Genomic DNA, 57,671 nt, shown 5'->3' on the forward strand with positions numbered 1-57,671 from the left:
CTGGTTCAGCCGGTGTGAGATAGGGGAACTCGACCTGCGCGTACTGTGATACGCGCAGATCACGTGTTACCCATGTCTCCGAACACCTGTTACCCATGTCTCCGGTCTGTACACCACTAACGCGGGAGAGGGGAGCGAACCATCAAGGCACCAAAACCCCCACCTCCCCAAACTCCACCCGATTCCTCCCCTTCCTTTTCGCTTCATACAACGCCTGATCCGCGCGAGAAATCATCCCGTGGATGGTATCCCCCGACTGGAAGCTGGCTACGCCGAGGCTGGCGGTCATCGCGCCCATTGCCGAAAAATCCTGCGCTGAGATAGCTTGCCGCAGCGCCTCGGCCTGGGCGGCAGCGTCCGGGAGGTCGGTGTCGGGGCATATGATCAGGAATTCCTCGCCGCCCCAGCGGCCGACGATATCGCCGGGACGCTTGGCGTCGAGGATGCGCTGGGCCATGTCCACGAGCACGCGGTCGCCGATCTGGTGGCCGTGGTTGTCGTTGATGGATTTGAAGCGGTCCACGTCGAGCAGGATGATCGAGAACACCGTGCCGCTGTGGGCCAGCGCATCGATCAGCGCCTCGTCGAGACGACGCCGGTTGTACACGCCGGTGAGCTGGTCGGTACGCGACAGCGTTTCGAGTTGCCGATTTTTCTCGACAAGTTCGGCCTGGGTGGCCTGGATCTGTGCAAAGGCGTTGTTGCTGCGCTGGATGGCCGCCCGCACGGTCAGCTCGGCCTCGGTGCGCTCCGCGATGATCAGCTTGAGCTTGCGCAGCACCTGGTTGAAGCCATCGATCACGCTGTCGAACTCCTGACGTCCCAGTTTGGCGAGTTCCTCGGGTTCTTCCTCGTGACGCGAGGCAAGCTGGAACAGGGCGCGCTGCAGGCGCTCCAAGGGGACGAAGATCATGCGCAGGCCGAACGTCAGCAGCAACACCAGCACCACGTCGATGGCGGCCACCTCGGTCACGCCCTGGATCATCGCCGCCCGCAATGTTCCATCCATGGGCCTGCGGCTGAACCGAACCACCGCCTTGCCGATGGAGACCTCGCGCCGCGTGGCATCGATGCCATCGGGCGGGTAGATGACGACGCGGTCAAGCAGGTCATCGGCACCCGCCGATGCACACGGCTCTTCGCTCGGGGATGCGGGTCGGCCCGCAGCGGCGTAGATTTCCTGCCCGTCCGGCGAGAACACACAGGCTTCGACGACTTCAGGGTGGATCAGCGTGGCGTCGAGCCGCGTCCGCAGGATGCCGACGTTCAAGGCCCAGGTGGGTTCCGCCAGGCTCTGCGCGAGGCTTTCGAGCACATCGGCACGGGTCCGTTCGAACCGTTGCTCAAGATCCTGCCGCAGCAGCCAGTGTCGATGCGAGGCAAAAGCGCCCAGCGTTGTCGTGATGACAACAATAAACAGCACGATCATCCGGGTCCGGATCGAACGAACCGGGGGCAGCGGTGGCATGGGGCGAAGATCCTGGCAAGGTCCAGCGGGTCCAGCGGTTCGGGCGAGTCAGTGCGGCATTCTATTCAGGCGCCGCCTGGTTGAACAGCTGTCGGAATTTCGCCAATTCCGGATGGGCTTCCTCGTACTTCTTGCTGAATCCTATGTGCACGGTCTCGGTTTTGATGACCAGGGCGCGCCGGGACTTGTAGCGCATGCGCTCAGGTAGTCCGCGCGTTTCCAGCGATCGCAGCGCTTCCTTGATGACGATGCTGGGGTTGACCACGCAGTCGATTTCGCCGACCAGCATCTTCTTGACCAGATCCTGGAACTCGTGCCCCTCCACCATCGTGATGCGGCCTTCCTTCACCATCTGGAAGAAGCGCGGGCCGGGCGCCAGATAGTTGCGCTGGTTGCCGAATCGGAGTCCGGCGAAATCATCGGGATAGTGGTGGAAGGTGCGGCCCTCGATGGCGTCTCGATTGCAGTGTACGGCCACCTCTTCGGCGTAGAACGCCTTCGAATGATTGAGGTACGGCCGTTCTTTAGGTCGGTAATACACCCCCAGGATGCCGGCGCTGTTGCCGTTCTTCGCTTCCTCGACCGTGCGTGCCCACGAGGCAAATCGGATCTCGACCTGATAGCCCGGAATCCGGTTCGCGACGCGCATGAAGTGGTCGATATAGTCGCCTTTGGGCGCGCCGTTTTCCTCGTACGAAAGGGGCCGCTGACCCGCTTCGGAGTACAGCACCACGCGGGTTTGCGCGCTGGCGGGCGGGGCGGTGCCGAGCGTCGCGACTGCAAGCAGCGCGGCGGCGCTGAGGGTCCGGCAAAGGCGGGCGATGTCCATGGCGTCTGTGCCGTCGATTGTTTTCGGCGCGGGAAGAGCGAGGAAGGGAGAGATCGACACGGTTGCCGCGTGAACCCCAATCCCCCAGTAACGGCAGGCGGGCCCGGAGATTGAGCGTTGCCGGGCAGGGTATTCCCGAATCTTTCGCATTCCGAGATAGCCCGCTTTCCGGATTGCCGATTCCGCGTCACTGCGCAACGGGGCACACTCCGTCGAAACAAAGCCACGACGACAATCCCCCGACGGGTCAGCTTAACGGAGACGTTCCCCAACATGGCACAACAGATTCTCAATGGCATTCGTGTCCTGGAACTGGGACAACTGATTGCCGGCCCATTCGCCGCCAAGACGCTGGCCGATTTTGGCGCTCACATCATCAAGGTGGAGCCGCCCGGTCAGGGCGATCCGCTGCGCAAGTGGCGCATGATCCACGAGGATACCTCGGTCTGGTGGGAGGCGCAGTCGCGCAACAAGCAATCGATTGCCATCGATCTGCGCCAGCCGGAAGGCCAGGCGCTGGTGCGCAAGCTGGCCGCCGAGGCCGATGTGCTGATCGAAAATTTCCGCCCCGGCACGATGGAGAAATGGGGCATGGGCTGGGATGTCCTGCACGCCGCCAATCCCAAGCTGATCATGGTGCGCGTGTCCGGTTACGGCCAGACCGGCCCGAAGCGCGACGAACCGGGCTTCGCCGCCGTGGCCGAGGCCATGAGCGGGCTGCGCCACCTGACCGGCGAGCCGGGCCGGCCGCCGGTGCGCGCTGGGCTGTCGCTGGGCGACACCATCGCCGGCCTGCATGGTGCGCTTGGCGTGTTGCTGGCGCTGTACGAGCGCGATGCGCGTGGCGGCGAAGGGCAGGTCATCGACGTGGCGCTCTATGAATCGCTGTTCAACTTGAGTGAAAGCCTGCTGCCCGAATATTCCGCATTCGGCGCCGTGCGCCAGCCGGCTGGCGGCGCGCTGCCCGGTATCGCCCCATCGAACGCCTACCTGTGCGGCTGTGGGGACTACGTGCTGATCGCCGCCAATGGCGATGCCATCTTCAAGCGGCTGATGACGCTGATGGACCGCAACGACCTTGGCGACGATCCGGACCTGGCTCGCAACGATGGCCGCGTGAAGCGCGTGGACGAGATCGATGCCGCCATCGGAGCCTGGACCAGAACGCAAACCGTGGCGTCCGCACTGGATGCATTGCGCGGCGCGGACGTGCCGTCTGGCCGGATCTACACCGTCAAGGACATCGCCGAAGATCCCCACTACCGTGCGCGCGGCGTGATCGAAACCGTTACGTCTGCACGGGGTTTGAGCGTCGAGGTGCCGGGGATCATCCCGAAGCTGTCCGGCAACCCGGGCGCCATCCATGACCGCGCGCCCACGCTGGGCGAGCATACCGACGCCGTGCTGGCCGAGTCCGGCTTTGATGCGGCAGCCATTGCGGACCTGCGGGCCCGGGGAGTGATCGCATGAGCGCCAACATTCAGAATCGCTATCCGCTGGCCGGACCCGCGAAGATCGAAATCAACGATGTGGCGCCGCGCGACGGCCTGCAGATCGAGTCGTTCATCGTGCCGACTGAAGGCAAGGTTGCCTTCGTCGATGCACTGGCCCATTGCGGATTCGCGCGCATCGAGGCCACCTCGTTCACCTCGGCCCGCGCCATTCCCGCGCTGGCCGACGCCGAGGCGGTGATGCACCAGATCGAACGCGTGCCGGGCGTGGCCTATACGGTGCTGGTGCCAAACCTGCGTGGCCTGGAGCGCGCGTTGTCGTGCCGTCCCGATGAAGTCAATCTGGTGATGTCGGCCAGCGAGACCCACAACCGCGCCAATCTGCGCATGACGCGCGAGCAGTCGAAAGCGCAGTTGCTGGCGATGATCGTGGAAGCCGGGAAGGTTGGGGTGCCGGTGAACGTGTCGCTGTCCACCGTGTTCGGTTGCCCGTTCGAAGGCGAAGTGGACGAGGCCGAGGTCATGACCCTGGCCCACGGGTTTGCCGAAGCCGGCGCGGCTGGCATCACGTTGTGCGATACCACCGGCATGGCCTATCCGAATCAGGTGGCCGCGTTGTGCGAGCGCTTCCAGCGGGAACTGCCGAAGACTGGCTTGACGATCCACCTTCACAACACGCGCGGCATGGGCCTGGCGAATGCCATGGCCGCGTGGCAGACCGGCGTGACGCGCTTCGACGCCGCAGCCGGCGGTCTGGGCGGCTGCCCCTACGCGCCCGGTGCGAGCGGCAATGTCAGCACCGAAGAACTCGTGCATATGTTCGCGTCGATGGGCGTGGACACCGGCATCGATCTCGATCGCCTGCTCGGCGTGGTCGGCGGCGTGTCGGAACTGGTTCAGCGTGACGTGACCAGCCAGTTGTTGAGCGCAGGGCCACGGCTGCGCACGCACCAGCCGCCTGGATGGATGGCGGAGTTTTTTGCGAAGAGCTGATTGATGGATTGATCGACCGCTTCTGGTTTTCTCCCCTCTCCCGTGTGCGGGAGAGGGGAGAAAAAACACATTAGAGATTTTAAGAGTCCCCCACTACAACAACGGAGACAACCCATGAAACGCACTCTTATCGCCGCGCTAGCGCTCGGCCTGACCTACACCGCTACTGCTTACGCCCAGGACGGTTCCTACCCGAACCGCCCGATCATGCTCGTGGTCTCGGCCTCGGCCGGCGGCACTACGGACCTCGCCGCGCGCCTGATCTCCGAGCCCCTGTCTAAGGCGCTCGGCCAATCCGTCGTGGTCGACAACAAGCCGGGCGGCAACGGCAGCATTGCCGCGCAGGCCGTGCAGCGTGCCAAGCCGGACGGTTACACGGTGCTGGTGCAGTACTCCGGCTTCCACGTGATCACGCCGCTGCTGACCAAGATGCCGTGGGACCCGGTCAAGGATTTCGCGCCCGTAGCCAACCTGCTGTCGGCGCCGCAGGTACTGGTGGTGCGTCCGAGCTTGCCAGTCAAGTCGCTCAAGGAACTGGTTGCCTACGCCAAGGCCAATCCGAACAAGCTGAACTACGCGTCGTCGGGCAATGGCTCGCTGCAGCATGTATCCACCGAGCTGCTGAACCAGATGGCCGGCATCCAGATCACGCACGTCCCGTACAAAGGCACTGGCCCGGCGTTGACCGACCTGCTGGGCGGCAACGTGGACATGACGATGACCACGCCGCCGCCACTGATGGGCCATATCGCCGCAGGCAAACTGCGTCCGCTCGTGGTGACCAGCAAGACGCGTATCGCCAGCCTCAAGGATGTACCGTCGGCGCCCGAGGCCGGCTACCCCGATCTCGACGTATCGTCGTGGTTTGCCATGTATGCGCCGGCCGGCACGCCAAAGCCTGTCATTGATCGCCTGACGACCGAGATCGAGAAGATCATGAAGTCCGATGCGTTCCGCAAGAAGGCCGAAGAACTGGGCGCCGAGGCGCATTACATGAATCCGCAGCAACTGGACCAGTATCAGAAGGCCGAACTGCAGCGCTGGGGCAAGGTCATCAAGTCGGCGGATATCAAGGCCGAGTGACGCCCATGTCCATACATTGGACGTTTAGGTGTTGATCCCGATGTGGGATCGCGTCCGAGGGCGGTAGCATCGCCGGGAGCCGCTTCGCGGCGTCCCGGCTTTTGTGCGTCGGTGCGAAAGACGAAGAAGCAAAAGAAGTAAAAGATGCAGGAGACAACGATGTACGACAAAAAATTCTGGAAGCAACTGCTGATCGCGCTGGCGCTGTTCCTGGCTGGCTGGTTCACGTTCGGCAGCAATGCCTTCGCGCAGGGCAAGCCCGAGAAGTCCAAGGTGACCATCGCGGTGGGCGGCAAGAACCTGTTCTACTACCTGCCGCTGACGATTGCCGAGCGCCTGGGCTACTTCAAGGAAGAAGGGCTCGACGTGGAAATCGTCGATTTCGCCGGTGGCGCCAAGGCACTGCAGGCCGTGGTGGGTGGCAGCGCCGATGTGGTGTCGGGCGCCTACGAACACACGATCAACCTGCAGGCCAAAGGCCAGCAGTATCAGGAGTTCGTGCTGCAGGGCCGCGCGCCGCAGATCGTGCTGGTGGTATCGAACAAGACGATGCCGAACTTCCATTCCATTGCGGACCTGAAGGGCAAGAAGATCGGCGTGACCGCGCCGGGCTCCTCCACCAACATGATGGCGAACTTCGTGCTGGCCAAGGCCGGGCTGAAACCGTCGGACGTGTCGTTCATCGGCGTGGGCGCCAGTGCCGGTGCGGTGGCCGCGATGCGCTCGGGCCAGATCGACGCCATGGCGAATCTCGATCCTGTGATCTCGATGCTGACGCAGAAGAACGAGGTCAAGATCGCCTCGGACACGCGCACGCTCAAGGAAACGCAGGCCGTGTTCGGTGGCAACATGCCGTCGGGCTGCCTCTACGCATCGACCAAGTTCATCGAGCAAAACCCGAATACCACGCAGGCGATGACCAATGCCATGGTGCGCGCGCTGAAGTGGCTGCAGAAGGCGGGCCCGTCGGACATCGTCAAGACCGTGCCGGAAAGCTACCTGCTGGGCGATCGCGCGCTGTATCTCTCCGCGTGGGAAAAGGTCAAGGAAGCGATCTCGCCGGACGGCACGATGCCCGCGGATGGTCCGAAGACGGCGCTGAGCACGCTGCAGCAGTTCGATCCGGAACTGAAGGGCAAGGCCATCAAGCTCGACAACACCTTCACGAACGCGTTCGTGCAGAAGGCCAACGCCAAGTACAAGTAAGTTCTGTCGAGGCATTCGGATAACGTTCCGGATGCTCCCGTCGCCCGCCGCACGGCTTTTCGTCCGGCGGGCGAAGCATTTTGCGCCATTGTCTCCATGAGCACGCCCGCACTCTCCCTTGAAAACGTGACCTGCACCTTCGTCTCGCGCGAAGACCGTGCGCAGCGCTATACCGCCGTGCGCGATGTCACGATGTCGATCCAGCCCGGCGAGTTTCTTTCCGTCGTGGGCCCCACCGGCTGCGGCAAATCCACGCTGCTGAACGTCGCGGCTGGTTTGCTCGAACCCTCTTCCGGCGAAGTGCGCGTGTTCGGCGAACCGCTGCGCGGTATCAACACGCGGGCCGGCTACATGTTCCAGTCCGAGGCGCTGATGCCCTGGCGCAGCGCGCTCGACAATGTGATCGCCGGTCTGGAGTTTCGCGGCGTGCCGCGTGCGGAAGCGGTGGCGCAGGGCGAAGAATGGCTGCGCCGCGTGGGTCTTGGCGGCTTCGGTGATCGTTATCCGCACCAGCTATCGGGCGGCATGCGCAAGCGCGTGAGCCTGGCGCAGACGCTGGTGATGGACCCCGACATCATCCTCATGGACGAACCGTTCTCGGCGCTCGACATCCAGACGCGCCAGTTGATGGAAAACGAGGTGCTCGATCTCTGGGCGGCCAAGCGCAAGGCCGTGCTGTTCATCACACACGATCTCGACGAGGCCATCGCCATGAGCGACCGCGTGGTGGTGTTATCGGCCGGTCCCGCCACGCATCCGATCGGCGAGTTCGCGATCGATCTGCCGCGTCCGCGTGACGTGGCCGAAGTGCGCAACGATTCGCGCTTCGTGGCCCTGCACGCCGCCATCTGGGATGTGCTGCGCGAGGAAGTGCTGAAGGGTTACGCGCAGCAGCGCAAGGTGGCCTGAGGGTTCCAACAAACAAGCCGACAAACAAGCAATAACCATCACGACATGGCTTTCCGTCCCGATTCCCGAGGCATGCTGCGCGTCTGGCAGCTCCTCCTTCTCGTAGCAATTCTTCTGATCTGGCATCTGGCCACGCGCACGGAGCAGGTGGCGTTCTTCTTCGGCGAGCCGCTGATGGTGGCCAAGCGCATCTGGACCTGGTTCGTGGTCGAGCGCGATATCTATATCCATCTGGGCGTGACGCTGCTTGAAACCGTCCTCGCGTTCGGCATCGGCACGGTGGCGGGTCTCGGCGTGGGACTGTGGCTCGCGCTGAGTCCGTTCACGTCGGCGGTGCTCGATCCCTATGTGAAAGCCGCGAACTCGATGCCACGCGTGATCCTGGCCCCGATCTTCGCAGTCTGGTTCGGGCTGGGCATCTGGTCAAAGGTGGCGCTGGCCGTGACGCTGGTGTTCTTCATCGTCTTCTTCAATGTGTACCAGGGCGTGAAGGAAGTCAGTCCGGTGGTATTGGCCAATGCGCGGATGCTCGGTGCAAATCGCCAGCAACTGCTGCGGCACGTGTACCTGCCAAGCGCCACGAGCTGGGTGTTCTCGTCGCTCCATACCTCGGTGGGACTGGCATTCGTGGGCGCGGTGGTAGGGGAGTATCTGGGATCGGCGCGCGGCGTGGGCTACCTCATCCTGCAGGCTGAGGGGACGTTCGACATCAACACCGTATTCGCCGGCATCGTCGTGCTGACAGCCTGCGCGCTGGTGCTCGACTGGATGGTGACGGTGGTGGAAAAGCGGCTGATGAAGTGGCAGCCGAAGAGCGGGGAGACGGAGAAGCTTTGAAAAGCCGGATCCCGCTGTTTGTTTGCTCCCCTCTCCCATGAAGTGGGAGAGGGGCGGGGGAGAGGGCAAGCAGGTCAAATCGCGACAGGTCGGCAAGCAGAGCCTCCGACCCTCTCCCCCAACCCCTCTCCCGCGAGCGGGAGAGGGGAGCAAATGTAGTCCTTACGGATTAATAACAATCTTCCCCGTCACCTTCCGCGCTTCCATATCCTTCAGCGCCTGCGGTGCCTGGTCCAGCGGATATCGTGCCGAAATGTGTGGGCGGATCTTGCCTTCCTTCATCCAGCCGAGCATCTGTGCCATGTTGGCCTGATTGGCTTTCGGCTCGCGACGCGCGAAGTCGCCCCAGAACACGCCCACCAGCGAAGCGCCCTTGAGCAGCGCCAGGTTCAGCGGGATCTTCGGAATCTCACCGTTTGCAAAGCCCACCACGAGGTAGCGGCCGCGCCAGGCAATCGAACGGAAGGCGGGTTCAGCGTACACGCCGCCCACCGGGTCGTAGATGACGTCGGGGCCCTTGCCATCGGTCAGCGCCTTGATGCGCTCGCGCAGGTCCTCGGTCGTGTAATTGATGACCTCGTCCGCGCCGTGCTCCTTGCAGACCGCGAGCTTCTCGTCGGTGGAGGCGGCTGCGATGACGCGCGCGCCAATCGCCTTGCCGATTTCGATAGCCGCGAGCCCGACGCCGCCAGCGGCGCCCAGCACGAGCATCGTCTCACCGGCCTTGAGTTCGCCACGGTCCACCACGGCGTGGTGCGAGGTGCCGTACGTCAGCGTGAACGCGGCGGCGACGTCGAAATCGATACCCGGCGGCATGGGCACCACGGCCTTGGCGGGCGCCTTGGCCTGCGTGGCGAATGCGCCATTGCCGAGGTAGGCAATAACCTTGTCGCCCGGTTTCACATGTGTCACACCGGCGCCGACCGCATTGACCACGCCGGCCAATTCCGATCCGGGCGAGAACGGCAGTTCGGGCTTGGCCTGGTATTTGTTCTGGATGATCAGCACGTCGGGGAAGTTCACACCCGCGGCCTTCACGTCGATGACGACTTCGCCATCGCCCGGTACGAGATCGGGCAGCGTTTCCAGTGAAAGGGAATCGGGCGGGCCCCAGGCTTTGCACAGGACGGCTTTCATGTTGTCTCCATTGGTAATGTGGTCGTGGCCGGGCAAGTGTAGCGCAAGAAAAGCACGGTCGTTCTGTGCAGGAAATCGCTTCATGACCCCTATTCGGGGCGCGCATGATAGGGCTGCTGCAAGCGATTTCAAGGTGCCTGGCAGTGCCGCCAGCGGCGCCTCGCTCAGGTACAATCGCGGCCATGCATATCCTTCTCGCCAACGACGACGGCTACCTTGCGCCAGGGCTTGCCGTCCTGCACGCCGCGCTCGCCCCGCTGGCTCGCGTGACCGTGATCGCGCCGGAGCAGAACCATAGCGGCGCATCCAACTCGCTGACGTTGCAGCGACCGCTCTCCGTCTATGAGGCGCGTGAAGGCGTGCAGAAAGGTTTCCGCTTCCTCAACGGCACGCCTACCGATTGTGTGCACGTGGCGCTGACCGGCCTGCTTGAGGACAAGCCCGATCTCGTGGTCTCAGGCATCAATCAGGGCCAGAACATGGGAGAGGACGTACTGTATTCCGGCACCGTGGCCGCCGCCATCGAAGGCTACTTGTTCGGTATTCCGTCGATTGCGTTTTCCCAGGTCCATCATGGCTGGGAGCATCTGGACGCTGCGGCGCGCGTAGCCCGCGAAATCGTGGCACGCGTGATTGCGCAACCGCCGCGCGAGCCGTTCCTGCTCAACGTGAATATCCCGAACCTGCCCTACGAGCATATCCAGGGGCATCGCGCCACGCGGCTCGGCAAGCGCCATCCGTCGCAACCGGTGATCCAGCAAGTCAATCCGCGCGGCGATCCGATCTACTGGATCGGCCCGGCCGGTGACGCACGCGATGCGAGCGAGGGCACCGACTTCCATGCCACGGCCAACGGCTATGTTTCGCTGACCCCGCTGCAACTGGACCTGACCCATCGCGGCCAGCTCGAACAAATCGAACAGTGGCTGAGGTAAGCGTGTCATCGCCTTGCGCGCTTTACCCGTTTCCCTGCGATCGCCGCGCGGCTGCCCTGCACGTTGCCGCAACCATTTCCGTTTCGTTGTCGTCCCCGCAATGAGTTCCACGCCGCGCCGTCCTCGCTTTCCGCTGCCGCTCGATGCCGTGGTCGAACGCAAGCCTGCGCCCGCACGTACCGCCGGACTCCCCGCGGTAGGCAAGCGCGCGGCTGCACCGGCCCCGGCCACGGTCAAGCCGCGCAAGCCTGCGGCGCCGCCCGCACCGCCTCCGCCACCCGGCAGTGCGGTGGAGGCGCGCGCATCGGCGGCCACGGCGGGCGGCGGCGGCATGGCATCGGATCGTGCGCGCGGTGCGCTGGCCGCAAGGCTGCGCGCCGGTGGCATTCGCGACGAGCGCGTGCTGGGCGCGATTGCCACGGTGCCGCGTCATCTCTTCATGGAGCCGGGGCTCGCCTCGCAGGCCTACGAGGATGCCGCGCTGCCGATCGGCCACCAGCAGACGATTTCCAAGCCATCGGTGGTGGCGCGAATGATCGAACTGCTGCGCGAAGGACTGACGCCAGACCAGCCCCTGGAGCGGGTGCTGGAAATCGGCACCGGTTGTGGTTATCAGGCGGCCGTGCTGAGTCTGGTGGCGCAGGAAGTGTTCTCTATCGAACGCATTCGTCCGCTACACGAACAAGCCAAGGCCAACCTGCGGCCGCTGCGCGTGCCCAACATCCGCCTGCATTACGGGGACGGCATGCTGGGCCTGCCGCAGGCGGCACCGTTTTCCTCGATCATCCTCGCTGCGGCGGGCATGGAGGTGCCGCAGGCCCTGCTGGAACAACTCGCCATCGGCGGACGTCTGATTGCGCCCGTGGTGTCATCTGGCCATGGCGCGCCAGGACAGACGGTGACGCAGCAACTATTGCTGATCGAGCGCCTCAATCGGCATCGATTTCACCGGACTGCGCTTGAAGCCGTTTTCTTTGTGCCTTTAAAATCGGGCACCATCTGAGTCGAAATATGCACAACACCGTGAATCCGGATTCCCTTGCACGCGTCGGAAAACGCCTGAGCGTCGTAGCCTGCGCGGCCATGCTGGCCGCCTGCGCCAATTCCCCCATGCCCGCCCCTGTGGTGGACCGTACCACCGGTGGTGGCGGTACCCAGATCTCGGCTTCCACCGAACCAGCGCCCCCTGGCTACTATCGGGTCAAGCGTGGCGATACCCTTTACCGTATCGCACTGGAAAACGGCCAGTCGTATCGTGACGTGGCCACCTGGAACAACCTGGGCAACGCCAACCAGATCGAAGTCGGGCAACTGTTGCGCGTGGTGCCGCCGAGCGCCGATGTCAATGCTGCGCCGGGCGTCGCCACGATTCCGGTGACACCGGGCACCGTGCAGTCACAGCCGATCGATGCAACGCGCCCCGTGGGCACGCCGATGAGTGCCTCGTCGACACCTGCGGCAGCCGCCCCGGCCGCGGTACCGGCTCCGGCCGCGCCCGCAGCCGCTGCTTCGGCGCCTGCGGGAGACATCCGCCTCGCATGGCCGGCCACCGGCCAGCTCATCGGTAAATTTGACGACAAGGGCAACAAGGGCATCGATATCGCCGGTAAAAAAGGTGATCCGGTGCTGGCTGCGGATGAGGGTAGGGTGATTCACGTAGGCCCCTTGCGCGGCTACGGGAATCTTGTCATCATCAAGCACAACGACACGTATCTCACCGCGTACGGTCACAACGACAAGGTACTGGTGGCAGAGCAGTCAATGGTCAAAAAAGGCCAGAAGATTGCCGAAATGGGTAACAGTGATACTGACAGGGTCAAGCTGCACTTCGAGGTTCGCAAGAACGGAAAACCGATCGATCCGATGCGGTATCTGCCGCCACAGTGAGGTTTCATGCCACGCCAGAAAACTGTTTCATCCGGAGTTGTCAGCAGGACCCGTCGTCCAACGCAGCCGGAAGGAAAAGCTGGCGTGGCAGTACAGGCTGACGAGGAGAACGGCACCAGCGTGCCGGCAGTCGATCCGGCCTCCGATATGCTGCCTGTCGCCGACGAGCCCATCCGTGCCAGTTCGCGCGCGCGTTCCCGTACTGCCGACGTGAAGGCCGACGACGCCGATCATGACGAGGACGATGGCGACGAGGAATCCGAAGAAGACGAGGAAGAGGGCCGCGAAGCTGCTGCGCCCGAGCCCGACGACTTCAAGACCGTGCTCCACACGGAGCTGGCTGCCGATACGGTGCAGCATTACCTGAACCGCATCAGTATCAAGCCGCTGCTATCGGCACCCGAGGAACTGCATTTCTCGACGCTGGCCAAGGGCGGTGATTTCTCTGCCCGGCAAGTAATGATCGAGCGCAATCTGCGCCTCGTGGTCAGCATCGCAAAGGGCTACCTGAATCGTGGCGTGCCGCTGCTCGATTTGATCGAGGAGGGCAATCTTGGCCTGATGCACGCCATCGAAAAATTCGATCCGACGCGTGGCTTCCGTTTCTCGACGTACGCCACATGGTGGATCCGCCAGAGCATCGAGCGCGCGATCATGAATCAGGCCCGCACTGTGCGCTTGCCGGTGCATGTGATCCGTGAACTGAATCAGGTCTTGCGCGCCAAGCGTCATCTTGAAAAAGGTGGCACTGATGGCCGCGACGCCAGCCTTGAAGACATTGCACATCTCCTCGGGAAGACCCCGGACGAAGTGCAGGACGTGCTGGCACTTAATGAACACACCACCTCGCTCGATACGCCGTTCGATCTCGACCCGGGATCGAGCCTGCTCGACTTCCTTTCCGATGAGCACAACGCCGCCCCCGACCAGGAGGTGGCGCACCGTGAGTTGGAGGGCCTGATGAAACTCTGGCTGGCTCGCCTGTCCGAGAAGCATCGCTATGTGGTGGAGCGCCGCTTCGGCCTGAACCACATCGAGCCGGCCACGCTTGAAGAGCTGGCCGAGGAAATGGGGCTGACGCGCGAACGCGTGCGCCAGATCCAGCAGGAAGCCCTCGTCAAGCTCAAGCGGCATTTCGCTTCGCAAGGTGTACGCAAGGACGCCGTTTTATGACCCCTGTGCTGGTATTCGACATCGAGACGATTCCCGATGTCGACGGCCTGCGCCGTTTGCATGACCATCCCGCATCGATGAGCGACGCCGAAGTCGCCGAGCATGCGTTTGCTGCCCGCCGTGAGAAATCCGGCTCCGATTTCCTGCCGCATTACCTGCAGCGCGTTGCCGCCATTTCGTGCGTGCTGCGCCGGACACAGCGCGACGGATCGGCAGTGTTCCACGTTGGATCGCTGGGTACGCTCGAGGATGGTGAAGCCACACTCATCCAGAAGTTTTACGAACTGGTTGCGCGCTACAGTCCGCAACTCGTGTCGTGGAACGGAGGCGGCTTTGACCTGCCCGTGCTGCACTACCGCGGCTTGGTCCACGGCGTGGCCGCGCCGCGTTACTGGGAGATGGGCGAGGGTCGCGAAGACGATAGCCGCGACTTCAAGTGGAACAATTACATCAGCCGCTATCACATGCGGCACCTGGACCTGATGGACCTGTTGGCGATGTACCAGCCGCGGGCCAGCGCGCCGCTTGATGATCTCGCCAAGCTTTGCGGATTTCCAGGCAAGATGGGCATGGACGGCAGCATGGTCTGGCAGGCGTTCCAGAACGGCAAGCTCGACGAAATCCGGGATTACTGCGAGACCGACGTCGTCAACACCTACCTGATGTACTGCCGCTTCCAGTTGATGCGCGGCGGCCTGACCCCTCGCGAGTTTGACATGGAAGTGTCGCTGGTGCAGGAGTCGCTGGCCGAATTGCCGGGCGCGCAGTGGATGGAATATCTGCGTGCCTTCCGCTTGCAGCCGATGGCGCCGGAGGCGGACGACGACGATTGAACCGGATGCCGTGGCTGCCTGTTAACGTTGCAGGCTCAGGTGGATGGGCTGGTGATCGGACGCATCGGTCGTTGCGTTGACTTCGCAACGTTCCAACTTCGGCAGCAGGTCTTCGGTAACGAATATGAAGTCGCAGGCGAACGGTGGCTCGGGCCACTGTTCCTTATCGAACAGGCCGCAAGTCGGCGCGTGCGGCTGGCCTGGATGCGCATGGCACCAGGCATCCTTCCAAGTTACCGTGCCATCCGTATACGGCTCCAGCATGCGCTGATAGGCAATGTCTGTGGGTTTGGCATTGAAATCGCCGCACAGGATGGCTTCCGTCGGTCGCGGCTCGGGCGTGAACGGGCCGAACTTCTTCTCCGATCGGCTTGGCGTGCGCGCGTGCGCGCATGCCTCGGCATGCCATCGCCGTAACGCGTCGGCCTGGGATTCGCGCTGGATCTTCGAGTAGTACTCGAGGTGAGTGCAGATGACGCGAAGCGGGGTAGCGCCGGCCTGCACCGTGATGTCGAGCGCGACGCGCGGCATCGACGGCACCTCTGGATCCACGGGCCAGGGCAGCGCGTAGCGGAACACCTGATTTACGGGCAGGCGGGTAGCAATGACGTTGCCGAACTGTCGTGGCGTCCCGTCTCCATGCATACGGTCAACACCGGGGGCGAAAATGACGCGATAGCCGGGCAGCAGCGCCGTCAGTTCGGCCACCTGATCGTGTTGTGGCTGGCCGGGCATCTCGGTGAATCCTCGCGTCACTTCCTGCAGGCAGAGCACATCGGCATCCGCCATCTCGCGTAGTGTGCGTATCGTTCGCGCAAGGTCGACACGGCCGTCTGCGCCGCGTCCCCACTGGATATTCCAGGAAATCAGTTCCATTGCTCGCCTGTATGGTTGGCTACGTCGTGATAGCGCCGTGACTGGACTACAATCGCGCTTTCGCAAAACAATACGACAGGTCCCTCAGGTGTCTCAAGCCGTGTCTTCCCAGCCCGCTCTCGTGGAACAGCCGGGTGCTGCGCCCGCCGCATCCACGCCCGCGTCCACCCCACCATCCGCTCCCGTTGTCCATATCGGCAGCCTCGATATGGAGGCGCGCGGCGTCGGCCGCCTGGTGAACGAGGATGGCACCCCGGGCAAGGTAATTTTCGTCGAGGGCGCATTGCCCGGCGAAACGGTCAGTTACCGTAGCTTCAAACGCAAGCCCACCTACGAGCAGGCCAGCCTGGTCGAGGTGAAGCAGCAATCGTCGATGCGCGTGAATCCCGGCTGCCAGCATTTCGGCGTTTGCGGCGGCTGCTCGATGCAACATCTGGACTCGCGTGCGCAACTCGCCATCAAGCAGCGCGTACTCGAAGACGATCTCTGGCATTTGTCGAAGGTGAAGCCCGACGTGGTGTTCCGCCCGATTGCCGGGCCGGATTGGGGTTACCGCTATCGGGCACGCCTGACCGTACGATACGTGGCCAAGAAGGGCGGCGTGCTGGTGGGTTTCCACGAGCGCAAGAGCAGTTTCGTGGCCGACATGACGCGCTGCGAAATCCTGCCGCCGAAGGTGTCGAATATGCTGGTGCCGCTGCGCGAACTCGTGGCTGGCCTGTCCATCCGCGACCGCATGCCGCAGATCGAGCTGGCAATGGGTGCCGAGGTAACGGCGCTGGTGCTGCGCATTCTCGAACCGCTCACCGATGCCGATAAAGATCTGCTGCGCGCCTTTGCAGACAGGCACGAAGTCCAGTTCTGGCTGCAGCCCAAGGGTCCGGACACCGTCTACGCGTTCTATCCGGCCGAGCAGGAACTGGCCTATACGCTGCCGGAGTTCGGCATCCGCATGCCGTTCCGGCCTACGGATTTCACGCAGGTCAATCATCAGATCAATCGCGTGCTGATCGGGCGCGCGTTGCGTCTGCTCGATGCCCAGCCCACAGACCGCCTGCTGGACCTGTTCTGCGGCATCGGCAATTTCACGCTGCCGCTCGCTACACAGGGCGCGTCCGTCATGGGAATCGAAGGCAGCGAGGCGCTGACGACGCGCGCGCTGGCCAACGCCGAATACAACGGATTGGCGCAGAAGACGTCGTTCGCCTGCCGCAACTTGTTCGAGGTAACTGCCGAGGATATCGCCGCGCTGGGCCGCTTCGACCGCTGGCTGGTCGATCCTCCGCGCGAGGGTGCGCTGGCGGTATGCAAGGCACTTGGCGAACTGCACCAGGCCGGCAGCGATGTGCTGCCGAAGCGCATCGTCTACGTGTCGTGCAGCCCCGCTACACTCGCCCGCGATGCGGGCCTGCTGGTTCACGAGGCAGGCTACACGCTGAAGGGTGCGGGCGTCGTCAACATGTTCCCGCATACCTCGCATGTGGAATCTATCGCCGTGTTCGAGCGCAACTGATTCCAGCGCCAGCCCATGAAAAAAGCCGCCTTGTCACCAAGGCGGCTTTTTCGTTGTTGCAGCGTCGCGATCAGTCGCGATTGCCGCCGGCAATACCCAGCAGCGCCAGCAGGTTCACGAAGACGTTGTAGACGTCCAGGTAGATCGCCAGCGTCGCCGTCACATAGTTCGTCTCGCCTCCGTTGACCACCCGCTGCACATCGATGAGGATGAACAACGAGAAAATGGCAATAGCAATGACCGACAGCGTGATCATCAGCGCCGGCAATTGCAGCCAGATATTGGCCAGACTTGCCAGAATCAGCAGAATGACGCCGACGAACAGGAACTTGGCCAGGCCCGAGAAATCGCGCTTGCTGACCGTAGCGATCGACGCCATTACTGCGAACACGGTAGCCGTGCCGCCGAACGCGTACATGATCAGCGCCGGTCCGTTCGAGTAGGACAGCGTCAGGCTCAGGATGCGCGCCAGCATCAGTCCCATGAAGAACGTGAACGCCAGCAGCAGGACCACGCCCATGCTGCTGTTCTTGGTCTTCTCGATCGCAAACATGAAGCCGAACGCCACGCCCAGGAAGAGCAGGGCGGACAGCATCGGGCTGCCGGAGATCAGTGCGGTGAAGCCAGTGACGACCCCGATCCAGGCGCCGAGCACGGTCGGCACCATCGAGATGGCCAGTAGCCAGTAGGTATTGCGAAGGACCCGGTTGCGGACTGCAACATCAGCGCCCGCGCTAGTGCCGAATCCGTAACTGTTCAGCTTGTTGTTCATGGTGACTCCTGTCATCAAGTATGTGAGGCGCCGGGGTTACCCGACAGCACGCTGCCAATGTGGCATCGCGTTGGGGCTTTTGCAAGGGGCTTTGTATTGACAAATACCCCCACCCGTAGTTGATCTCCGAAAACGTCAACATTTTGACGCAACTGCGGGGCGACTGTTCCTTCATTTCACGAATGTAATGTGATTTACAAGGCTTTTTATAGTAGTGCCCCACAGATTTATCGCGTGCCTTGATGGCCATGTCCAGGCGCGCTCGAATCCGCCATCCGGTCGTGCTAGAATTGCACGTTTAATCCATTTGTAACCCCTTCATTTTTCGGAGTTTTTCATGGCGATCGAACGCACCCTGTCGATTATCAAGCCGGATGCTGTGGCCAAGAACGTTATCGGCCAGATCTACGCCCGTTTCGAGGCCGCTGGCCTGAAGATTGTTGCAGCCAAGCTGGTTCAACTGTCGCGCGGCGAAGCCGAGCAGTTCTACGCTGTCCACGCAGCACGCCCGTTCTTCAAGGATCTGGTTGACTTCATGATTTCGGGCCCGGTCATGATCCAGGCTCTGGAAGGCGAAAACGCCATCCTCAAGAACCGCGACCTGATGGGCGCCACCGACCCGAAGAAGGCTGAAAAGGGCACGATCCGCGCCGATTTCGCCGACAGCATCGACGCCAATGCCGTGCACGGCTCGGACGCCGCTGAAACGGCTGCCGTGGAAGTGGCTTTCTTCTTCCCGGGTATGAACGTTTACAGCCGTTGATTGTCTTCTGACATCACGACTGAACCTGTAGCAAAGTTGGAAACTGCCGTCATGACCGATCTCGTCAACCTGCTCGACCTCGACGCGGACGCGCTCACCCGCTATTGCGGAGAGCTCGGCGAGAAGCCGTTCCGTGCGCGGCAGCTGCAACGCTGGATCCACCAGTTCGGTGCCAGCCGCTTCGATAGCATGTCGGATCTCGCCAAGTCGCTGCGCGAAAAGCTCGCGACGCGTGCCGAGATCCGCGCGCCTGCCGTCATCACGGACAACCTGTCCACTGACGGCACGCGCAAATGGCTGATCGACGTTGGTGCCGGCAATGCGGTGGAGACGGTGTACATCCCCGAGGACACGCGCGGTACGCTGTGCGTGTCTTCGCAAGCCGGATGCGCCGTCAATTGCCGGTTCTGTTCCACCGGCAAGCAAGGTTTTTCCCGGAACCTCACCACCGGCGAAATTATCGGCCAGCTCTGGATGGCCGAATTCGCGATGCGCGAGCAACTGGGGCGCGGACCCAAGGATGACCGTGTCATCTCCAATGTGGTGATGATGGGCATGGGCGAGCCGCTGCTTAACTACGACGCCGTCGTGCCGGCCATGCGGCTGATGCTCGACGACAACGCGTACGGCCTGTCGCGCAGGCGCGTGACGCTATCCACGTCGGGTGTGGTGCCGATGATGGATCGCCTGTCGAAGGACCTGCCCGTGGCGCTGGCCGTCTCGCTGCATGCGTCGAATGACGCGCTGCGCGATGTGCTGGTACCGCTGAACCGCAAATATCCGTTGGCCGATTTGATGGCGGCATGCCGTCGTTATCTCGAATTCGCGCCGCGAGATTTTGTGACTTTCGAATATTGCATGCTCGATGGCGTCAACGACACCGTCGAGAATGCGCGGGAACTACTGAAGCTTGTGGCCGACGTGCCGTGCAAGTTCAACCTGATCCCGTTCAACCCGTTCCCGGAATCGGGGCTGAAGCGCTCGAACAACGAGCAGATCCGCCGCTTCGCCCAGGTGCTGATGGACGCGGGCCTTGTAACGACGATCCGCAAGACCCGTGGCGACGATATCGACGCCGCCTGTGGTCAGTTGGCTGGCGAGGTCATGGATCGTACTCGTCTGGCCGAGCGGGGCAAGTTCGGCAAGATCACGCCACTGGTTCCGGTGCCGTCCGGCGCCGCTCGGGAGGCTCGTCCTGCATGATCCGTCTGCTTGTCGCTGCCCTGTCAGGGCTGTTGATGTTGTCCGCCTGTACTTTGCCCCAGGGACCCTCGCAGGATATCAAGACCGCTTCCGATCAGACTACCGCGAACAAGCGTTCCGCGATTCGGCTGCGCCTGGCGACGCAATACCTCGATGCGCGCCAGTATCCGGTGGCGCTTGACGAGGTCAAGCAGGCGATCAATGCCGATCCGTCGAGTGTGGACGCCTACCATGTGCGTGCGCTGATCTACATGGGTATGGGCGAGAACGCGCTGGCCGAGGACAGCTTCCGCACGGCCCTGAACATGCGCAGCAACGACGCGGACGTGTTGAACAACTACGGCCTGTTCCTCTGCGAGGCTCATCGCTACCCGGAAGCGAAAGCAACGCTGCAGCGCGCGGTGCAGGCACCGTCGGCCAATGGACCCGTAAAGCCGCTGACCGCGCTCGGTTCATGCGAAATGCGCAGCGGCGACCTGGCCGGTGCGGAAAAAAATTTGCAGACGGCCTACGGATATGACCGCAACGATCCGTCAGTGCTCATGAATCTTGCGCAGCTGAATTTTCAGCGCGGGGACATGAGGCAGGCCAACCAATATATCGGCCGCGTCAACGGCAGCCGTTTCGTCAGCGCGCAGTCCCTCTGGCTGGGTGCGCGTATTGCCCGGCGGCAGGGCGACGATCAGGCGCAGAGCAAGCTGATTGCGGAGTTGCGCAACCGCTTCCCCGATTCGCGCGAGTTGACCGCATACGAGAGAGGAGCTTGGGATGAATGAACAAGAGCGCGCCGACAGCCAGGCCACGACTACCCGGAACGTTGGTGGCGGCGCGACAGACTCCGACCGCGAGGCCGTCGCCCGCGAAATCGGGGCACAACTGAAAGACGCGCGAGAGGCGCAGCGCCTCTCGCTGGAAGATGTGGGTGCTCGCCTCAAAGTGGCACCGAACAAGCTTCAGGCGATCGAGTCCGGCGATGTGTCGAGTCTGATGGACGTGACCTTCGCCAAGGGTGTGATGCGTGCGTATGCGCGTACGCTCCAGATCGATATCGATCCCTTGCTGGGTCGCTATCATGCGCAGGCACAGGCTACGCCCGTGACCGGCATCACGCGTCGCCATGAGGGTGCCCTCAACCAGACGTTCGACGACCGCAAGCGTTTCGGCAAAAAGACCGGCGGCGCGGGCGGACGTTGGCTCTGGCTGCTTTGCGTCATTGCGCTGGTGGGCGTCGGTGGCTATTTTGGCTATGACCACGTCAAGGCGTGGCTCGATGCACGCAGTGCGGCCGTGACGGAAGCACCGGCTCCGGCCACGTCATCGACAGACGATACGACCGCCCAGCAGAGCAATGGCGACGGCACGGTGACTGCCGCGCTGCCGCCCGTCATGGTCGGTAACGATTCGCCGGCACCGTCGGAATCTGCCGCTGCGTTGGAAGCGCAGGCCAAGCCGGCAGGTGCTGCCACTGCTGCCACAATAGCGACAACGCCGGCACCTGCAACGACGGCTTCCGGCATGCCGTTGGCAACGGGTGGAGCATTGGCTCCCGCCCCGGCCCTCGCACAGGATAAGTCGGCCACCTCCGTCACTGGCGCATCGGCACCAGCCCCTGTGGCTGCCGCGAGTACCGGCACGGGTGCCGTGCAGATCCGCTTCTCGTCCGATACCTGGTTCGAAGTGCGCGACCGCTCGGGCAAGGTGATCATTGGGGGCACCGGCAAGGCCGGCGATACCGTGACCGGTACCGGCGCGGGTGGTCCGTACAAGGTGATCATCGGAAATGTTAAGGGCGTGGAGTCGATGGCGCACAATGGCGCGCCGGTGGACCTCCAGGCCGCCAATCGGAACAATGTGGCGCGCCTGACCTTGCAGTAATGCGGTCCGGGCGGCGCAACGAGCCATGCCAGATGAAGGTGGTAATGCAATGAACCAGAACGCTTTCCAACCGGTGATGCCGGGTCCGCTGCCGCGTCGCAACTCGCGCCAGGCCAGTGTTGTCTGGGGTGACAACATCGTGACGATCGGCGGTGGCGCGCCAGTGCGCGTCCAGTCGATGACCAATACGGATACGGTCGACGCGATCGGCACGGCCATCCAGATCAAGGAACTCGCACGTGCGGGTTCGGAGATCGTCCGGATTACGGTCAACACGCCGGAAGCCGCAGCCGCCGTGCCGTCGGTCCGCGAACAACTCGACCGCATGGGTGTGAACGTGCCGCTGGTGGGCGATTTTCACTACAACGGTCATACGCTGCTGCACGATTATCCCGACTGTGCCCAGGCGCTCTCGAAATACCGTATCAATCCCGGCAACGTGGGCAAGGGCGCCAAGCGCGACAAGCAGTTCGCCGAGATGATCGAGATGGCGTGCCGCTACAACAAGCCCGTGCGGATCGGCGTGAACTGGGGCAGCCTGGACCAGGACCTGCTGGCGCGCGTCATGGACGAGAACGCCGCACGTGTACAGCCGTGGGCCGCGCAAAGCGTAATGGTCGAGGCGCTGATCACGTCGGCGATCGAGTCCGCGCAAAAGGCCGAGGAAATCGGCCTGCCGGGCGACCAGATCATCCTGTCGTGCAAGGTGTCGCAGGTGCAGGAACTGATCGCCGTGTATCGTGAACTGGGCCGCCGTTGCGACTACGCGTTGCACTTGGGGCTGACCGAGGCCGGCATGGGCAGCAAGGGTATCGTCGCATCGACGGCAGCGCTGTCGGTTCTGCTCCAGGAGGGCATTGGCGACACGATCCGTATTTCGCTGACGCCCGAGCCGGGTGCTGCGCGCGAGAAGGAAGTCTACGTCGGCCAGGAAATCCTGCAGACGATGGGGCTGCGCAACTTCACGCCGATGGTTATTGCGTGCCCGGGTTGTGGCCGGACGACCAGCACGACGTTCCAGGAGTTGGCGGCAAGTATCCAAGGCTATCTGCGCGAGCAGATGCCGCTCTGGAAGACCGAGTTCCCCGGCGTCGAAGAGATGGACGTGGCCGTGATGGGCTGCATCGTCAACGGCCCCGGTGAAAGCAAGCACGCCAACATTGGCATTTCGCTGCCGGGTTCGGGCGAGTCGCCGGCCGCGCCGGTGTTTGTCGATGGCGTCAAGGTCCGCACGCTGCGCGGAGAGAATATTGCCCAGGAGTTCCAGGCGATCGTGGACGAATATGTCCGCTCGCACTATGGCCCGGGCGCAAAGCAGGCAAAACAGGAAGCCGTGGCCTGAGCGCGTGACGCGCCAGGTAACGCTGCCACTACCAAGAAGACATGAGCGAAGACAAGACGAAGGCCGCCAAGGCACTGCAGGGCGTGAAGGGCATGAACGACATGCTGCCCGCCGACGCCCCGCTGTGGGAAATGTTCGAAGATGCCGCACGCGGCATGCTGCGTGCCTATGGCTACCAGCAGATCCGCACGCCTATCGTCGAGCATACCCAGCTGTTCGTCCGCGGCATCGGTGAAGTCACTGACATCGTGGAGAAGGAGATGTACTCCTTTACCGATGCGCTGAATGGCGAGAATCTGACGCTGCGTCCGGAAGGCACGGCTGCCGCTGTGCGCGCGACGATCGAGCACAACCTGCTGTATGACGGCCCGAAGCGCCTCTGGTACACGGGTCCGATGTTCCGTCACGAGCGCCCGCAGCGTGGTCGCTATCGTCAGTTCCACCAGCTTGGCGCGGAAGCGCTCGGTTTTGCTGGTCCGGATGTCGACGCCGAGATCATCCTGATGTGCCAGCGCCTGTGGGATGACCTGGGCCTGGTTGGTGTACGCCTGGAACTGAATTCGCTGGGACAGGCGCACGAGCGCGCCGCGCACCGCGAGGAATTGATCAAGTACCTTGAAGGGTTCCAGGACATTCTCGACGAGGACAGCAAGCGCCGCCTGTACACGAACCCGCTGCGTGTGCTGGATACGAAGAATCCCGCGTTGCAGGAGATGGCCGCCAACGCGCCCAAGCTGGTCGATTTCCTGGGCGAGGAATCGCTGGCTCACTTCGAGGGCGTGCAACGTATCCTCAAGGCCAACAATATTCCGTTCAAGATCAATCCGCGTCTTGTTCGTGGCCTCGACTACTACAATCTTACGGTGTTCGAGTGGATCACTGACAAGCTCGGTGCGCAGGGCACGATCGCCGGCGGCGGTCGCTACGATCCGCTGATCCAGCAGATGGGCGGCAAGTCTGCTCCAGCGTGTGGCTGGGCCATGGGCATCGAGCGGATTATCGAACTGCTGCGCGAAGAAAAGCTGCAACCCGACCCGGTTGGCTGCGACATCTACATGGTGCACCAAGGCGAAGCTGCCGGACTGCAGTCCATGATCGCGGCCGAGCGTCTGCGTGATGCGGGTCTCGATGTCGTCCTGCATGCCACGCCGGATGGCAAGAGCGGTAGCTTCAAGTCGCAGATGAAGCGTGCCGATGCGAGTGGCGCAGCCTTTGCCGTTATCATTGGCGACGACGAAATTGCCGCTGGTCTCGTACAGGTCAAGCAACTGCGTGGCGGCGACGCTGCGGCAGGGGGCCCGCAGACCAGCGTGCCGGCAGAGGAACTGGTCGAGTTCATCATCGCGAGGATGGTGGATGCGCTCGATGATGAAGAGGACGACGAGGACGACGAGCAGTAAGACAACCGTCGGACTTCGTACCGCGGCCGCTGACCTTGACGGAAAGCGGCCGCGTCAATATTAACCAATGCGGGTAACTGACTCGACATGGCTTACGATCTGGAAGAACAGGAACAGCTTGAGACCCTCAAGGCCTGGTGGAAGCAATACGGCAACACGGTAACCTGGGCGCTGATCGCCGGGTTGTTCGCATTTGCAGCGTGGGCCGGCTGGAACTACTGGCAACGCACGCAGGCGCGGGACGCGGGTCTGCTTTACGAGCAGGTGACCAAGGCTGCCGAGGCGCGCGACGCCGATCGCGTCAAGCGCGCAGCGACGGATCTCGAAAGCAAGTTCGGCGGTACCGCATATGGTCCGATGAGCGCGCTGACCGCTGCCAAGGTACTGTATGACGCCGGCGATCTGGCTGGCGCCAAGTCGCAACTGCAGTGGGCGATCGACCACGGTGGTGATGACTATGCGCCGCTGGCGCGCGTGCGTCTGGCGGGTGTGCTGCTCGACGAGAAAGCCTATGACCAGGGTCTGGCGCTGCTGAAGGACGAGCCGGCGCAATACGCGGCATTGTTCGCCGATCGTCGTGGCGATTTGCTGGCCGCACAGGACAAGCGGGAAGAAGCGCGTACCGCCTACAAGCAGGCACTCGAAAAGCTGGGTGCCGCCGAGGGTGGCATGCGCCAGATTATCCAGTTCAAGCTCGACGCGCTGGGCGCGGCCTGAGCGAGGACCGCGGACCGCTGATAGTTTTCAAAAATTCAGGATCGCACCCTATGACGTCATTGCTTCGTACAGCCGCTACCCGCACTATCGTGGCCGGCACTAGCCTGGGCCTTCTGGCGGGCTGCTCGCTGTTCGGCAAGGAAAACAAGCACCCGCCGACGGAACTCAAGCCGATCTCGGCAACGCTTTCGGTCAAGCAGGCATGGAAGGCCGATGTGGGCAAGGGTGGCCAGTATGTGATGGCGCCTGTGTCCGCCGGCAACGTCGTGTTTGTGTCGGGCAAGAGCGGCTCGGTGATGGCGATAGATGCCACCAACGGCCAGACACTGTGGAAGGCCAAGACCGATATCGACCTGACTTCGGGTCCGGGCACCGATGGGCAGACCACGGCGGTGGCGGGTGAGAAGGGCGCCATCTACGCGTTCGACAAGAGCGGCAAGCAGATCTGGAAGAAGCAGATCAATGGCGAGGTCCTGTCGGCTCCGCTGGTCGGCAACGGGCTCGTGGTCGTTCGTACCACGGATACGCGCCTGATCGGATTGGATGCAGGGACTGGCGAACGCCGCTGGATCTATCAGCGCTCGCAATCGCCTCTGAACCTGCGGGCTGCCATGGGCATGGTGTTCGCCGGCGACGGCATTGTGACGGGCTTCCCGGGCGGCAAGCTCGGCGTGCTGGCCCCGGGCAACGGTGTGCTGCGCTGGGAAAGCACGGTCTCGTATCCGAAGGGCGTGTCGGAAATCGAACGCCTGAACGACGTGACCGGCATGCCGGCTGTCTACGGTCGCCAGGTATGCGCCACGACGTTCCAGGGCCGCGTGGCCTGCCTCGAACTGGCCAACGGCCAGCCGCAGTGGGGCAAGGACTTCTCTTCGCCGGGCGGTTTGGCGCAGGATGAAACGTCGCTGTTTGCTGGCGACGAATCGTCTACCGTCTATGCGTTCGATCGCCAGAACGGCAATGAGCGCTGGAAGAACACGGATCTGCGCTACCGCAGCCTCGGCGCGCCAACGACTCTGGGCCGCTCGGTGGTGGTAGGTGACTACGAGGGCTATGTCCACTTCCTTTCGCGTGAGGACGGCACTGTGCTGGCGCGGATGAAGACTGACGGCAGCGCCGTCACCGCAGCCCCGGTCGTGGCCGGCGCGACGTTGGTGGTGCAGACGCGCGACGGCGATGTATTCGGTTTCGTGCCGAACTGATCGCCTGCGTACACAAGTCCGCCTGTGCCCCTGTCGCACGGGTGGCGCCAATCCGGTAGCATGATCCCTGGTCGTGCCAGGTAAATAGCGGATTGGGGCAGATGCCCCGCATCCGCTCGACAGGAAGAGCGGCCAGCCGTGCCTCAGGCGCGGTGGTTGTTGGATCAACATGACTCCGGAATTGCTGGGGGACGGCGTGCTACGCCCGCCCCCTGTTCCCGTTTATTTGCATGAAACCAGTTATTGCAATCGTCGGCCGCCCGAATGTGGGCAAGTCGACGCTATTCAACCGCATGACCCGCTCGCGCGACGCACTCGTCGCCGACCTGCCGGGTCTTACGCGCGACCGTCACTATGGTGAGGGCCGTATCGGCGAACGTCCGTTTATCGCGATCGATACCGGCGGCTTCGAGCCCGTGGCCAAGGAAGGCATCGTGGCCGAGATGGCCAAGCAGACGCGCCAGGCCGTGGTCGAAGCGGACGTTGTCATCTTCCTGGTGGATGGCCGTCTTGGATTGGCCCCCCAGGATCGCGTGATTGCCGACTACCTGCGCAAGACGGGCCGCCGCATCATGCTGGCGATCAACAAGGCCGAGGGCATGAAGTACACGTCGGTGGCGGCGGACTTCTATGAACTTGGCATGGGCGATCCGTATGCCATCTCCTCTTCGCACGGTGACGGCGTCCGCGAACTCGTGGACGAGGCGCTGGAAATCGCGGTACAGGAGCGTCCGGAACTGGCCGAGGAAGATGACGGAAGCCAGCGCGGCACCAAGATCGCGATCGTGGGACGGCCGAATGTCGGCAAGTCCACGCTCGTCAACACACTGATCGGCGAAGAGCGCGTCATTGCATTCGACATGCCGGGCACCACGCGCGACGCCATCTACGTGGAGTTCGAGCGTGGCGGCAAGCCCTACACGCTGATCGACACCGCTGGCCTGCGCAAGCGCGGCAAAGTGTTCGAAGCCATCGAAAAGTTCTCGGTGGTCAAGACGCTGCAGTCGATTGCGGATGCCAACGTGGTGGTGCTGTTGCTCGATGCGCAGCAGGACATCTCGGAGCAGGACGCGCACATCGCCGGGTTTATCGTCGAATCGGGCCGTGCGTTGGTTGTGGGCGTCAACAAGTGGGACGGTCTCGACGGGCACGCGCGTGACCGCGTGAAGCACGATCTGGAGCGCAAGCTGCAGTTCCTGAGCTTTGCCAATGTGCACTATGTTTCCGCAAAGGAACGCACCGGTATCAGCGCGTTGCTGCGCTCGGTGGATGATGCCTACGCTGCCGCGATGATCAAGTTGCCGACGCCGCAACTGACGCGCGTACTGAACGAAGCGGTGGAATTCCAGCAGCCGAAGCGTGCCGGCGTATCGCGCCCGAAGCTGCGTTACGCACACCAGGGCGGTTCCAATCCGCCGATCGTCATCATTCACGGCAATGCGCTGCAGAACGTGACAGACACGTACAAGCGCTACCTGGAAAACCGCTTCCGGACGGCGTTCAAGCTCAAGGGCACGCCCTTGCGCATCGAATTCAGATCGAACAAAAACCCGTACGCGGACTCGAAGGATTGAGTCGGGAGGGTGCCGTGCCCTCAGCCAAGTTTTCGTTTGCGTTCGTTTGGAACTGCGGCTAAATTCACGGTAGCAGGGGGAGCCCTGCGCGTTGATGCCAGATTGGTACCGTTTTGATCTTTTTTCTGGCGCGTTTTTGCGCCAACTGACTTGAACCGGGGACTTTCGTCCCCATGATCCATCACTAAATCTATAAATTTGGAGTGTGCCATGAGCAACAAAGGGCAATTGCTACAAGACCCGTTCCTTAACGCGCTGCGCAAAGAGCACGTGCCGGTTTCCATCTATCTCGTCAATGGCATCAAGCTGCAAGGCAATATCGAGTCGTTTGACCAGTATGTCGTCCTGCTGCGTAACACCGTGACGCAGATGGTCTACAAGCATGCGATTTCCACTGTCGTGCCGGCCCGTGCCGTCAACTTCCGTGTGGATGATTCGACCGAGAACTGATCTTTTCTTCTCGCGCATGAACGGCCGCGGCATCCGCATGCGGCCGTTGCATTGCCTGTTCCCGCCTTTGCTCTCTGCCCGTCCTGGCCACCCTGGCTATAGCGTTAGTGACCGGGCTGCATCATCTCCCGCCGACTCCCGAAAGCATTCGAAACCGCCCCTGTGCCTGATGGCAACCGGGTGTTGTGTTCTGCCCGAGTCTGGTCAGTCGTTGTCTCAACAATCGTAATTTCCGGCGCCCAGCGTCCACCCGCTTGCAATCCAAAGCTACTACCAACACCGAGCCGTCGCGCGCCGTACTAGTCGGCGTGGATTTCGGCAAGCACGATTTCCAGGAGAGTCTTTCCGAACTGGCACTGCTGACCAGCACGGCAGGCTCGATGCCCGTTCACACGCTGACGGGCAAGCGCTCGCGTCCGGACCCTGCGCTTTTCATCGGATCGGGCAAAGCAGAGGAACTCAAGGAAGCAGCGGATGCACTGGATGCCGACATCGTGGTGTTCAACCACGCATTGAGTCCCGCCCAGCAGCGAAATCTGGAGCGCTTCCTGGGTCGGCATGTGATCGACCGAACTGGCTTGATCCTCGACATCTTTGGGCAGCGAGCGCAGAGCCACGTGGGCAAGGTGCAGGTGGAGCTTGCCCAGGTGCAATACCAGGCGTCGCGCCTGGTCCGCGCATGGAGCCACCTGGAACGCCAGAAGGGTGGTATCGGCATGCGCGGTGGCCCGGGCGAGCGTCAGCTCGAACTGGATCGCCGGATGCTCGATACGCGCGCAAAGCGCCTCAAGGCCGATCTGGCCCGCCTGCAGCGCCAGAATCATACGCAGCGGCGCGCGCGCGCGCGCAACGATACACTCAGCATTTCGCTGGTCGGTTATACCAACGCCGGCAAGTCCACTCTGTTCAATGCGCTGACCAAGGCGCGTGCCTATGCAGCGGATCAACTGTTCGCGACACTCGATACCACGTCGCGAAGGCTGTTCCTGGACGGCTTCGGGAATGTAGTGCTGTCCGATACGGTGGGTTTCATCCGGGATCTGCCGACGCAGCTCGTGGCGGCCTTCCGTGCCACGCTGGATGAAACGGTGCATGCCGACCTCCTGCTGCACGTCGTGGACGCCTCAAGTCCAGTGCGTCATGAGCAGATCGAGCAGGTCAACCGCGTGCTTGCGGAAATCGACGCTTCGGACATTCCGCAGATCGTCATCATGAACAAGATCGACGCGGCACCGGAATTGCGGGAGCAGGGGCCGCGCGTCGAGCGTAACGAGGACGGGGTACCGACGCGCGTGTTCCTGTCCGCGCGTGAGGGCATGGGCCTCGACGCCTTGCGTGAATCGATCGTCGAAGTGGCCCAGTGGCTGGCTGCGCGGCCTGCCGATCCTGCCCCATACGACCCCCGGCTCGACAGCGTGCCGGGAGGCGCGGTGGCTGGGGATGGTGATGGTTTCGACGACGCCGCAGAGGTGGCCGACGAGCCCCGGCAAGACGGTGGCGAGGAGCCTGACGTCCCGCGCTGACCGTCGTTGCATGACAATTCGATGATAATCAGCCCCTGATTGCGGGATTCTGAGCAAAAGTGATCGAGATGACTGCTAGAATCCCCCTGTTCAAACTTTCCCGGACCCGTGCTCTACATGCCCCTGTTCCCTCGGAATCCTGACTCGCACCTCGTGCCAGCCGGCCGCCCGGCGCGGTCTGCGCGCTGGCCTCGCCTGCGCGCCATCTTCTCGTTGAATGATCCCCGCTGGGGCCGCGATGGGCAGGATGATGATGACAAGGACAAAGGCCGCCAGCAGAACCAGCGTCCGCAGCAGGACGGCCCGCCCGATCTCGATGAACTCTGGCGCGACTTCAACCGTCGCCTGAGCGGCCTGCTTGGCCGCAAGGACAATGGCGGTGGCGGCCAGGGCAATGGCTTCGGCTCGCGTCCGCCGGGCAAGGGTTCGAACATTGGCATCGGCGTGATCGTTGCCGCAGTGGTTGGCATCTGGCTGGCGAGTGGCTTCTTCATGGTGCAGGAAGGCCAGACGGCCGTGATCCTGCAGTTCGGCAAGTTCAAGTATTCGACGGGCCCCGGTATCAACTGGCGCGCGCCGTGGCCGATCCAGTCGGCCGAGATCGTGAACCTGTCGGCGGTGCGCTCCGTGGAAGTCGGGCGTTCGACGTCGATCAAGGACAGCAACCTGAAGGACTCGTCGATGCTCACGCAGGACGAGAACATCATCGACGTCCGCTTCACGGTCCAGTACGACATCCAGGACGCGAGCGAATATCTGTTCTTCAACAAGACCGACCGTGGCGGTGACGAGGAACTGGTTACGCAGGCCGCGGAAACGTCGGTGCGGGAGATCGTGGGCCGCAACCGCATGGATTCGGTGCTCTACGAGAACCGTGAACAGATTGCGCAGGGGCTGGCCAAGTCCATCCAGTCGATCCTGACTTCGTACAAGACCGGCATTCGCGTGATCTCAGTCAACGTCCAGAGCGTGCAGCCGCCCGAGCAGGTGCAGGCCGCTTTCGACGATGTGAACAAGGCAAGCCAGGATCGCGAGCGCGCGATCAGCGAAGGGCAAGCCTATGCCAATGACATCCTGCCGCGCGCCAAGGGGACGGCGGCACGCCTGAAGGAAGAGTCCGAAGCCTATCGTGCCCGCGTGGTGGCGCAGGCAGAGGGTGATGCGTCGCGCTTCCGCTCGGTGCAGACCGAGTATGCGAAGGCGCCGCAGGTCACGCGCGACCGTATTTATCTGGAAACCATGCAGCAGATTTACAGCAACTCGAACAAGATCCTTGTCGATGCCAAGGGCGGCAACAATCTGCTCTACCTGCCGCTGGACAAGCTGATGTCGCAGGTGCAATCGTCGACGGCGCCTGCCGCGGCGCCGGGCACCAACGCGCCGGCCGTACCGGATGCCGGTACGACGGATATCCGCTCGCGCGAAGCGATGCGTAACCGCGACCGCGACGTACGCTAAGGAGACCCGTCATGAACCGACTGATTTCCTTCGTCATTGGCCTGTTTATCCTGCTGGCCATCGCATCGTCGATGCTGTTCGTCGTGGACCAGCGCCAGTACGCCGTGGTCTTCGCGTTCGGCGAGATCAAGCAGGTGGTGCGTGAGCCTGGCCTGCATTTCAAGTTGCCGCCGCCGCTGCAGAACGTGGTCTTCATGGATCGCCGCCTCCAGACGATCGACGTCGCGGCAAACGAGCGTTTCCTGACCGCCGAAAAGAAGTCGATGGTGGTGGACTGGTTCGTCAAGTGGCGCATTACCGATCCGCGCAAGTTCTTCGTGGCCTTTGGTGGAAATGTGCGCGGCGCGCAGGATCGCATGACGCAACGTATCGATGCCGTGGCCCGCGAGGAGTTCGGCAAGCGCACCGTGACCGATGTCGTGGCGGGTGAGCGTGACAAGGTCATGCAGAACATCCGCGCCGGGATGGCGGAGTACGCGCAATCTGTGGGTGTCGAGATTCTGGACGTGCGCCTGAAGCGCGTGGACCTGTTGCCTGCAATCAGCGAGTCTGTCTATCGCCGCATGGAGGCCGAGCGCAAGCGCGTGGCCAACGAACTGCGTTCGACGGGCGCCGCGGAAGGTGAGAAAATCCGTGCCGATGCCGACCGTCAGCGTGAAGTGGTGCTGGCCGAGGCGTATCGCGACGCGCAGGTGGTGAAGGGCGAGGGCGATGCCAAGGCTTCGCAGGTCTATGCCGATGCGTTTGGCAAGGATCCGAACTTTGCCCAGTTCTGGCGCAGCATGGAAGCCTACCGCAACACGTTCCGCGACAAGGGCAACGTCATGGTGCTCGAGCCGAATTCCGACTTCTTCCGCTACATGCGGTCGTCGGGTGGCAATGCCGCACCGGCCCCGTCCGGCGGCAAGAAGTAGCGCGTACATCGCGCCCCGGGTGCTGGAAGTGCCCGGATAAGCAATATGCGACAGAACCCCGGTCCGTCCGGGGTTTTGTCCGGCTGGAGGGCGTGCAGCTCGCCAGCCAGGTTTTTGATATAAGAGACCCCATGTCCAATCGCTGGCTCCTGCCTGAAAACATTGCCGACGTGCTCCCGTCGGAAGCGCGCAAGATCGAAGAGCTGCGCCGCCGGATGCTCGACCTGTTTCGTACCTACGGCTACGAGATGGTCATGCCCCCGATGCTTGAGTACCTGGAGTCGCTGCTGACCGGTACGGGCCATGACCTGGATCTGCGCACGCTGAAGTTGGTGGACCAGTTGTCCGGCCGTACGATGGGCTTGCGTGCCGATATCACGCCGCAGGTGGCCCGCATCGACGCCCACTTGCTGAATCGCCCTGGCGTGACGCGCCTCTGCTACGCGGGCAATGTCCTGCACGCACGTCCGGCTGGTTTTCATGCCACGCGCGAGCCGATCCAGATCGGCGCCGAGATTTATGGTCATGCGGGCCTGGAAGCTGACGTCGAAATTCAGGAGTTGATGCTGGCTGCGCTGCAAGTGGCGGGCCTGACAGATATCCGGCTGGACCTTTGCCACGCTGGCATTCTCGAAGCGCTGCTCTCGGCGTTGCCGTCGGTGCGCCAAATCGAGGATGCAATGTTCGCGGCACTGGAAACCAAGGACGTCGCCGCGCTGCGCGAGTTGACGCAGGGACTGCCAGACACCGAGCGCAATGCCCTCCTGGCGTTGCCGACGCTATATGGCGGCGTGGAAGTCATCGAGCGCGCGCGCGCGACGTTGCCGTCCAATGCTGCTATTGGCCGTGCGTTGGACGAACTGGCGGCGCTGGCCAATCAGGTCCGTGGTGCCAGCGTCAACATCGACCTTTCCGATCTGCGCGGCTATCACTATCACAGCGGCGTGATGTTCACCGCGTACGTGTCTGGCCTGCCGAACTACGTTGCACGTGGCGGCCGCTACGACAAGGTAGGCGAGGCATTTGGCCGTGCCCGGCCGGCTACCGGTTTTTCGCTTGATCTGCGTGAGGTGGCGGCGTTGTCGCCAGTCGAGGTCCGCGCCCTGGCGATCTTTGCGCCGTGGGACGCCGATCCCGCATTGCGGTCGACGATTGCCACGCTGCGCGCCGCTGGCGAGATCGTGATTCAGTCGCTGCCGGGTCATACGCACGAGCTCGATGAGTTCAACTGCGACCGTCAGCTTCAGCGGCAGGGCGACGCCTGGGTGGTGGTCCCCCGCTGATTTTTCGCCGGGCCGGCATGTCCTGCCGGCCTGTTTTCCGTGCTCTCAAAATGACGTTTGCTGCTCGCGGCGGCCTATTATCGCCCGCGAAGGGCGGTAAACGTCTGTCCGAGAGGGGCCCGAAAACCGGGAACCGTCCGGCAACGAGAGTAGAATACGTTTTTAACCTTCTGACCAATTCAACATGTCCGCATCCGCAGTAAGCCAGGGACGCAATGTCGTCGTGATCGGAACCCAGTGGGGTGACGAAGGCAAGGGAAAAATCGTCGATTGGCTTACCGACCACGCAAAGGGCGTGGTGCGGTTCCAGGGCGGCCACAACGCTGGCCACACGCTCATTATCGGCGGCAAGAAGACGATCCTGCGACTGATCCCCTCGGGCATCATGCGCGCCAGTACCGTCTGCTACATCGGTAACGGTGTGGTCCTGTCTCCCGAAGCGCTGTTCCGTGAGATCGAGGAACTGGAAAGCGCCGGCCTGCAAGTGCAGAACCGCCTGCGCATCTCCGAAGCCACCACGCTGATCCTGCCGTACCACGTTGCCATCGACAAGGCGCGCGAAGCCCGCCGTGGTGCTGCCAAGATTGGCACGACCGGTCGTGGCATTGGCCCGGCCTACGAAGACAAGGTGGCCCGCCGCGCATTGCGCGTGCAAGACCTGTTCAACCCGGAGCATTTCGCCGAACGCCTGCGCGAGAACGTCGAGTTCCACAACTTCATGTTGACCCAGTACCTGGGCGCCGAAGCTGTGGACTACCAGCAGATCCTCGACGAGATGCTGGCCTATGCGCCGCGCCTGAAGCCGATGATCGCCGATGTGTCGGCCGAGCTGTATGCCGTGAATGAAGCAGGTGGCAACCTGATGTTCGAAGGCGCGCAAGGCACGCTGCTCGACGTCGATCACGGCACGTACCCGTTCGTGACCTCGAGCAACTGCGTGGCCGGTGCGGCTGCTGCGGGCGCTGGCGTCGGTCCGGGTCGCCTGAACTACATCCTTGGCATCACCAAGGCTTACTGCACCCGCGTGGGCGCTGGTCCGTTCCCGAGCGAACTGTACGACCACGATAACCCTGCCCGTCAGGATGCCGTGGGTGTGCGTCTGGCCAATGTCGGCAAGGAATTTGGCTCTGTTACGGGCCGTCCGCGCCGCACGGGGTGGCTCGACGCCGCTGCGCTGAAGCGTTCGGTACAGATCAATGGTGTGTCTGGCGTGTGCATGACCAAGCTCGACGTGCTGGACGGTCTGGAAACGATCAAGCTGTGCGTGGGCTACGAGCTCGACGGCAAGCGGGTCGATATCCTGCCGCGTGGCTCGGATGCCGTGGCCGCATGCCAGCCGATCTATGAAGAATTCCCGGGCTGGAACGAGTCGACGTTTGGCGTGAAGACCTGGGATGCGCTGCCGGAACAGGCACGCGTGTACCTGAAGCGCATCGAGGAAGTGGTCGGTATCCCGATCGACATGATCTCGACCGGTCCGGATCGAGACGAGACGATCCTGCTGCGCCATCCGTACCTGGTGGCCTAAGCCCCGGTCAATGCAGTGTGCAGGACCGTGGCGCCACCCGCGCCACGGCCTCACTGAAGATATTCGGCCCGCGATATGCGGGCCGATGCTTTATCCATCGGCCAACGAAGCCGCTGATATCAGAAGATTGCCATGAACCTGCCAACCAATGATGACGAGAACCTCTGGGTCTCGTGGGATGACTACCACCGACTGATCGCGCGTCTCGCGCTGAACGTGCATGAATCGGGCTGGAAGTTCGATCAGATCCTGTGCCTGGCCCGAGGCGGTCTGCGCGTGGGTGATCAGATGTCGCGTATTTTCGATGTGCCGCTAGCTATCCTGGCGACGAGTTCGTACCGCGAAGCTGCCGGCACGCAGCAGGGCACGCTCGACATTGCGCAATACATCACGATGACGCGTGGCAACCTGGAAGGGCGAATCCTGCTGGTGGATGACCTCGTCGATTCGGGTGTGACGCTGGAGCGAGTGGGTCGCCACCTGAAGGAGCGCTATCCTGAAGTGACCGACGTGCGCTCGGCGGTGCTTTGGTACAAGGCGTGCTCCAAGGTTGAGCCCAACTACCACGTGACGTTCCTGCCTTCGAACCCATGGATTCATCAGCCGTTCGAGGAATACGACACGCTTCGCCCGCACAATCTCGCGGCCTGGCTCAAGCGCGGCAAGCGCGCCAGCCTGCTGGACGACGACTCGGCAGCCTGAGTCTGCGGCACCCCTCCGCCCGCGCAGCGGAGGGGTGCTCCAAGGTACGGATCGAGGTATCAGTACCCTACGGTGAACCGCTCCCGCACATGTTCTGGCTGCTCGATCTCATCGAGCATGGCCATTGCGTAGTCCTCCATCGAGATCGAGCTGCCGTCCGCGGTGGCGAGCAAATCCTCCTTGCCCAGTCGGAACTTGCCGGTGCGCTCGCCCGGCGTGAAGAGGGCCGACGGCGACAGGAACGTCCACTCAAGCGACGTTTCCTTCTTCAGCGCATTCAGGAAGTCACGACCGGCCGAGGCTTCGGCCTTGTACGCGTCCGGGAATTCCGGGGTGTCGACCAGTTGCTTGCCCGGCGCGATGTAGAGACTGCCCGCGCCTCCCACCACCAGCAAACGCTTCACTCCCGCCGCCTTGACGGCGTCGGTGATCTGCGAGGCCGTGGCTTGCAGGAATCGGACGGTGCTGATGACGACATCGCTGCCGCGCAGTGCATCGGCCAGGACCTGGGCATTGCTCACGTCGATATCCTTTGCGACGACGCCGTCGCGTGCAGGAAGCTTTGAAGCCTGGCGGGCGAGGGCAGTGACGGTATGGCCGCGACGCAGCGCTTCGTCGGTCAGGCGGGTGCCCACGTTGCCGGTGGCGCCGATAATGGCGATCTTCATGATGATGGCTCCTTCATAGTAGCGAATGATATGTAATCAATGTGGTTACATATCGAGGTAAAAAAATCAGCGCTTGCGGCGCCGGGCGGCATGTTCGACTTCGCCGAGCATGCTGGCAATCGTGATCTCCTTGAGCGAAGCATCCATCGCGGCTTGCGCACGGTCGGCCACGACCTGCAGCGCACCGGTGATCTCGCGGCCGACCATGCACGCCGGGTTGGGCGCGCTCTGGTGCAGCGTGATCAGCGCCGTGGTTTCGGTGGCGCGGAACACGTCCAGCAGTGTGATGGCCGACGCCGGGCGCGCCAGCATTGCGCCGCCGGTGCTGCCCATTGTCGTGCTCACGAACCCGGCTTCGGTCAGCGCTCCGATCATGCGGCGGATCAGCGCGGGGTTGGTGCCCACGCTGCCGGCAATCATGGACGATGGCACCGGACCCTCGGCCTGTGCAAGCAGCGTGAGGATATGGACGGCGACGGCAAACCGGCTACTGGTGCTCATGGGGAAATCTCAATGTGAAACCATGGTAGTTACAGATCAGCGATGGGTCAACCTTTCCATCAGCGGGGCCGGGCGGTGTAGCAACAGGCTGCGAGGAAGAAATGCTGCATTTTCGGCGATCGAACTTGCAAAGATGGCGAGATAATGCCGGAATCGACACTGAAACTGATACACTCATCCACGGCTCGAACTCAGAAATGAGCCATGGACAAAGCAACGAGGGGAGAGGATTTGAAAGATTCGGCGACGCAAAAACAAAAAACCCGCAACGTGCGTTGCGGGTTTCTCGCTAAATCTTGGTGCCCAGGAGAGGACTCGAACCTCCACAGTGTTGCCACCGCTAGGACCTGAACCTAGTGCGTCTACCAATTCCGCCACCTGGGCAGGTGTCGAAACAACCGAAGCGGCCATTATAGCGACCGCAAAACGATTGTCAAATAGTTTCCAGAAAAATTGAATCAAAACAACTATCCGATCCCGAGCCGGGAAGAAATCCTGGGCGTATTGAGAACTTCGGGGTCGCCCCTTTCGGCAGGCGATATCGCCAAGGCCCTGTCCGTCACGCGCAAGGAGCATGACGGCTTCCAGAAACGTCTGGCCGCAATGGAACGCGACGGGCAGATCGAACTCAATCGCAAGGGCCGCTACGAGCTGGCCCATCAGCCTAACTTCGTGACCGGCCGCGTGCAGGGCCATCGCGATGGCTTTGGCTTCCTGATCCGCGACGACGGCGACGACGATATCTTCCTGCCCGAGCGTGAACTGCAGAAGGCCATGCACAACGACCGCGCGCAGGTGCGCGTGGTGGGCTACGACCGTCGCGGACGTCCGGAAGGCCAGATCGTCGAGATCCTGGACCGGGCCAACCGCTTCGTGATTGGCCGGCTGTTGTCCGAGAATGGTGTGCTCGTGGTGGCGCCAGAGGACAAGCGCATCAGCCAGGACATCCTGATTCCGCCCAAGGCCCAGGGCAAGGCGCGAGTGGGGCAGATCGTCAGCGTCGAACTGACCGAATGGCCGGACCGCTACGTGCAGCCCGTGGGACGTGTGGTGGAAGTGCTTGGCGATATCGACGATCCTGGCATGGAGATCGAGATCGCGGTGCGCAAGTATGGCGTGCCGCATGAGTTTTCGGCGGGTGCGGCCAAGGAAGCGCAGGCGCTGCCCGACGAGGTGCGCCAGGCTGACCTCGATCATCGTATCGACCTGCGTGATGTCTCGCTGGTCACGATCGACGGTGAAGACGCACGGGACTTCGACGATGCGGTCTACTGCGAGCCGGTCAAGATCGGACGTGCGAAGGGTTGGCGCCTGATCGTGGCGATTGCCGACGTTTCGCACTATGTGCGTCCGGGCACGCCGCTGGACGCCGACGCACTGGATCGTGCCACCTCGGTGTACTTTCCGCGCCGCGTGATTCCGATGCTGCCCGAGAAGCTGTCGAACGGGCTGTGCTCGCTGAATCCAGAGGTGGATCGTCTCTGCATGGTCTGCGATGCCGTGATCACGGCCAAGGGCGAGCTCAAGGGCTACCAGTTCTATCCGGCGGTCATGCACTCGAAGGCGCGCCTGACCTATAACGAGGTCTGGTCGATCCTGTCGAACACCAAGGGTACGGAAGCGCACAAGCGTGCCGATCTTGTGCCGCACCTGCAGAACCTGTACGAACTGTTCCAGGTTTTGCTGAAGGCTCGCCGCGAACGCGGTGCCATCGATTTCGACACCACCGAGACCTATATCGTCTGCAATGCGCAGGGCAAGATCGAGCAGATTCTGCCGCGCACGCGCAACGATGCGCACCGCCTGATCGAAGAGTGCATGCTGACGGCCAACGTCTGCGCAGCCGACTTCCTCGAACGCTTCAAGCATCCTGCGCTATACCGTATCCACGCGGGCCCGAGTGAAGAGAAACTCAAGAATCTGCGGGAATTCCTGAAGACTTCGGGGCTGTCGCTGGGTGGCGGAGACAAGCCGCAGGCATCGGATTACGCCGAGGTGATGGACAAGATCAAGTCCCGTCCCGACGCGCCGATGCTGCAGACCATGCTGCTGCGCTCGATGCAGCAGGCGGTCTACAGCCCGGACAACATTGGCCACTTCGGCTTGGCATATGAAGCCTATGCGCACTTCACGAGTCCGATCCGGCGCTATCCGGACTTGCTCGTGCATCGTTCGATCAAGGCGATTCTTGCGCATACGAAGTACCAACCGGCCTTTGGCCCGGGCACCGAGTTCAATACGCAGATCTCGCCGAAGGCTCGCCGCATGCAGGCCGCCGACGCTGAGAAGCGCGCCGCGAACGCCGCCGCGCGTGCCAAGCGCAACGAAGCCATCTGGGACGAACTCGGCCTGCACTGCTCGGCTAACGAGCGCCGTGCCGACGAGGCATCGCGCGATGTGGAAGCTTGGCTGAAGTGCTACTTCATGCGCGACAAGCTCGGCAGCGACTATGCCGGTACGGTCAGCGCGGTCACATCGTTCGGCATCTTCGTCCAGCTCGACGAGCTGTATGTGGAAGGGCTGGTACACGTGACGGAACTGGGCAGCGATTACTTCCAGTACGACGAGGCGCGCAACGAACTTCGCGGCGAGCGGACTGGCATTCGCTACCGTTTGACGGATCGGGTGCGCGTGCAGGTGTCGCGCGTGGACCTCGATGCGCGCAAGATCGACTTCCGCCTGGTGCAGGAGCCATCGGCCAAGACATTGCGTGGCCGTGCCGGTGTCTCGGAGCCGCCGCGCGTGCCCGCGGCGCATGCCGTGCCGGCGCGCAAGAAGGGGCGTCAGCTGGCGGCCTTGTTGGGCGGTACTTCCAAGCCGGAAGAGTCGTTCGACGAAACGCTCGACCGAGTGATCGAAGAGCAGCCTGTGTTTGAAGCCGTGATCACGCCGCTGAAGCCGCGCGATGCGCATGTCGGTCATACATCTCACGGACGCGCACCGGCGAAGGCGCCGGCCGGCAAACCTGCCAAGCGGGCAGCCAAGCCGAAGCCCGGCCATTTGAAGACCGCCCGCAAGGCGACTGCCAAGCATCCGGCCAAGACGGCCAGCAAGACCAGCCGCACACCGCGCAAGCGGTGACATGGCGGGCGACCACTCCGGTCGCCCAAAAGCCAGTTTGAGTGAGGCCATGGCGAGTACAATGCGCGCCATGGCTAAACACAAACTCCTGATCGGCTTTCATGCCGTGCAAGCACGCCTGCGCCAGAGCGCGCAGAGTGTGTCCGACATCTATATCGAAGCGAACCGCAAGGACCGACGCATGCAGGACTTCATCCGCCTGGCGGAGAGTCTTAACGTCACGCTTCATCCCGTTGATAGCGACCGCCTGCGTGGCATGGCTGGTACCGATCGCCACCAGGGCGTGGTGGCGCGTGCCGAAGATGTGTCGCTCGCACTCAACCTCGACGAACTGCTCGATGGCATCGAAGGCACGCCGCTGCTGCTGATTCTCGATGGTGTGACTGATCCGCATAACCTGGGCGCATGTCTGCGCGTGGCCGATGGTGCCGGTGCCCATGCCGTGATCGCGCCGAAGGATCGTAGCGTTGGTTTGAACGCGACCGTCGCCAAGGTGGCTAGCGGTGCCGCGGAAACCGTGCCCTACATCACTGTAACGAACCTGGCGCGCACGCTGCGCGAATTGCAGGAACGCGGCATTTGGGTGATCGGGACGGCCGATGGCACGGAGAAGTCGCTGTACGACGTGGATTTCAAGGGTCCGACGGCCATCGTGATGGGTGCGGAGGGCGAAGGTATGCGCCGCCTGACGCGCGAAACCTGCGACGACCTGGTATCGCTCCCGATGGCGGGTGGCGTGGAAAGCCTGAACGTCTCGGTGGCCAGCGGCGTGTGCCTGTACGAAGCCGTTCGCCAGCGTCGCCTGCCACGCTGACATGATCGTCGACGCCGCCCTGCTGGCGCAGGCTCGCGCGTGGATTGCCGACGCGCGGAACATCTTCGTCCTGACCGGCGCAGGTATCTCCGCCGAGTCAGGTGTTCCCACGTTTCGCGATGCCCTGACCGGACTCTGGGCGCGCTTCGATCCCGAGGAACTGGCGACCGAGGAAGCCTACCGGCGCCAGCCTGCGCTGGTCTGGCAGTGGTATCAACATCGCCGCGAACTGGTATCGGCCGCAAAGCCGAACCCGGCGCACTATGCGCTGGCGGCGCTCGCCGGTGACAAATCGAAATCGATCACGCTCGTCACGCAGAACATCGACGGCTTGCATCAGCAGGCCGGCAGCGAACACGTCGTGGAACTCCACGGCAATCTCTTCGCCAACAAATGGCTCGATACCTGTGGCCGCTGCGATACGGTGCCTCCGATCCCGGGTGACCCGCCACACTGCGCGCTGTGTGGCGCGATGATGCGTCCTGGTGTGGTCTGGTTCGGCGAGGATTTGCCGCGCGTCGCCCGCTTCCGTGCCGATCATGCGGCGCAAAACTGCGACCTCTGTCTGGTGGTGGGAACGTCGGGGCTGGTGTATCCGGCGGCAGCACTCCCGGGGCTGGCCCGTGAGCATGGTGCCAAGGTGATTGTGGTCAACCCGCAGCCTTCCGCGCTGGATGAGACGGCAGATGTGGTCTTGGCAGCGGCGGCAGGGGAGTGTTTGCCGGCGTTGTGGTCTTAGTTATTTGACCTGGCCTCTCTGTTTTCGCCCCTCTCCCGCGAGCGGGAGAGGGGCGGGGGAGAGGGCAAGCGGTTCAAGTTGCGATGTGGTCGGCAAGCAGAATCTCCGGCCCTCTCCCCCAACCCCTCTCCCATTGCATGGGAGAGGGGAGCACACCAGCAGTAGTTGCTAGTCTTCGGGGCAAATCAGCCCGCCATTTCCCCCACCAGCTTCTCCAGCTTCACCGCATCCGCCGCAAATAATCGGATGCCTTCCGCCAGCTTTTCAGTGGCCATGGCATCTTCGTTGAGTTGCCAGCGGAAGGCGGCTTCGTCGGCAGCGATGCGGGCGATGTTGCCGGCTTGCGCTTGTTCGACGGAGAGCTTGCGCTCGACGGTGGCGTTGCTGGCAGCGAGTTGCTCCAGCAAGTCGGGGCTGATCGTCAGCAGGTCGCTGCCGGCCAATGACAGGACCTGTCCGGTGCCGCGGAAGCTGGCGCCCATCACTTCGGTCGCGTAGCCGAACTTCTTGTAGTAGTCGTAGATCTGGCGCACCGAGCGGACGCCGGGATCATTGTCGCCGGCGTTGGCTTCGGCGTCCCATTTGTCGCCGGCCTGCTTCTTGTACCAGTCGAGGATACGGCCGACGAACGGGGAGATCAGTTGCGCGCCAGCTTCGGCGCAGGCTACGGCCTGCACCAGCGAGAACAGCAGCGTCATGTTGCAGCGGATGTTGTCGCGCTGGAGGATTTCGGCAGCCTTGATGCCTTCCCAGGTCGAGGCGATCTTGATGAGGACGCGTTCGCGGGCGATGCCGCGTTGCTCGTACAGGCCGATCAGGTGGCGTGCCTTGTCGACGGTGGCCTGGGTGTCGAACGACAGGCGGGCATCGACCTCGGTGGACACGCGGCCCGGCACGATGGCCAGGATTTCGCAGCCGAAGGCGATGAGCAACTGGTCCATCACGGCTTCGAGCCCCGCGCTGCCGTGATGGTCGCGCGTGGCCTGCTCCAGCAGCGGACGGTATTCGGGCTTCTGCACGGCCTTCAGGATCAGCGAGGGGTTCGTGGTCGCATCCTGGGGCGTGTACTGCTTCATCAGTTGGAAGTCGCCGGTATCGGCAACCACCGTTGTGATCTGTTTCAGCTGTTCGAGCGCGGTCATGATCTGTGTCCGTCTGGAAGAGTGGGGCGGGGAATCCGCCCGGGAATGAGGCATTGTAACGGCGAGGCGTAACGGGGCAATATCTGGCGCGGCAAACAGGAACCAGCCACGTCGATCCGCTACACTACGCGTTTTCCCCCAGACGCAGGCTGTTTTCATGACGCAGGATGAACTCAAGGCGCAAGTCGCGCAAGCCGCCGCCGACTATGTGAAGCAGGAAGTGCCCGAGGGCGCGGTGCTTGGCGTGGGCACCGGCTCCACCGCCAATCTCTTCATCGACGCCGTGGCGGCATTCAAGGAGCGCTTCTCGGGTGCTGTGTCGAGCTCGGAAGCCTCCACGCGCCGCCTGCAGCAGCACGGTTTCACGGTGCTCGATCTCAACGAAGTCGACAGCATTCCCGTCTACGTGGACGGTGCCGACGAGATCGATGCCTCGGGCGCGATGATCAAAGGTGGTGGCGGTGCGCTGACGCGCGAGAAGATCGTGGCCTCGGTGGCAGACCGATTTGTTTGCATCGCCGATGGCAGCAAGCTCGTGCCGGTCATGGGCAACTTCCCGCTGCCGGTCGAGGTGATCCCGATGGCACGTGCAGCCGTGGCGCGCCAGATGGCCGTCCTCGGTGGTCAGCCGAAGCTGCGCATGACGAAGGAAGGCGGCATCTACAAGACCGACAACGGCAATGTGATCCTCGATGTGTCCGGCCTCAAGATCGAAGACCCGCGTGCACTGGAACAGCGCATCAACCAGTTGCCCGGTGTGGTGACGGTGGGCCTGTTCGCGCTGCGTGGCGCCAATGTGTTGCTGCTCGGCACGGAGCAGGGCGTCAAGCGATCGGACTACTGATCGCCCCGGCGGTCGAACCATGCGCCAATGCGGTCAGGTGGCAGCGATGCCATGTTCGACCGCATAGACCGCTACTTGCACGCGGCTGGCGAGGTTGAGCTTCTTGAGAATGTTCTGCACGTGAATCTTGACCGTGCTCTCGGCCACGCCCAGATCCCGCGCGATTTCCTTGTTGATCTCCCCGCGTACCAGCCCTTGCACGATATCGCGCTCCCGCGCGGTCAGTGATGGCGCGTCGGCGGCGCGCGGCGCGGCAGCAGGCGGACTCGGCGCGCGAAACTGCTGCACCAGCTTGGCCGTCATCGCTTCGGAAATCACCGGTTCGCCTGCCGCCGCGCGGCGGATCGCGCTGGTCAGCGCCTCGGTTTCGATATTCTTGAGCAGGTAGCCGCGCGCACCGCTTCGCAGCGCCGTAGCCAACTCTTCGGCTTCCTCCGAAACAGTCAGCATGATGACTGCGCTGTCCGGGAGGTCTTCCACCATTAACTGCAACGCGTCGAGTCCCGAGAGACCCGGCATGTTCAGATCGAGCAGGATCACATCCGGCCGGTGCTGCTTGGCGCGCTTGATCCCTTCCACGCCGTCGGCAGCTTCGTCGACGATCTCGAAATCGGCCTGCCGCTGCAGCAGGGCACGGATGCCAGAGCGGAACAGCGTGTGGTCGTCGATCAGCAGGATGCGGATAGTCATGAGGCAGGCTCCTGGAGTCGGCGCAAGGGAATGAACGGGGTGAAGGTGGGGGATGGCGCCGCGTCGGCCGCGTGCGGTAGCGTGAGGGCGATGCGCACGCCCAACCCGGGGCGGGCGTCGATGGTCAACTCGGCACCGAGCCGCGCCGCGCGCTCTCTCATGATGTGCAGGCCGACGTGGGAGGTGTCGCTTACGTCGAGCCGCGCGGCATCGAAGCCGTCACCCTCGTCCTGCACCACAAGCCGGAACGCGCGGCCATGTTCGATGGAGATGGTGACGTGCTCCGCCATCGCATGCTTGCGAACGTTCGACAGCGCTTCTTGCAGGATGAACAGTATTTGCAACTGCTGTTCCGGCTGAAGCGGCAGGCCATGGTCGTCGATCTTCAACGTGGCCTCGGTGCGGCACTGACGCCGGAAGCGGGCCACGGTTTCCTCGATGGCCGGACGCATGTCGCCCGTGGTCAATCGCGAGCGGAAGTTGTTCAGTAACTCGCGTACGTCCTGGTAACTCTCTTCCACGCCGTGGCGCAGCAGCGGGACAATCTCGCGCACTTCGTCATGTTCGGCGCGTTCCACGGCATCATCGAGCAACTGGACCTGGAGGTTCAGAAAGTTCAGGCCTTGCGCAATGCTGTCGTGCAGCCCCTGCGCCACAAGATTGCGTTCTTCCACCACGGCCAATTGACGTGCGCTGGCGGACAGCCGCACATGTTCCAGTGCGGTGGCCAAATGCTGAGCCATGGTTTCGAGCAGTTGTCTATCCGACGGCGGCAATTCGCGCGGCGTGCGGAAATGGAGTGTGAAGGTGCCGACCGGACCGCGCAGCGTGTCGAGCCGGAAGGCTGCCATCGACAGGAAACCTTCGCGGCGGCATGGGGACAGCGTATCGGCAATCTTGTGGCGAGGCGCCGTATGGCGCAGATCGGCAATGGCGATGCTGCCGACCTGCGTGGCAAAACCGCAGTGGCACGCTTCGATCTCGGCACAGTGCGAACTGTCGGCCAGTTCTGCGGACAGTCCGGTGGACGCCACGCGATGAAGCTTGCCCTGGCGTGCGTCGACGATGCGCACGGTACCGCCGTCGGCATTGAATCGTTGCGTGACGCGCTCCAGGAATCCGTTGGCAAGCGCCTGTTCGTCGCCTGCCTGGTTCAGGAATGCCGCCATGTCATATAGCGTTTCGAGATCGCGATTCTGGCGTGCCAACTCGGCGGTCTTGGTCGAGACACGTGCGGCCAGATCCTGGTAGAGGCTTTGCAGTTCGGCCGCCATCCGGTTGAAGCCGGCATTCAGCGTGCCGAACTCGTCACGGGTTTCGATGGGCAGCCGCAGCGAGAACTCGCGTGCGGCCATGCGCCGCAAGCCATCCTGTAGTCGCAGTACCGGAAGGATGATCCACAGGTAGAGCAGGTAAATCACAGCCACGGTGCCCACGCAGGCGATGGCCGCCAGAATCACCTGGGAGAGGCGCAGCAGGTCTGTCTTGCGGGCGCTATTCTGCTCGATCAGTCCGACTAGCTTGTTCGCGCGATCCACGAAGGCGGGTAGTGCGTGGATGTATTGGGAAGGGGTGCCCGCCACGGCCAGTGGTTTGAGGTGGCGCTCCCAGTCGGCCTGTACGGCGCGGAGTTGTGCCCGCATGGCGGGTTCATTGGGGAGGACCAGCGGTCGTGCCGGATTGCCCTGGCGTAGCTGCGCGAGCGTGTGGTCCATCGCCTGGATCTCGGTGGCCAGCGCGTTGGGCTCATCGGCGACCGCGAGCGATAGTTCGATGGCGATGCGGTTGGCGCGCATCCGGAGGCTGCCGGCATCATTGATGGCCGCACCGGCGCCTTCCAGTTTCCAGGATAGATACAGGGTCCCCGAAATCATTGTCAGCACGACCAGCAGGGATGCCAGCGACAGCAGGATGATGCGTGTAGACAACCGATAGCGCGGCGGCGTCAGGCGAACCGTCTCGGATACATGGGCGGTGTCTGGCAGGGGCGGCTGCCCGCCAATGTGGGGGCTGCCATCAGGGCGGGAAGTCTCGTGCGGGAAGTGGCGGGGTTCTGATTCTGGCATGGGGCCGGGTTGGCGCAAATCGAAGGGGGCGGGCGCAACCTGGTTGTCGATTTTCCGCTCCTGCTGCCTCAATACTTCTGCGCTAGATCAAGAAAATGGCAGGTTGCGACGACGGCGTTATAGGGGGGACGTCCCAAAATTTCGAGGGTGTATCACGTCGCGAAGGCAGGCGAGGAGAACAATGAAGGCGGTAGATCTCGATTACGCGCAGGCACCCCGACCGGCGGTGGTGTTCGGTTGCCTGATGCCGGCGCCATGGTTGGGTGCCTTGGCGGGACTGTTGTTGGCGATCGGACCCGTCGATGGCCTGCCGGACCGATTCGCGCCTTTGGCGCTCGCTGCCGTTCATGCGCTGGCGCTCGGGATGCTGCTGCCGGTGATGGTCGGAGCGCTATTTCAGATGATGCCCGTGGTGGCGCGAGTGTCCGTATCGGGTAGCCGCTTTGCCTCGCCATTTGTTGCACTGTGCGGCGCCACGGTTGCCTGCGGGCTCGCGGTCGGGTTTCTTGGTCTTGGCCCGCAGGGGCTTCGCTGGGCGGCGGTGGCCGCATTGTTTCTGGCTCTGGTAGCGGGTTTGCTGCTTGCAGCCGGTCGCCGGGTCGAACGGGTCGATGCGACCACGCGCACGCTGGCGGGTATCGGTGTGCCGTTGCTGGTGACCGTCGCAGCCGGCATGGCATTGGCCGGAATGCTCGGTGGGATGTGGACGCTGCCGCTCGACAAGATTCTGCCGCTGCACGTGGCATGGGGACTCGGCGGTTGGCTGGGGGCCCTGGTTTCGGGAGTGTCGGCAAAAGTGCTGCCGATGTTCTGGCAGGCGCGGCGCCTGCATCGCCGTGTCGCCGGGGCCTTGCCATGGCTGCACTGGCTGCCGCTGGCCGTGTTCAGCGTGGCGCTGGCGGTCAACCCGTCAGGGTTCTGGGCTGTCGGGGCCTTGCTGGTGTGGCTCGCGCTGGTGGGGGTGCTGGCGACATCCATGCTCATTGCAGTACTCCGTGCCCGACGACGGCACGATCAACACTGGTTGCTCTGGATCGTCGCCATCGCCAGCATGCTGCTGGCCGCGATACTTACCTTTCTGATCCTGCTATGGCCGGGCGATATGCCGGCCGCCACGGCATGGTGGATCGGCGTGTTGGCAATGGTGGGAGGGGGTGTGCTGCCAATCACGGCGATGCTCGGCAAGATCGTGCCATTCCTGGTCTGGCTGCATCTGCGACGGCTGCTGCCGCTGCGCGCGCGGGTGCCGGTGATGCAGGAAATCATCTCGCCGGCGCGGCAGCGGCGACAGGCGGGGTTGATGCTGGCGGCCTACGGCGCGTTGCTCGCATTGCCGGTCGCCCCAGGTCCGATGGCGCGGGTGGGAGGGGTACTTTTTGCGCTGGCCTGTGCCTGGCTTGGCATGCAGTTGCTCGGCGCTATGCGCTGCATGCTTGCGATGCGCCGGCAGGGTGGGTTGCCGCCACGCCTGCCAGACACCAGCATCGAGTGACTAGGCCGCGAGCGCGGCGGGAGCGACGGGAACCTCCAGATCCTTTGGTTTTTCGCCCGTCATCAGGTAGTGCATCAGGTCGGCCACGGGCCGGATCGCCTCGCCGAAGGGCAGCTTGCCTTTGCCGCGGAAGAACAGGCCGCGCTCGACATCGCCGCGTACGGCCTGCGCCAGCTTGAGGTCGATGCAGAACTGGCCGATCTTGGCGATGCCGTCGCGCAGCCCGCAGTTCTGCAGGCAATCGAAGCCTTCAAGGCAATCGCGTGCCTTGGCGCGGCGTTGCAGACGGGTTTCGCTGGCGAGGTAGCGGGCCAGCCATGGCGTCAGCACCGCACGGGCCGGCAAACCGGCGACACTGGTGAACTCCTGGAGCGCGTCCGGTGTGGCGGTGGCCAACACCTGCTTGAACGCTGGATGCGCGTCGCATTCCTCGGTGACGGCGAACGCTGTGCCCAGTTGCACAGCCGAGGCACCTTCGCTGATCCAATGCTTGGCCTTTTCGTGCGTATTGATGCCACCGGCCAGGATCAGGGGAATGCTCTCCCAGGCCAGTCCTAGCGTCTGGAACAGCTCGCGGCACTCGCGCAGCACGCGCGAGAACGAAAAGCGGTCATCGCCGAGGTCCTGGATCGTGGCTGCGCCGAGATGGCCGCCAGCATGGGCGGGATGCTCGATGACGATGGCGTCGGGCAGGCGTCCTTTCTTCATCCACCGACGCAGCACCAGACCGATGCCGCGGCTTTCGGAGAGGATCGGAATCAGTGCAACTCTGGGATGGTCCGCAGCCATTTCTGGCAGGTCCAGCGGCAGGCCAGCCCCCATGACGATGGCATCGGCGCCGCTTTCGCAGGCTTGCCTGACCATCTGGGCATGCGAGCCGATTGCCTTCATCACATTGACCGCAATGGCGCCGCGCCCATTGGCGAGTTGGCGGGCCGCGACGATTTCGCGGTCCAGCGCGATGCGGTTGGCGGCTTCGATCTGCGTCTTGTCGCGGGTTTTGTGCAGTTGAGCCATCAGGTCCGGATGGTGATGGCGGAGGTCAATGCTGGCAATCGTGCCCATGCCGTTGTGGGCAGCCACGGTACCCGCCAGGCGATGGGCGGAAATACCAACGCCCATGCCGCCCTGGACAATGGGCACCAGATTGCGCCCGGCAAGTTTCAGCCAATGTTGATTCATGAGTCCGTTCCGGTAGGGATTGTTCGACGGCCGCCCTTGTGGCCGCCTTGTCTCCCCACCGGTTTGCTCGCCGGTGCAGGCACCATGCTGGCGGCAGGGCGGAATGGGTGGAGCGTGTCACGGCAAACGGGCTTGGACCTTAATCCAACGCAAACCGGAGCGATTTCTGCCATGACGCATCTGGATCGTGTCCCGGGCATCACCCGCAAACGGGTGACGTCCGGCGTAAGGGGCACACCAGCGGCAGGAAGCTGTCGGCACGCGCCGAGTACGCGAGCAGCGCGCCAGCCTGCAGGTCGAAGTACCAGCCGTGCAGCGTCAGCGCACCGCGCCCGCACGCTTCGCGTACAAACGGAAACGATTCGAGGTTGCCGAGCGAAACCAGGATAGCGGCCTGCTCGCAGGCGCGCTGGCGCTGTTCCGCCGTTGCGTGGGAAAGCGACTGCTCGACCATGCGCCGCGCCGGGGAGGCGATGCGCACCCAGGGACCGATGAAGTCCTGACCGGCATCGATCCTGCCGGCCTCTTCGGGATCGGGCCGCGCCAGCAGTGCGCGAATGCCGCCGCAGCCGCCGTGCCCCATGACGATGATGCGCTCTACGCGGAGTTGTTCCACAGCGAACTGGATGGCGGCGGACACGCCATGCAGCCGCCCGGCCTCCGTCTCGTGGCAGGGCGGCACGAGGTTGGCTACATTGCGCACGGTGAACAGGTCGCCCGGATCGCAGCCCAGCAGCAGGCCGGGATCGACGCGCGAATCACTGCAGCCGATCAGAAGTGTCTGAGGATGCTGGCCGCTGCGGAGGGAATCGAACAGCGCTGGCGCGTCCTCGAAGTAATGCTGCTGGAAACGCTCGAAACCCTTCAGGAGTCGTTCGATCGTGTGCATGAGCTATCGACTTCGCACCAGCTGCCACGCGCGGCCAAGGTAGGCCACGGACGCAAAGCCGCTCCACACATGCACAAGCCTGGTGAACGGAAAGATCGCGAACAGCGAGATCCCCATGAACAGATGAGCCTTGAAGACCAGCGGGGCATCGGCAATGTAGCTTGCGGCATCGGCGCGCAGCGTGACGATATGCTGGGCCCAGGTCATCAACTGCAACATCATGTGGCCGTCCATATGGCTGGCCGAGGCGAAGATCGTCGAGAGCCCCAGCAGCAGCGTCACCAGCAGCCACAGCAGCAGGACCTTGTCGCCCGTGCGCGTGACAGCGGATACGCGGGCATTGGTAAGCCGGCGGTGCAGCAGGATCAGCAATCCGGCCAGGCACATCGTGCCCATCACGCCACCGGCTGTCATTGCCACGGCTTGCTTGAGGCTGTGCGAGACACCGAGCGCATCCCAGACCGCCACGGGCGTGAGCAACCCGCCGAGGTGGCCGAAGAACAGCCCGATGATGCCGACGTGGAACAGGATGTTTCCGACGCGCAGGTTGCCGCGATACAGCACCTGCGAACTGTCGGACTTCCATGTGTACTGCTCGCGCTCGAACCGCGCGAGGCTGCCGAACAGGAAAATGGCAGCGGCGATATACGGATAGACGCCGAAGAGGAATTGGTTGACCAGGTTCATGATGTTTCTTCTCTGGTTTTACGATTGAGAGGCGAGTTCCGATTGTTTTCTCCCCTCTCCCGCGTGCGGGAGAGGGGCGGGGGAGAGGGCCGGCGGTGGCTTTGCGAGGAACTGGATAGTGGCGACATGCTTTCCCTCTCCTCCAACCCCTCTCCCGCACGAGGGAGAGGGGAGCGAACCCGAGCCGGGGCCAAGCAGCGGCTCCACACCATCCGCCCCCGGCCCAAACATCTCCATGGCCTCGTCCATATCCCGCACGGGCGGATCTTCCTGCGGCTGTGGTTGAACATCGGTCAGCGTGCGCAGCACTGCAAACACGCTCGCATATGGGCTGTCGTTGCGCGCCAGCCGATCACCGATTGCAGCGAGCACGTGGATGGCGTCGCCTAGCAACTGCTCGGCGTGTGCCTCTCGTCCATCCAGCGCGAGTACGCCCAGGAACTCCAGGAACAGCGGTACGTAGTCAGGCAATTCGGATGTGACGAGGTCGAAGCCTTCGCGTCGGTATTCCTCCAACAGGTCCACCATTGCCTGGCCGCGATCGCGGCTCTCGCCATGCACATGCTCGAACAGGTGCAGCGAGTGGGACGGATTGCGGTCGAAGGTGGCCACGTAGTTTTCCTGCAGCGAAATCAGCGACGTGCTGCGCAACAGGTCGGTGAGCGGGGCCAGCAACGTGCGGGCCTGCGGCCACTCGGCCAGGCACTGCTCGATCTCGTCGAGGCTGTCGAGCAGCGATTCGTCCGGGTAGGTGAGCAGGGCGCTCAGTACGGTATGAATTTTCATCTTCGTTTCCCGGTTCAGGTGGCCAGCGCCTTGCGGCGCGACGTAGGCAGGTCTGCGTAGGCGACTTCCGGCTGTGGCTTCTTCTTGCCGAACAGCGTGCCGTCCGAAGTGCCGCCCGAGCAGCCGTTGCCAAAGCTGAAACCGCAACTGCCTTTCTCGTCAAAGCTGTCCTCGGCCATTTCCTTGTGGGCGGAAGGCACCACGAAGCGATCCTCGTAGTTGGCGATGGCCATGATCTGGTACATCTCCTCGACCTGGGCCGGCGTCAGGCCCACTTGCCGCAGCACCGCCAGGTCTTCCACGCCATCCACGGACTGGCTGCGCTTGTACGCGCGCATGGCGAGCATGCGATCAAGCGCCGACAGCACAGGCATCACATCGCCGGCCGTCAGCAGGTTGGCGAGGTATTGCACGGGGATGCGCAGGCTCTTGACGTCCGGGATCACACCGTTCATGCCCATGAAGCCGGATTCGGCGGCCGACTGGATCGGAGAGAGCGGCGGGATGTACCAGACCATCGGTAGCGTGCGGTACTCGGGATGCAGCGGGAAGGCTACCTTCCACTCGCAGGCCATCTTGTAGACGGGCGATTTGCGCGCGGCGTCGAGCCAGCTCTGTGCAATGCCCTGGCGCAGCGCCTCGGCCTGAACGGCGGGATCGTTCGGGTCCAGGAAGATGTCGAGCTGCGACTGGTACAGGTCGCGTGTATCTTCCACCGACGCGGCTTGCTCGATGCGGTCCGCGTCATAGAGCATCACGCCGAGATAGCGGATGCGTCCGACGCAGGTTTCCGAGCAGACCGTAGGCTGGCCAGCTTCGATGCGCGGATAGCAGAACACGCACTTCTCGGCCTTGCCGCTCTGCCAGTTGAAGTAGATCTTCTTGTACGGGCAGCCCGAGATGCACATGCGCCAGCCGCGGCACTTGTCCTGGTCCACCAGCACGATGCCATCTTCCTCGCGCTTGTAGACCGAGCCGGACGGGCACGACGCCACGCAGGTCGGGTTCAGGCAGTGCTCGCACAGCCGGGGCAGGTACATCATGAACGTGTTCTCGAACGTCGAGTACATGTCCTTCTGGATGTTGTCGAACAGCTTGTCGCGGCTGCGGGAGTCGAACTCGCCGCCGAGGTCGTCTTCCCAGTTCGGACCCCATTCGATCTTCTCCATCTTCTTGCCGGTGATGGCGGAGACCGGGCGCGCCGTCGGCGGCGTTTCTACCAGCGGCGCCTTCTGTAGGTGCTCGTAGTCGTAGGTGAACGGCTCGTAGTAGTCGTCGATCTGCGGCATGTTTGGGTTGGCGAACATGTTCGACAGAATCTTCGCGCGGCCGCCCTGGCGCGGCGTCAGGCTGCCGTCGGCGTTGCGCTTCCAGCCGCCGTTCCACTTGTCCTGGTTTTCCCATTCCTTTGGAAACCCCACGCCGGGCTTGGTCTCGACATTGTTGAACCAGGCGTATTCCACGCCCTCGCGGCTGGTCCATACGTTCTTGCAGGTTACGGAGCAGGTATGGCAGCCGATGCACTTGTCGAGGTTCAGCACCATGGCCACTTGTGCGCGGATCTTCATTGCGGGGCTCCTTCAGACTTCCTTGCCTTGTTTTGGGGGGAGGGATCTTCTTTTCGCGGACCTTCGAGCCAGTCCACCTTGTTCATCTTGCGCAGGATCACGAACTCGTCGCGGTTGCTGCCTACCGTGCCGTAGTAGTTGAAGCCGTAAGCCAACTGCGCGTATCCGCCGATCATGTGCGTGGGCTTGGTGACGGCGCGCGTCACCGAGTTGTGGATGCCGCCCCGCATGCCGCTGGTCTCGGCGCCCGGTACGTTCACGATCTTTTCCTGGGCGTGGTACATCAAGCACATGCCCTGCGGCACGCGCTGCGACACCACCACACGAGCGGTCAGGGTGCCGTTGACGTTGAACACTTCCACCCAGTCGTTGTCGCGGATGCCGTTGGCCTTGGCCTCGGTTTCCGAGATCCACACGTGCGGACCGCCGCGCGACAGCGTCAGCATGCGCAGGTTGTCGGAGTACGTGGAGTGGATGCCCCACTTCTGGTGCGGCGTGATCCAGTTCAGCACGAGTTCGGGGTTGCCGTTCGGCTTGCGGCCCAGCATGGGGCTCACGGTCTTGGTGTCGATGGCCGGTTTGTAGACGCATGCACCTTCGCCGAAATCGAGCATCCACCGGTGGTCTTGATAGAACTGCTGGCGGCCAGTCAGCGTGCGCCATGGAATCAGTTCATGCACGTTGGTGTAGCCGGCGTTGTAGCTGACTTCCTCAGATTCCAGGCCCGACCACGTAGGCGCGGAGATGATCTTGCGCGGTTGCGCCTGCACATCGCGAAAGCGGATCTTGTCGTGCTCGCGGCCTTCGGCCAGATGCGTGTGATCGCGACCCGTGATCTTCGACAGCGCCTCCCAGGCTTTCACCGCGACGTGTCCATTGGTCTCGGGTGCGAAGGTCAGGATCATTTCGGCAGCGTCGATGGCCGTCTCAAGACGCGGCCGGCCCTGGCTCACGCCGGGCTCGGTCACGGTCTTGCTGAGGTGGCCGATCTCGCCCACTTCGTGCTTCGTGTCCCAATTGATGCCCTTGCCGCCATTGCCGAGCTTGTCCAGCAGCGGCCCGATCGATGTGAATTTCTTGTAGATGTCCGCGTAGTTGCGCTCCACCACGGTCATCGACGGTGCGGTCTTGCCCGGGATCAGGTCGCATTCGCCTTGCTTCCAGTCCTTCGGCTCGAAGGGCTGGCCCAGTTCGCCCGGGGTGTCGTGCAGCAGTGGCGTGCAGACCAGATCCTCGCGTGTGCCGAGATACAGGCCGGCGATCTCGGTGAACTTTGCCGCGATGGCCTTGTAGATTTCCCAGTCGGTCTTGCTTTCCCACAACGGCTGCACGGCTTCGGACAGCGGGTGGATGAACGGGTGCATGTCCGACGTGTTCAAGTCATCCTTCTCGTACCACGTGGCCGTGGGCAGCACGATGTCGCCATACAGGCAGGTCGTGCTCATGCGGAAGTCGAGCACAGTCAACAGGTCGAGCTTGCCCTCGGCGGCAGGACGCACGGTGACTTCGCTCGGCTTGATCGCGTCGTTTTCATCCCCGAACACGGCGTTCTGCGTGCCGAGCAGGTACTTGAGGAAGTATTCGTGGCCCTTGCCCGAGCTGCCCAGGATGTTCGAGCGCCAGACGAACATGTTGCGCGGGAAGTTGGCGGGGTTGTCGGGGTCGTCGCACGCAAATTGCAACGTGCCGGACTTCAACTGTTCGACGGTATGGGCGATGGGGTCCTTGCCGGCGGCGCGCGCATCGGCCACTACGTCGAGCGGATTGCGGCCCAGTTGGGGGGCCGAGGGCAACCAGCCCATGCGCTCGGACTTCGCGTTGAGATCGAGCAGCGACAGGTTCTCGTAACGCTTGCGGTCGGCGGTGGGCGCGAGGATCTCGTCCACGCCGAGCTTCTCGTGGCGCCATTGGCTGGTGTGGCTGTAGAAGAACGAGGTGCCGTTCATCTGGCGCGGCGGACGCGACCAGTCGAGGCCGAACGCCAGCGGTGCCCAGCCGAACTGGGGCCGCAGCTTTTCCTGGCCCACATAGTGCGCCCAGCCACCGCCGCTCTTGCCCACGCAGCCGCACATCATCAACAGATTGATGATGCCGCGATAGATCATGTCGTTGTGATACCAGTGGTTCAGTGCGGCACCCACGATGACCATGCTCTTGCCTTGCGTGCGATCCGCGTTGTCGGCGAACTCGCGCGCCACCTGGATCACAAGCTTGCGCGGCACGGACGTATGCTTCTCCTGCCAGGCTGGGGTGTAGGGTACGTCATCGTCGAAGGACGTTGCCACGTTCGGGCCGCCCAGCCCCCGATCCACGCCGTAGTTCGCCATTTGCAGGTCGTAGACCGTGGCCACGTGGACCTTGCTGCCATCGGCCAGCGTCAGGCAGCGCACCGGGACGCGGCGCGTCAGCAGGTCGGCGTGTTCGCCGCCAAAGTAGGGGAAACCTACCTCGACGACTTCATCGTCATGGCCAATCAGCGAGAGGCGCGGCATGATGTCGCGCCCCGTGCCGCCATCCTTCATCTCCAGGTTCCAGCGGCCTACCTTCTCGCCGCCGTTGTGGGCGCCTTCACCCCAGCGGAAGCCGATGGAGCCATTGGGTGCGACGATGTCGCCAGTGGTCTCGTCGATCAGCAGTGTCTTCCAGTCTGGCTGGTTGGCCTCGCCGAGGTTGCCGTCGAGCTGCGATGCACGCAGGAACTGGTCGGGCACGAGCGTCCCGTCCTGGTCACGCAACGCCACGAGCATCGGCATGTCGGTGTATTGCCGGATGTAGTCGCGGAAGTACGCGGACTTGCCGTTGGCGTGGAATTCCTTGAGCACGACATGACCCATCGCCATGGCCAGCGCGGCATCTGTGCCTTGCCTGGGCGCGAGCCAGATGTCGCCAAACTTGACCATTTCACCGAAGTCCGACGACACGGCCACGGTCTTGGTGCCCTTGTAGCGGACCTCAGTGTAGAAGTGCGCATCGGGCGTGCGGGTCTGTGGCACGTTCGAACCCCAGACCATCAGGTAGGTGCTGTTGTACCAGTCGGCAGATTCGGGCACATCCGTCTGTTCGCCCCAGATCTGCGGGCTGGCCGGTGGCAGGTCGCAATACCAGTCATAGAACGACAGGCAGGCGCCACCGATCAGGCTCAGGTAGCGGGCACCGGCGGCGTACGACACCATCGACATCGCAGGAATGGGCGAGAAGCCGATCACGCGGTCGGGGCCGTATTCCTTCACCGTGAACGCGTTGGCGGCGGCGATGATTTCGGTGGCGGTGTTCCAATCGGCGCGCACGAAACCACCCTGGCCACGCACGCTCTTGTAGCGCGCGGCCTTCTCGGGGTCCTGGCTGATCGATGCCCACGCGGCGATGGGGTCCATGGTCTTGCGCGCCTCGCGCCACATCTCCATCAGGCGGCCCCGGATCATCGGATATTTCACGCGCTGGGCCGAGTAGACGTACCAGCTATACGACGCGCCACGCGGGCAGCCGCGCGGTTCGTGATTGGGCAGGTCGGGGCGGGTGCGCGGGTAGTCGGTCTGCTGGGTTTCCCAGGTGATCAGGCCGTTCTTGACATAGACCTTCCACGAGCACGAGCCGGTGCAGTTCACACCGTGCGTGGACCGCACGATCTTGTCGTGCTGCCAGCGGCTACGATAGCTGTTTTCCCACTTGCGGTCCTCGTTGACCACGGTGCCATACCCATCCGCGTACGTGGACTTGATCCGCGACAGGAACTTCAATCGATCCAGAAAGTGAGACATGTCTTATGTACTCCGACTTGCTTTGTTTTGTGGGGCCTGGAAGGGGTGACTTGCACTCAGCAGGGCATGGGGGCATTGCGACGGGCGTAGTACCACCACGTCACGAGTACGCAACTCACGTAGAAGGCGATGAAGCAATACAGCGCGGCATCGGGCGTGCCGGTCATCTCCAGCGATGTGCCGAAGCTCTTGGGGATGAAGAAGCCGCCGTAGGCGCCGATTGCACCTGAGAAGCCGAGCACCGCAGCGGACTCCTTGCCCGCGTCCTGCAGCGCCTGCTTTTGCGCCGCGTCGCCACGCCCGGCGGCGGCGCGCTGGCGCTCGGTCAGGAAGATCACCGGAATCATGCGGAAGGTGGAGCCGTTGCCCACGCCCGCCAGTGCAAACAGGACGATGAACGCAGCCAGGAATGCCTGGAAGTTGCCGACGTTGCCGTCGTGGGGCAGGGCGGCCAGCACCGCGCAGACGGCGGCAATCATGCCGACGAAAGTCCACAGCGTGACGCGCGCCCCGCCAAGCTTGTCCGAAATCCAACCGCCCACCGGGCGCGTCAGCGCGCCGACCAGCGGGCCGAGGAATGCGTAAGCCGTGGGATTGATGCCGGGGAACTGCGACTTGGTGAGCAGCGCGAGTCCGGCAGAAAATCCGATGAACGAGCCGAACGTGCCGATGTAGAGCCAGCACATCAGCCAGTTGTGCTTGCGCTGGAAGATCACGGCCTGCTCCGCAAACGATGCGCGTGCCGAGGCGATATCGTTCATGCCGAACCACGCGGCCAGCGACGCCACCACAATGAACGGCACCCAGATGAAGCCGGCGTTCTGCAACCAGAGGCTTTGCGATACGCCATTGGCGGTGTGGGTTTGCGGTTCACCGCCGAGCGCACCGAACACGGCCAGCGACACCACCAGCGGCGTGACGAACTGCA

At 63.1% G+C, this 57,671-nt stretch carries 50 protein-coding genes and 1 tRNA gene (1 of these 51 running past the window's edge); 33 read left to right on the plus strand and 18 right to left on the minus strand.

Annotated elements, in window-relative coordinates:
- Positions 1-142: 142 nt before the first annotated feature.
- Positions 143-1,468: a GGDEF domain-containing protein gene (locus FFS21_RS18050; protein WP_137926152.1), complete on the minus strand. Its 1,326-nt coding sequence runs from the start codon at positions 1,466-1,468 to the stop codon at positions 143-145.
- A 61-nt stretch (positions 1,469-1,529) separates the two neighbouring features.
- A complete protein-coding gene (locus FFS21_RS18055) occupies positions 1,530-2,357 on the minus strand; it encodes a substrate-binding periplasmic protein (RefSeq protein WP_160472596.1) in 828 nt (275 codons plus the stop codon).
- A gap of 213 nt (positions 2,358-2,570) precedes the next feature.
- Here FFS21_RS18055 and FFS21_RS18060 point away from each other — a divergent pair, with 213 nt between their 5' ends.
- The 6 genes from FFS21_RS18060 to FFS21_RS18085 all read left to right on the plus strand — a co-directional run bounded on the left by FFS21_RS18060 (position 2,571) and on the right by FFS21_RS18085 (position 8,776).
- Positions 2,571-3,767 carry a CaiB/BaiF CoA transferase family protein gene (locus FFS21_RS18060; RefSeq protein ID WP_137926154.1) on the plus strand — a complete coding sequence of 399 codons (1,197 nt, stop codon included), beginning with the start codon at positions 2,571-2,573 and terminating at the stop codon, positions 3,765-3,767.
- Positions 3,764-4,741: a hydroxymethylglutaryl-CoA lyase gene (locus FFS21_RS18065; RefSeq protein WP_137926155.1), complete on the plus strand. Its 978-nt coding sequence runs from the start codon at positions 3,764-3,766 to the stop codon at positions 4,739-4,741. Before FFS21_RS18060 ends, FFS21_RS18065 begins: the two co-directional genes overlap by 4 nt.
- A 114-nt stretch (positions 4,742-4,855) precedes the next feature.
- Positions 4,856-5,824 (plus strand): Bug family tripartite tricarboxylate transporter substrate binding protein, encoded by a 969-nt coding sequence (locus tag FFS21_RS18070; protein WP_137926156.1) that lies wholly within the window; start codon positions 4,856-4,858, stop codon positions 5,822-5,824.
- Between the two features lie 159 nt (positions 5,825-5,983).
- On the plus strand, positions 5,984-7,030 hold the full coding sequence (locus tag FFS21_RS18075) for an ABC transporter substrate-binding protein (RefSeq protein ID WP_137926157.1): 1,047 nt from the start codon (positions 5,984-5,986) through the stop codon (positions 7,028-7,030).
- Between the two features lie 96 nt (positions 7,031-7,126).
- On the plus strand, positions 7,127-7,939 hold the full coding sequence (locus FFS21_RS18080) for an ABC transporter ATP-binding protein (protein ID WP_137926158.1): 813 nt from the start codon (positions 7,127-7,129) through the stop codon (positions 7,937-7,939).
- A 45-nt stretch (positions 7,940-7,984) separates the two neighbouring features.
- Positions 7,985-8,776 (plus strand): ABC transporter permease, encoded by a 792-nt coding sequence (locus tag FFS21_RS18085; RefSeq protein WP_137926159.1) that lies wholly within the window; start codon positions 7,985-7,987, stop codon positions 8,774-8,776.
- Positions 8,777-8,938: 162 nt separating this feature from the next.
- Here the strand turns inward: FFS21_RS18085 and FFS21_RS18090 are convergent, their stop codons facing one another.
- Entirely contained in the window at positions 8,939-9,913 is a 975-nt protein-coding gene (locus FFS21_RS18090; protein ID WP_137926160.1) for an NADPH:quinone oxidoreductase family protein, read from the minus strand.
- Between the two features lie 182 nt (positions 9,914-10,095).
- Between FFS21_RS18090 and surE the strand changes: the two genes are divergently transcribed.
- From surE to FFS21_RS18115, 5 genes are all read left to right on the plus strand, one after another.
- Positions 10,096-10,848 (plus strand): 5'/3'-nucleotidase SurE, encoded by a 753-nt coding sequence (gene surE / locus FFS21_RS18095; RefSeq protein ID WP_137926161.1) that lies wholly within the window; start codon positions 10,096-10,098, stop codon positions 10,846-10,848.
- Positions 10,849-10,948: 100 nt separating this feature from the next.
- Positions 10,949-11,851 (plus strand): protein-L-isoaspartate(D-aspartate) O-methyltransferase, encoded by a 903-nt coding sequence (locus FFS21_RS18100; protein ID WP_137926162.1) that lies wholly within the window; start codon positions 10,949-10,951, stop codon positions 11,849-11,851.
- Between the two features lie 8 nt (positions 11,852-11,859).
- On the plus strand, positions 11,860-12,735 hold the full coding sequence (locus tag FFS21_RS18105) for a peptidoglycan DD-metalloendopeptidase family protein (RefSeq protein WP_137926163.1): 876 nt from the start codon (positions 11,860-11,862) through the stop codon (positions 12,733-12,735).
- A 6-nt stretch (positions 12,736-12,741) separates the two neighbouring features.
- Positions 12,742-13,908, plus strand: coding sequence for an RNA polymerase sigma factor RpoS (gene rpoS, locus FFS21_RS18110; protein WP_137926164.1), 1,167 nt, complete (start codon positions 12,742-12,744; stop codon positions 13,906-13,908).
- Complete coding sequence (locus FFS21_RS18115) at positions 13,905-14,741, plus strand: 3'-5' exonuclease (RefSeq protein WP_137926165.1); 837 nt, start codon at positions 13,905-13,907, stop codon at positions 14,739-14,741. Before rpoS ends, FFS21_RS18115 begins: the two co-directional genes overlap by 4 nt.
- Positions 14,742-14,762: 21 nt before the next feature.
- On the opposite strand, the gene FFS21_RS18120 is transcribed toward FFS21_RS18115, so the two are convergent.
- A complete protein-coding gene (locus FFS21_RS18120) occupies positions 14,763-15,617 on the minus strand; it encodes an endonuclease/exonuclease/phosphatase family protein (RefSeq protein WP_137926166.1) in 855 nt (284 codons plus the stop codon).
- A gap of 121 nt (positions 15,618-15,738) precedes the next feature.
- On the opposite strand from FFS21_RS18120, the gene rlmD reads away from it, so the two are divergent.
- On the plus strand, positions 15,739-17,130 hold the full coding sequence (rlmD, locus tag FFS21_RS18125; protein WP_502705182.1) for a 23S rRNA (uracil(1939)-C(5))-methyltransferase RlmD: 1,392 nt from the start codon (positions 15,739-15,741) through the stop codon (positions 17,128-17,130).
- A 70-nt stretch (positions 17,131-17,200) separates the two neighbouring features.
- Here the strand turns inward: rlmD and FFS21_RS18130 are convergent, their stop codons facing one another.
- Complete coding sequence (locus FFS21_RS18130; protein ID WP_137926168.1) at positions 17,201-17,902, minus strand: Bax inhibitor-1/YccA family protein; 702 nt, start codon at positions 17,900-17,902, stop codon at positions 17,201-17,203.
- Positions 17,903-18,239: 337 nt separating this feature from the next.
- Between FFS21_RS18130 and ndk the strand changes: the two genes are divergently transcribed.
- From ndk to FFS21_RS18210, 16 genes are all read left to right on the plus strand, one after another.
- Entirely contained in the window at positions 18,240-18,665 is a 426-nt protein-coding gene (gene ndk, locus FFS21_RS18135) for a nucleoside-diphosphate kinase (RefSeq protein WP_137926169.1), read from the plus strand.
- Between the two features lie 51 nt (positions 18,666-18,716).
- A complete protein-coding gene (gene rlmN / locus FFS21_RS18140) occupies positions 18,717-19,868 on the plus strand; it encodes a dual-specificity RNA methyltransferase RlmN (RefSeq protein WP_137926170.1) in 1,152 nt (383 codons plus the stop codon).
- Positions 19,865-20,644, plus strand: a complete 780-nt coding sequence (pilW, locus tag FFS21_RS18145; protein WP_137926171.1) for a type IV pilus biogenesis/stability protein PilW — start codon at positions 19,865-19,867, stop codon at positions 20,642-20,644. Before rlmN ends, pilW begins: the two co-directional genes overlap by 4 nt.
- Positions 20,637-21,743 (plus strand): RodZ domain-containing protein, encoded by a 1,107-nt coding sequence (locus tag FFS21_RS18150; protein WP_137926172.1) that lies wholly within the window; start codon positions 20,637-20,639, stop codon positions 21,741-21,743. Before pilW ends, FFS21_RS18150 begins: the two co-directional genes overlap by 8 nt.
- Before the next feature lie 49 nt (positions 21,744-21,792).
- Complete coding sequence (ispG, locus tag FFS21_RS18155) at positions 21,793-23,085, plus strand: flavodoxin-dependent (E)-4-hydroxy-3-methylbut-2-enyl-diphosphate synthase (protein ID WP_137926173.1); 1,293 nt, start codon at positions 21,793-21,795, stop codon at positions 23,083-23,085.
- 41 nt (positions 23,086-23,126) lie between these two features.
- Positions 23,127-24,485, plus strand: a complete 1,359-nt coding sequence (hisS, locus tag FFS21_RS18160) for a histidine--tRNA ligase (protein ID WP_137926174.1) — start codon at positions 23,127-23,129, stop codon at positions 24,483-24,485.
- 87 nt (positions 24,486-24,572) lie between these two features.
- Positions 24,573-25,202: a YfgM family protein gene (locus tag FFS21_RS18165; RefSeq protein WP_137926175.1), complete on the plus strand. Its 630-nt coding sequence runs from the start codon at positions 24,573-24,575 to the stop codon at positions 25,200-25,202.
- 50 nt (positions 25,203-25,252) lie between these two features.
- Positions 25,253-26,404, plus strand: coding sequence for an outer membrane protein assembly factor BamB (gene bamB / locus FFS21_RS18170; RefSeq protein ID WP_137926176.1), 1,152 nt, complete (start codon positions 25,253-25,255; stop codon positions 26,402-26,404).
- A 230-nt stretch (positions 26,405-26,634) separates the two neighbouring features.
- On the plus strand, positions 26,635-27,978 hold the full coding sequence (gene der / locus FFS21_RS18175; RefSeq protein WP_137926177.1) for a ribosome biogenesis GTPase Der: 1,344 nt from the start codon (positions 26,635-26,637) through the stop codon (positions 27,976-27,978).
- A gap of 210 nt (positions 27,979-28,188) precedes the next feature.
- Complete coding sequence (hfq, locus tag FFS21_RS18180; RefSeq protein ID WP_130389837.1) at positions 28,189-28,428, plus strand: RNA chaperone Hfq; 240 nt, start codon at positions 28,189-28,191, stop codon at positions 28,426-28,428.
- 254 nt (positions 28,429-28,682) lie between these two features.
- The gene (hflX, locus tag FFS21_RS18185) at positions 28,683-29,951 is read left to right on the plus strand and encodes a GTPase HflX (protein ID WP_237380115.1); all 1,269 of its coding nucleotides are present in this window, start codon (positions 28,683-28,685) and stop codon (positions 29,949-29,951) included.
- A 117-nt stretch (positions 29,952-30,068) separates the two neighbouring features.
- Positions 30,069-31,409 (plus strand): FtsH protease activity modulator HflK, encoded by a 1,341-nt coding sequence (gene hflK / locus FFS21_RS18190; protein ID WP_137926178.1) that lies wholly within the window; start codon positions 30,069-30,071, stop codon positions 31,407-31,409.
- Positions 31,410-31,420: 11 nt separating this feature from the next.
- Positions 31,421-32,323: a protease modulator HflC gene (gene hflC, locus FFS21_RS18195; RefSeq protein WP_137926179.1), complete on the plus strand. Its 903-nt coding sequence runs from the start codon at positions 31,421-31,423 to the stop codon at positions 32,321-32,323.
- Between the two features lie 131 nt (positions 32,324-32,454).
- On the plus strand, positions 32,455-33,606 hold the full coding sequence (locus FFS21_RS18200) for an ATP phosphoribosyltransferase regulatory subunit (RefSeq protein WP_137926180.1): 1,152 nt from the start codon (positions 32,455-32,457) through the stop codon (positions 33,604-33,606).
- A gap of 184 nt (positions 33,607-33,790) precedes the next feature.
- The gene (locus FFS21_RS18205) at positions 33,791-35,134 is read left to right on the plus strand and encodes an adenylosuccinate synthase (RefSeq protein ID WP_137926181.1); all 1,344 of its coding nucleotides are present in this window, start codon (positions 33,791-33,793) and stop codon (positions 35,132-35,134) included.
- 132 nt (positions 35,135-35,266) lie between these two features.
- On the plus strand, positions 35,267-35,836 hold the full coding sequence (locus FFS21_RS18210; RefSeq protein WP_137926182.1) for a phosphoribosyltransferase: 570 nt from the start codon (positions 35,267-35,269) through the stop codon (positions 35,834-35,836).
- Positions 35,837-35,895: 59 nt separating this feature from the next.
- On the opposite strand, the gene FFS21_RS18215 is transcribed toward FFS21_RS18210, so the two are convergent.
- The 3 genes from FFS21_RS18215 to FFS21_RS18225 form a co-directional block, all read right to left on the minus strand.
- A complete protein-coding gene (locus FFS21_RS18215) occupies positions 35,896-36,504 on the minus strand; it encodes an NAD(P)-dependent oxidoreductase (protein ID WP_137926183.1) in 609 nt (202 codons plus the stop codon).
- A 66-nt stretch (positions 36,505-36,570) separates the two neighbouring features.
- The gene (locus FFS21_RS18220) at positions 36,571-37,005 is read right to left on the minus strand and encodes an Rrf2 family transcriptional regulator (RefSeq protein ID WP_137926184.1); all 435 of its coding nucleotides are present in this window, start codon (positions 37,003-37,005) and stop codon (positions 36,571-36,573) included.
- Between the two features lie 297 nt (positions 37,006-37,302).
- Positions 37,303-37,389 (minus strand) — tRNA-Leu (locus FFS21_RS18225).
- Positions 37,390-37,458: 69 nt separating this feature from the next.
- On the opposite strand from FFS21_RS18225, the gene rnr reads away from it, so the two are divergent.
- From rnr to FFS21_RS18240, 3 genes are all read left to right on the plus strand, one after another.
- Positions 37,459-40,086, plus strand: a complete 2,628-nt coding sequence (gene rnr, locus FFS21_RS18230; protein WP_137926185.1) for a ribonuclease R — start codon at positions 37,459-37,461, stop codon at positions 40,084-40,086.
- A 70-nt stretch (positions 40,087-40,156) separates the two neighbouring features.
- Positions 40,157-40,900, plus strand: a complete 744-nt coding sequence (gene rlmB / locus FFS21_RS18235) for a 23S rRNA (guanosine(2251)-2'-O)-methyltransferase RlmB (protein WP_137926186.1) — start codon at positions 40,157-40,159, stop codon at positions 40,898-40,900.
- Position 40,901: 1 nt separating this feature from the next.
- Positions 40,902-41,639, plus strand: a complete 738-nt coding sequence (locus FFS21_RS18240; protein WP_137926187.1) for an SIR2 family NAD-dependent protein deacylase — start codon at positions 40,902-40,904, stop codon at positions 41,637-41,639.
- A gap of 185 nt (positions 41,640-41,824) precedes the next feature.
- Here FFS21_RS18240 and tal read toward each other — a convergent pair whose 3' ends face one another.
- Complete coding sequence (gene tal / locus FFS21_RS18245) at positions 41,825-42,781, minus strand: transaldolase (RefSeq protein ID WP_137926188.1); 957 nt, start codon at positions 42,779-42,781, stop codon at positions 41,825-41,827.
- A 157-nt stretch (positions 42,782-42,938) separates the two neighbouring features.
- On the opposite strand from tal, the gene rpiA reads away from it, so the two are divergent.
- Positions 42,939-43,625, plus strand: a complete 687-nt coding sequence (rpiA, locus tag FFS21_RS18250) for a ribose-5-phosphate isomerase RpiA (RefSeq protein ID WP_137926189.1) — start codon at positions 42,939-42,941, stop codon at positions 43,623-43,625.
- Positions 43,626-43,658: 33 nt separating this feature from the next.
- Here the strand turns inward: rpiA and FFS21_RS18255 are convergent, their stop codons facing one another.
- Together FFS21_RS18255 and FFS21_RS18260 are read right to left on the minus strand one after the other, a co-directional pair.
- The gene (locus FFS21_RS18255; protein WP_137926190.1) at positions 43,659-44,315 is read right to left on the minus strand and encodes a response regulator; all 657 of its coding nucleotides are present in this window, start codon (positions 44,313-44,315) and stop codon (positions 43,659-43,661) included.
- Complete coding sequence (locus tag FFS21_RS18260; protein ID WP_137926191.1) at positions 44,312-46,381, minus strand: type IV pili methyl-accepting chemotaxis transducer N-terminal domain-containing protein; 2,070 nt, start codon at positions 46,379-46,381, stop codon at positions 44,312-44,314. The genes FFS21_RS18255 and FFS21_RS18260 overlap by 4 nt, the downstream gene beginning before the upstream one ends.
- Before the next feature lie 181 nt (positions 46,382-46,562).
- On the opposite strand from FFS21_RS18260, the gene FFS21_RS18265 reads away from it, so the two are divergent.
- Positions 46,563-47,873 (plus strand): hypothetical protein, encoded by a 1,311-nt coding sequence (locus FFS21_RS18265; RefSeq protein WP_137926192.1) that lies wholly within the window; start codon positions 46,563-46,565, stop codon positions 47,871-47,873.
- Here the strand turns inward: FFS21_RS18265 and FFS21_RS18270 are convergent, their stop codons facing one another.
- The 7 genes from FFS21_RS18270 to FFS21_RS18300 form a co-directional block, all read right to left on the minus strand.
- A complete protein-coding gene (locus FFS21_RS18270) occupies positions 47,874-49,055 on the minus strand; it encodes an NAD(P)H-dependent flavin oxidoreductase (RefSeq protein ID WP_137926193.1) in 1,182 nt (393 codons plus the stop codon). It abuts the gene before it with no gap.
- Positions 49,056-49,254: 199 nt separating this feature from the next.
- A complete protein-coding gene (locus FFS21_RS18275; RefSeq protein WP_137926194.1) occupies positions 49,255-49,944 on the minus strand; it encodes a carbonic anhydrase in 690 nt (229 codons plus the stop codon).
- Between the two features lie 3 nt (positions 49,945-49,947).
- The gene (narI, locus tag FFS21_RS18280; RefSeq protein WP_137926195.1) at positions 49,948-50,631 is read right to left on the minus strand and encodes a respiratory nitrate reductase subunit gamma; all 684 of its coding nucleotides are present in this window, start codon (positions 50,629-50,631) and stop codon (positions 49,948-49,950) included.
- A gap of 18 nt (positions 50,632-50,649) precedes the next feature.
- Positions 50,650-51,417: a nitrate reductase molybdenum cofactor assembly chaperone gene (narJ, locus tag FFS21_RS18285; protein WP_137926196.1), complete on the minus strand. Its 768-nt coding sequence runs from the start codon at positions 51,415-51,417 to the stop codon at positions 50,650-50,652.
- Positions 51,418-51,431: 14 nt separating this feature from the next.
- Entirely contained in the window at positions 51,432-52,985 is a 1,554-nt protein-coding gene (narH, locus tag FFS21_RS18290; protein ID WP_137926197.1) for a nitrate reductase subunit beta, read from the minus strand.
- Entirely contained in the window at positions 52,982-56,743 is a 3,762-nt protein-coding gene (locus FFS21_RS18295) for a nitrate reductase subunit alpha (protein ID WP_137926198.1), read from the minus strand. Before FFS21_RS18295 ends, narH begins: the two co-directional genes overlap by 4 nt.
- Before the next feature lie 56 nt (positions 56,744-56,799).
- A protein-coding gene (locus FFS21_RS18300; protein WP_137926199.1) for a NarK family nitrate/nitrite MFS transporter crosses the window boundary here: on the minus strand, positions 56,800-57,671 show its 3' portion. The gene runs 514 nt beyond the window's last position; 872 of the gene's 1,386 nt are visible here — the last part of the coding sequence; its start codon lies off the right edge, out of view; its stop codon occupies positions 56,800-56,802.

It is taken from the genome of Cupriavidus sp. 2SB, assembly GCF_005503625.1.
In the GTDB taxonomy this organism is placed as follows: domain Bacteria; phylum Pseudomonadota; class Gammaproteobacteria; order Burkholderiales; family Burkholderiaceae; genus Cupriavidus.

What these genes read in the sequence shown, in the direction of transcription:
- FFS21_RS18050 (WP_137926152.1), bottom strand. Translation starts at nt 1,468, where the DNA reads ATGCCACCGCTGCCCCCGGTTCGTTCGATCCGGACCCGGATGATCGTG.
- FFS21_RS18060 (WP_137926154.1), top strand. Translation starts at nt 2,571, where the DNA reads ATGGCACAACAGATTCTCAATGGCATTCGTGTCCTGGAACTGGGACAA.
- FFS21_RS18065 (WP_137926155.1), top strand. Translation starts at nt 3,764, where the DNA reads ATGAGCGCCAACATTCAGAATCGCTATCCGCTGGCCGGACCCGCGAAG.
- FFS21_RS18070 (WP_137926156.1), top strand. Translation starts at nt 4,856, where the DNA reads ATGAAACGCACTCTTATCGCCGCGCTAGCGCTCGGCCTGACCTACACC.
- FFS21_RS18075 (WP_137926157.1), top strand. Translation starts at nt 5,984, where the DNA reads ATGTACGACAAAAAATTCTGGAAGCAACTGCTGATCGCGCTGGCGCTG.
- FFS21_RS18080 (WP_137926158.1), top strand. Translation starts at nt 7,127, where the DNA reads ATGAGCACGCCCGCACTCTCCCTTGAAAACGTGACCTGCACCTTCGTC.
- FFS21_RS18085 (WP_137926159.1), top strand. Translation starts at nt 7,985, where the DNA reads ATGGCTTTCCGTCCCGATTCCCGAGGCATGCTGCGCGTCTGGCAGCTC.
- FFS21_RS18090 (WP_137926160.1), bottom strand. Translation starts at nt 9,913, where the DNA reads ATGAAAGCCGTCCTGTGCAAAGCCTGGGGCCCGCCCGATTCCCTTTCA.
- surE (WP_137926161.1), top strand. Translation starts at nt 10,096, where the DNA reads ATGCATATCCTTCTCGCCAACGACGACGGCTACCTTGCGCCAGGGCTT.
- FFS21_RS18100 (WP_137926162.1), top strand. Translation starts at nt 10,949, where the DNA reads ATGAGTTCCACGCCGCGCCGTCCTCGCTTTCCGCTGCCGCTCGATGCC.
- FFS21_RS18105 (WP_137926163.1), top strand. Translation starts at nt 11,860, where the DNA reads ATGCACAACACCGTGAATCCGGATTCCCTTGCACGCGTCGGAAAACGC.
- rpoS (WP_137926164.1), top strand. Translation starts at nt 12,742, where the DNA reads ATGCCACGCCAGAAAACTGTTTCATCCGGAGTTGTCAGCAGGACCCGT.
- FFS21_RS18115 (WP_137926165.1), top strand. Translation starts at nt 13,905, where the DNA reads ATGACCCCTGTGCTGGTATTCGACATCGAGACGATTCCCGATGTCGAC.
- FFS21_RS18120 (WP_137926166.1), bottom strand. Translation starts at nt 15,617, where the DNA reads ATGGAACTGATTTCCTGGAATATCCAGTGGGGACGCGGCGCAGACGGC.
- FFS21_RS18130 (WP_137926168.1), bottom strand. Translation starts at nt 17,902, where the DNA reads ATGAACAACAAGCTGAACAGTTACGGATTCGGCACTAGCGCGGGCGCT.
- ndk (WP_137926169.1), top strand. Translation starts at nt 18,240, where the DNA reads ATGGCGATCGAACGCACCCTGTCGATTATCAAGCCGGATGCTGTGGCC.
- rlmN (WP_137926170.1), top strand. Translation starts at nt 18,717, where the DNA reads ATGACCGATCTCGTCAACCTGCTCGACCTCGACGCGGACGCGCTCACC.
- pilW (WP_137926171.1), top strand. Translation starts at nt 19,865, where the DNA reads ATGATCCGTCTGCTTGTCGCTGCCCTGTCAGGGCTGTTGATGTTGTCC.
- FFS21_RS18150 (WP_137926172.1), top strand. Translation starts at nt 20,637, where the DNA reads ATGAATGAACAAGAGCGCGCCGACAGCCAGGCCACGACTACCCGGAAC.
- ispG (WP_137926173.1), top strand. Translation starts at nt 21,793, where the DNA reads ATGAACCAGAACGCTTTCCAACCGGTGATGCCGGGTCCGCTGCCGCGT.
- hisS (WP_137926174.1), top strand. Translation starts at nt 23,127, where the DNA reads ATGAGCGAAGACAAGACGAAGGCCGCCAAGGCACTGCAGGGCGTGAAG.
- FFS21_RS18165 (WP_137926175.1), top strand. Translation starts at nt 24,573, where the DNA reads ATGGCTTACGATCTGGAAGAACAGGAACAGCTTGAGACCCTCAAGGCC.
- bamB (WP_137926176.1), top strand. Translation starts at nt 25,253, where the DNA reads ATGACGTCATTGCTTCGTACAGCCGCTACCCGCACTATCGTGGCCGGC.
- der (WP_137926177.1), top strand. Translation starts at nt 26,635, where the DNA reads ATGAAACCAGTTATTGCAATCGTCGGCCGCCCGAATGTGGGCAAGTCG.
- hfq (WP_130389837.1), top strand. Translation starts at nt 28,189, where the DNA reads ATGAGCAACAAAGGGCAATTGCTACAAGACCCGTTCCTTAACGCGCTG.
- hflK (WP_137926178.1), top strand. Translation starts at nt 30,069, where the DNA reads ATGCCCCTGTTCCCTCGGAATCCTGACTCGCACCTCGTGCCAGCCGGC.
- hflC (WP_137926179.1), top strand. Translation starts at nt 31,421, where the DNA reads ATGAACCGACTGATTTCCTTCGTCATTGGCCTGTTTATCCTGCTGGCC.
- FFS21_RS18200 (WP_137926180.1), top strand. Translation starts at nt 32,455, where the DNA reads ATGTCCAATCGCTGGCTCCTGCCTGAAAACATTGCCGACGTGCTCCCG.
- FFS21_RS18205 (WP_137926181.1), top strand. Translation starts at nt 33,791, where the DNA reads ATGTCCGCATCCGCAGTAAGCCAGGGACGCAATGTCGTCGTGATCGGA.
- FFS21_RS18210 (WP_137926182.1), top strand. Translation starts at nt 35,267, where the DNA reads ATGAACCTGCCAACCAATGATGACGAGAACCTCTGGGTCTCGTGGGAT.
- FFS21_RS18215 (WP_137926183.1), bottom strand. Translation starts at nt 36,504, where the DNA reads ATGAAGATCGCCATTATCGGCGCCACCGGCAACGTGGGCACCCGCCTG.
- FFS21_RS18220 (WP_137926184.1), bottom strand. Translation starts at nt 37,005, where the DNA reads ATGAGCACCAGTAGCCGGTTTGCCGTCGCCGTCCATATCCTCACGCTG.
- rlmB (WP_137926186.1), top strand. Translation starts at nt 40,157, where the DNA reads ATGGCTAAACACAAACTCCTGATCGGCTTTCATGCCGTGCAAGCACGC.
- FFS21_RS18240 (WP_137926187.1), top strand. Translation starts at nt 40,902, where the DNA reads ATGATCGTCGACGCCGCCCTGCTGGCGCAGGCTCGCGCGTGGATTGCC.
- tal (WP_137926188.1), bottom strand. Translation starts at nt 42,781, where the DNA reads ATGACCGCGCTCGAACAGCTGAAACAGATCACAACGGTGGTTGCCGAT.
- rpiA (WP_137926189.1), top strand. Translation starts at nt 42,939, where the DNA reads ATGACGCAGGATGAACTCAAGGCGCAAGTCGCGCAAGCCGCCGCCGAC.
- FFS21_RS18255 (WP_137926190.1), bottom strand. Translation starts at nt 44,315, where the DNA reads ATGACTATCCGCATCCTGCTGATCGACGACCACACGCTGTTCCGCTCT.
- FFS21_RS18260 (WP_137926191.1), bottom strand. Translation starts at nt 46,381, where the DNA reads ATGCCAGAATCAGAACCCCGCCACTTCCCGCACGAGACTTCCCGCCCT.
- FFS21_RS18265 (WP_137926192.1), top strand. Translation starts at nt 46,563, where the DNA reads ATGAAGGCGGTAGATCTCGATTACGCGCAGGCACCCCGACCGGCGGTG.
- FFS21_RS18270 (WP_137926193.1), bottom strand. Translation starts at nt 49,055, where the DNA reads ATGAATCAACATTGGCTGAAACTTGCCGGGCGCAATCTGGTGCCCATT.
- FFS21_RS18275 (WP_137926194.1), bottom strand. Translation starts at nt 49,944, where the DNA reads ATGCACACGATCGAACGACTCCTGAAGGGTTTCGAGCGTTTCCAGCAG.
- narI (WP_137926195.1), bottom strand. Translation starts at nt 50,631, where the DNA reads ATGAACCTGGTCAACCAATTCCTCTTCGGCGTCTATCCGTATATCGCC.
- narJ (WP_137926196.1), bottom strand. Translation starts at nt 51,417, where the DNA reads ATGAAAATTCATACCGTACTGAGCGCCCTGCTCACCTACCCGGACGAA.
- narH (WP_137926197.1), bottom strand. Translation starts at nt 52,985, where the DNA reads ATGAAGATCCGCGCACAAGTGGCCATGGTGCTGAACCTCGACAAGTGC.
- FFS21_RS18295 (WP_137926198.1), bottom strand. Translation starts at nt 56,743, where the DNA reads ATGTCTCACTTTCTGGATCGATTGAAGTTCCTGTCGCGGATCAAGTCC.